This window comes from Comamonas sp. UBA7528 (assembly GCF_002479375.1).
Taxonomy (GTDB): Bacteria; Pseudomonadota; Gammaproteobacteria; order Burkholderiales; family Burkholderiaceae_C; genus Comamonas.
The window spans coordinates 321,208-378,878 of the sequence record NZ_DLMU01000014.1; the positions used below are offsets into that span (position 1 = coordinate 321,208).

48 protein-coding genes and 3 pseudogenes (2 of these 51 only partly in view) are annotated in these 57,671 nt (G+C 56.7%); 36 read left to right on the plus strand and 15 right to left on the minus strand.

The features are described from left to right. The 3 genes from B3349_RS17155 to B3349_RS17165 all read right to left on the minus strand — a co-directional run. On the minus strand, positions 1-369 hold the 5' portion of the coding sequence (locus B3349_RS17155) for an NAD(P)/FAD-dependent oxidoreductase (protein WP_291590556.1). It extends 870 nt beyond the left edge of the window; 369 of the gene's 1,239 nt are visible here — the first part of the coding sequence; the start codon lies at positions 367-369; its stop codon lies beyond the left edge, outside the window. A gap of 33 nt (positions 370-402) precedes the next feature. Continuing rightward, positions 403-753, minus strand: coding sequence for a RidA family protein (locus B3349_RS17160; protein WP_283338371.1), 351 nt, complete (start codon positions 751-753; stop codon positions 403-405). A 168-nt stretch (positions 754-921) separates the two neighbouring features. Further along, positions 922-1,941 (minus strand): LysR family transcriptional regulator, encoded by a 1,020-nt coding sequence (locus B3349_RS17165; protein WP_291590564.1) that lies wholly within the window; start codon positions 1,939-1,941, stop codon positions 922-924. A 209-nt stretch (positions 1,942-2,150) separates the two neighbouring features. Between B3349_RS17165 and B3349_RS17170 the strand changes: the two genes are divergently transcribed. Together B3349_RS17170 and B3349_RS17175 are read left to right on the plus strand one after the other, a co-directional pair. Continuing rightward, complete coding sequence (locus B3349_RS17170) at positions 2,151-3,134, plus strand: Bug family tripartite tricarboxylate transporter substrate binding protein (RefSeq protein ID WP_291590565.1); 984 nt, start codon at positions 2,151-2,153, stop codon at positions 3,132-3,134. A 77-nt stretch (positions 3,135-3,211) separates the two neighbouring features. After that, the gene (locus B3349_RS17175) at positions 3,212-4,750 is read left to right on the plus strand and encodes an amidase (protein ID WP_291590566.1); all 1,539 of its coding nucleotides are present in this window, start codon (positions 3,212-3,214) and stop codon (positions 4,748-4,750) included. Between the two features lie 198 nt (positions 4,751-4,948). On the opposite strand, the gene B3349_RS17180 is transcribed toward B3349_RS17175, so the two are convergent. The 3 genes from B3349_RS17180 to B3349_RS17190 are packed head-to-tail and all read right to left on the minus strand — an operon-like array spanning position 4,949 to position 7,314. Then, a complete protein-coding gene (locus tag B3349_RS17180) occupies positions 4,949-5,749 on the minus strand; it encodes an amino acid ABC transporter permease (protein WP_291590568.1) in 801 nt (266 codons plus the stop codon). Next, positions 5,746-6,408, minus strand: a complete 663-nt coding sequence (locus B3349_RS17185; protein ID WP_291590569.1) for an amino acid ABC transporter permease — start codon at positions 6,406-6,408, stop codon at positions 5,746-5,748. The genes B3349_RS17180 and B3349_RS17185 overlap by 4 nt, the downstream gene beginning before the upstream one ends. A gap of 3 nt (positions 6,409-6,411) precedes the next feature. Continuing rightward, a complete protein-coding gene (locus B3349_RS17190; RefSeq protein WP_291590570.1) occupies positions 6,412-7,314 on the minus strand; it encodes a glutamate ABC transporter substrate-binding protein in 903 nt (300 codons plus the stop codon). A 311-nt stretch (positions 7,315-7,625) separates the two neighbouring features. On the opposite strand from B3349_RS17190, the gene B3349_RS17195 reads away from it, so the two are divergent. After that, positions 7,626-8,249: a glutathione S-transferase family protein gene (locus tag B3349_RS17195; protein ID WP_291590571.1), complete on the plus strand. Its 624-nt coding sequence runs from the start codon at positions 7,626-7,628 to the stop codon at positions 8,247-8,249. A gap of 71 nt (positions 8,250-8,320) precedes the next feature. Here B3349_RS17195 and B3349_RS17200 read toward each other — a convergent pair whose 3' ends face one another. After that, positions 8,321-9,529, minus strand: a complete 1,209-nt coding sequence (locus B3349_RS17200) for a serine hydrolase domain-containing protein (protein WP_291590573.1) — start codon at positions 9,527-9,529, stop codon at positions 8,321-8,323. A 307-nt stretch (positions 9,530-9,836) separates the two neighbouring features. On the opposite strand from B3349_RS17200, the gene B3349_RS17205 reads away from it, so the two are divergent. The 17 genes and pseudogenes from B3349_RS17205 to B3349_RS17280 all read left to right on the plus strand — a co-directional run. Further along, positions 9,837-11,174 carry an NTP/NDP exchange transporter gene (locus B3349_RS17205; RefSeq protein WP_291590574.1) on the plus strand — a complete coding sequence of 446 codons (1,338 nt, stop codon included), beginning with the start codon at positions 9,837-9,839 and terminating at the stop codon, positions 11,172-11,174. Between the two features lie 29 nt (positions 11,175-11,203). Continuing rightward, on the plus strand, positions 11,204-12,121 hold the full coding sequence (locus B3349_RS17210) for an aldo/keto reductase (protein ID WP_291590892.1): 918 nt from the start codon (positions 11,204-11,206) through the stop codon (positions 12,119-12,121). A 487-nt stretch (positions 12,122-12,608) separates the two neighbouring features. After that, positions 12,609-13,226, plus strand: coding sequence for an RNA polymerase sigma factor (locus B3349_RS17215; protein ID WP_291590577.1), 618 nt, complete (start codon positions 12,609-12,611; stop codon positions 13,224-13,226). Beyond that, complete coding sequence (locus B3349_RS17220; RefSeq protein WP_291590578.1) at positions 13,223-14,260, plus strand: FecR family protein; 1,038 nt, start codon at positions 13,223-13,225, stop codon at positions 14,258-14,260. The genes B3349_RS17215 and B3349_RS17220 overlap by 4 nt, the downstream gene beginning before the upstream one ends. A 214-nt stretch (positions 14,261-14,474) precedes the next feature. Beyond that, positions 14,475-17,087 carry a TonB-dependent siderophore receptor gene (locus B3349_RS17225; protein ID WP_291590579.1) on the plus strand — a complete coding sequence of 871 codons (2,613 nt, stop codon included), beginning with the start codon at positions 14,475-14,477 and terminating at the stop codon, positions 17,085-17,087. Positions 17,088-17,107: 20 nt separating this feature from the next. Then, positions 17,108-18,748 (plus strand): PepSY-associated TM helix domain-containing protein, encoded by a 1,641-nt coding sequence (locus B3349_RS17230; RefSeq protein ID WP_291590581.1) that lies wholly within the window; start codon positions 17,108-17,110, stop codon positions 18,746-18,748. Then, positions 18,745-19,047, plus strand: coding sequence for a DUF3649 domain-containing protein (locus B3349_RS17235; RefSeq protein ID WP_291590583.1), 303 nt, complete (start codon positions 18,745-18,747; stop codon positions 19,045-19,047). Before B3349_RS17230 ends, B3349_RS17235 begins: the two co-directional genes overlap by 4 nt. Continuing rightward, a complete protein-coding gene (locus tag B3349_RS17240) occupies positions 19,044-19,892 on the plus strand; it encodes a DUF3325 domain-containing protein (RefSeq protein WP_291590585.1) in 849 nt (282 codons plus the stop codon). Before B3349_RS17235 ends, B3349_RS17240 begins: the two co-directional genes overlap by 4 nt. Then, positions 19,879-20,247, plus strand: coding sequence for a hypothetical protein (locus B3349_RS17245; RefSeq protein ID WP_291590586.1), 369 nt, complete (start codon positions 19,879-19,881; stop codon positions 20,245-20,247). Before B3349_RS17240 ends, B3349_RS17245 begins: the two co-directional genes overlap by 14 nt. A 108-nt stretch (positions 20,248-20,355) precedes the next feature. Then, the gene (locus B3349_RS17250) at positions 20,356-20,916 is read left to right on the plus strand and encodes a hypothetical protein (RefSeq protein WP_291590588.1); all 561 of its coding nucleotides are present in this window, start codon (positions 20,356-20,358) and stop codon (positions 20,914-20,916) included. Beyond that, positions 20,916-21,335 carry a biotin/lipoyl-containing protein gene (locus tag B3349_RS17255; protein WP_291590589.1) on the plus strand — a complete coding sequence of 140 codons (420 nt, stop codon included), beginning with the start codon at positions 20,916-20,918 and terminating at the stop codon, positions 21,333-21,335. Before B3349_RS17250 ends, B3349_RS17255 begins: the two co-directional genes overlap by 1 nt. After that, entirely contained in the window at positions 21,336-21,737 is a 402-nt protein-coding gene (locus tag B3349_RS17260; RefSeq protein ID WP_291590590.1) for an efflux RND transporter periplasmic adaptor subunit, read from the plus strand. It begins immediately after the preceding gene. 111 nt (positions 21,738-21,848) lie between these two features. After that, positions 21,849-22,361 carry a Fur family transcriptional regulator gene (locus B3349_RS17265; protein WP_291590591.1) on the plus strand — a complete coding sequence of 171 codons (513 nt, stop codon included), beginning with the start codon at positions 21,849-21,851 and terminating at the stop codon, positions 22,359-22,361. A gap of 604 nt (positions 22,362-22,965) precedes the next feature. Beyond that, a complete protein-coding gene (locus B3349_RS17270; RefSeq protein WP_291590592.1) occupies positions 22,966-25,125 on the plus strand; it encodes a GNAT family N-acetyltransferase in 2,160 nt (719 codons plus the stop codon). Next, positions 25,125-25,562 (plus strand): ASCH domain-containing protein, encoded by a 438-nt coding sequence (locus B3349_RS17275; protein ID WP_291590594.1) that lies wholly within the window; start codon positions 25,125-25,127, stop codon positions 25,560-25,562. The genes B3349_RS17270 and B3349_RS17275 overlap by 1 nt, the downstream gene beginning before the upstream one ends. A 378-nt stretch (positions 25,563-25,940) precedes the next feature. Beyond that, a complete protein-coding gene (locus B3349_RS20685; protein ID WP_422653290.1) occupies positions 25,941-26,189 on the plus strand; it encodes a DUF7673 family protein in 249 nt (82 codons plus the stop codon). A 628-nt stretch (positions 26,190-26,817) separates the two neighbouring features. Continuing rightward, positions 26,818-27,138, plus strand: a pseudogene (locus tag B3349_RS17280) (transposase); the annotation flags it as partial. A gap of 305 nt (positions 27,139-27,443) precedes the next feature. Here the strand turns inward: B3349_RS17280 and B3349_RS17285 are convergent. The 4 genes from B3349_RS17285 to B3349_RS17300 form a co-directional block, all read right to left on the minus strand. After that, positions 27,444-28,103: a hypothetical protein gene (locus B3349_RS17285; RefSeq protein WP_291590595.1), complete on the minus strand. Its 660-nt coding sequence runs from the start codon at positions 28,101-28,103 to the stop codon at positions 27,444-27,446. A 96-nt stretch (positions 28,104-28,199) separates the two neighbouring features. Further along, positions 28,200-28,646: a hypothetical protein gene (locus B3349_RS17290; RefSeq protein WP_291590596.1), complete on the minus strand. Its 447-nt coding sequence runs from the start codon at positions 28,644-28,646 to the stop codon at positions 28,200-28,202. A gap of 451 nt (positions 28,647-29,097) precedes the next feature. Continuing rightward, the gene (locus B3349_RS17295; RefSeq protein WP_291590597.1) at positions 29,098-29,904 is read right to left on the minus strand and encodes a hypothetical protein; all 807 of its coding nucleotides are present in this window, start codon (positions 29,902-29,904) and stop codon (positions 29,098-29,100) included. Positions 29,905-30,490: 586 nt separating this feature from the next. Beyond that, entirely contained in the window at positions 30,491-32,287 is a 1,797-nt protein-coding gene (locus B3349_RS17300) for a site-specific integrase (protein ID WP_291590598.1), read from the minus strand. 348 nt (positions 32,288-32,635) lie between these two features. On the opposite strand from B3349_RS17300, the gene B3349_RS17305 reads away from it, so the two are divergent. The 10 genes from B3349_RS17305 to B3349_RS17345 all read left to right on the plus strand — a co-directional run bounded on the left by B3349_RS17305 (position 32,636) and on the right by B3349_RS17345 (position 48,010). Next, entirely contained in the window at positions 32,636-33,784 is a 1,149-nt protein-coding gene (locus B3349_RS17305; protein WP_349682198.1) for a tyrosine-type recombinase/integrase, read from the plus strand. After that, positions 33,774-34,892 (plus strand): hypothetical protein, encoded by a 1,119-nt coding sequence (locus B3349_RS17310; RefSeq protein WP_291590601.1) that lies wholly within the window; start codon positions 33,774-33,776, stop codon positions 34,890-34,892. The genes B3349_RS17305 and B3349_RS17310 overlap by 11 nt, the downstream gene beginning before the upstream one ends. A 359-nt stretch (positions 34,893-35,251) precedes the next feature. After that, entirely contained in the window at positions 35,252-35,470 is a 219-nt protein-coding gene (locus B3349_RS20670; RefSeq protein ID WP_414646929.1) for a helix-turn-helix transcriptional regulator, read from the plus strand. Between the two features lie 519 nt (positions 35,471-35,989). Then, the gene (locus B3349_RS17315; protein WP_291590603.1) at positions 35,990-36,967 is read left to right on the plus strand and encodes a YagK/YfjJ domain-containing protein; all 978 of its coding nucleotides are present in this window, start codon (positions 35,990-35,992) and stop codon (positions 36,965-36,967) included. A 449-nt stretch (positions 36,968-37,416) separates the two neighbouring features. Then, entirely contained in the window at positions 37,417-41,766 is a 4,350-nt protein-coding gene (locus tag B3349_RS17320) for a P-loop domain-containing protein (RefSeq protein WP_291590606.1), read from the plus strand. After that, the gene (locus tag B3349_RS17325) at positions 41,763-43,193 is read left to right on the plus strand and encodes a hypothetical protein (protein WP_291590609.1); all 1,431 of its coding nucleotides are present in this window, start codon (positions 41,763-41,765) and stop codon (positions 43,191-43,193) included. Before B3349_RS17320 ends, B3349_RS17325 begins: the two co-directional genes overlap by 4 nt. Before the next feature lie 701 nt (positions 43,194-43,894). Beyond that, on the plus strand, positions 43,895-44,812 hold the full coding sequence (locus tag B3349_RS17330; protein WP_291590610.1) for a helix-turn-helix transcriptional regulator: 918 nt from the start codon (positions 43,895-43,897) through the stop codon (positions 44,810-44,812). A gap of 34 nt (positions 44,813-44,846) precedes the next feature. Continuing rightward, entirely contained in the window at positions 44,847-45,140 is a 294-nt protein-coding gene (locus tag B3349_RS17335; protein ID WP_291590613.1) for a hypothetical protein, read from the plus strand. 54 nt (positions 45,141-45,194) lie between these two features. Further along, a complete protein-coding gene (locus B3349_RS17340; protein ID WP_291590614.1) occupies positions 45,195-46,295 on the plus strand; it encodes a chemotaxis protein in 1,101 nt (366 codons plus the stop codon). Positions 46,296-46,318: 23 nt separating this feature from the next. Further along, positions 46,319-48,010 (plus strand): hypothetical protein, encoded by a 1,692-nt coding sequence (locus B3349_RS17345; protein WP_291590616.1) that lies wholly within the window; start codon positions 46,319-46,321, stop codon positions 48,008-48,010. A 951-nt stretch (positions 48,011-48,961) separates the two neighbouring features. Here B3349_RS17345 and B3349_RS17350 read toward each other — a convergent pair. The 3 genes from B3349_RS17350 to B3349_RS17360 form a co-directional block, all read right to left on the minus strand. Next, positions 48,962-50,074 (minus strand): DEAD/DEAH box helicase, encoded by a 1,113-nt coding sequence (locus tag B3349_RS17350; protein WP_291590617.1) that lies wholly within the window; start codon positions 50,072-50,074, stop codon positions 48,962-48,964. Next, on the minus strand, positions 50,059-51,621 hold the full coding sequence (locus B3349_RS17355; RefSeq protein ID WP_291590619.1) for an ATP-dependent nuclease: 1,563 nt from the start codon (positions 51,619-51,621) through the stop codon (positions 50,059-50,061). Before B3349_RS17355 ends, B3349_RS17350 begins: the two co-directional genes overlap by 16 nt. Positions 51,622-51,817: 196 nt before the next feature. Continuing rightward, positions 51,818-52,735, minus strand: coding sequence for a hypothetical protein (locus B3349_RS17360; protein WP_291590621.1), 918 nt, complete (start codon positions 52,733-52,735; stop codon positions 51,818-51,820). Between the two features lie 43 nt (positions 52,736-52,778). On the opposite strand from B3349_RS17360, the gene B3349_RS17365 reads away from it, so the two are divergent. The 6 genes and pseudogenes from B3349_RS17365 to B3349_RS17390 form a co-directional block, all read left to right on the plus strand. Further along, positions 52,779-53,918, plus strand: coding sequence for a hypothetical protein (locus tag B3349_RS17365; RefSeq protein WP_291590623.1), 1,140 nt, complete (start codon positions 52,779-52,781; stop codon positions 53,916-53,918). A gap of 70 nt (positions 53,919-53,988) precedes the next feature. Then, positions 53,989-54,198 (plus strand): hypothetical protein, encoded by a 210-nt coding sequence (locus B3349_RS17370; protein ID WP_291590626.1) that lies wholly within the window; start codon positions 53,989-53,991, stop codon positions 54,196-54,198. 99 nt (positions 54,199-54,297) lie between these two features. Then, complete coding sequence (locus B3349_RS17375; protein ID WP_291590628.1) at positions 54,298-55,668, plus strand: AAA family ATPase; 1,371 nt, start codon at positions 54,298-54,300, stop codon at positions 55,666-55,668. Positions 55,669-55,979: 311 nt separating this feature from the next. After that, a complete protein-coding gene (locus B3349_RS17380; RefSeq protein WP_291590629.1) occupies positions 55,980-56,318 on the plus strand; it encodes a hypothetical protein in 339 nt (112 codons plus the stop codon). 173 nt (positions 56,319-56,491) lie between these two features. After that, positions 56,492-56,660 (plus strand): annotated as a pseudogene (locus tag B3349_RS17385) (DUF3363 domain-containing protein); the annotation flags it as partial. Continuing rightward, positions 56,641-56,822, plus strand: a pseudogene (locus B3349_RS17390) (entry exclusion lipoprotein TrbK); the annotation flags it as partial. The pseudogenes B3349_RS17385 and B3349_RS17390, both read left to right, overlap by 20 nt. Before the next feature lie 682 nt (positions 56,823-57,504). Here B3349_RS17390 and B3349_RS17395 read toward each other — a convergent pair. After that, positions 57,505-57,671, minus strand: partial view of a hypothetical protein gene (locus tag B3349_RS17395; RefSeq protein ID WP_291590631.1) — the 3' end only. 583 nt of this gene lie beyond the right edge of the window; only the last 167 of its 750 coding nucleotides appear in the window; the start codon falls outside the window, past its right edge; the stop codon is at positions 57,505-57,507.

The window sequence follows — 57,671 nt, forward strand, 5'->3', positions numbered from 1 at the left end:
CAAAGGCTCGTGTTCGGCAATGCAGTGTGCGATCAGCCGTGCATAGGCGGCGCAGGTGTTCGCGTACGGCGCGGGGGCCGAAGACTGCCAATAACGCAGCAGGCGGCCTGCCAGGGAGGGCAATGCCGTCCAGTGCACATGCACGTCATTGCCTTGCCCTGTCGCCACGCGCCACAGTGCCTGCCAGCTGCGTGGGAAGGCGTAGGGCTGCACGGCCTCGCGCTGGATGAAGCCGGCGTTGCCGTACGAGGTTTCGCGGCCCGGTGGGCGGCGGTCCACCAGCACGACCTGGCGCCCGCGTTGCTGCAATGCCAGCGCCGTGCTGACGCCGACCATGCCCGCGCCGAGAACCAGGACTTCGGATGCCATGGTGTGTGTTCCTGTTTGGGGGAAAGGGAGTTATCAGCCGCGCAGCGCCGCCACGACCGCAATCTCGATGCGGGCCGGGGCCACCAGTTCGGTGCAGACAGTCGCGCGCACCGGCAGCGGATCGGCGAAGTGGCTGGCGTAGGCGGCATTGAATGCGGCGAAGTCCTCCTTGTGCGTGAGGAAGACGTTGACCGAGACCACGTCGGCAAGCGACAGGCCTTCGGTGGCCAGCGTGGCGGCAATGCGCTCCAGCGTCAGGTGTGTCTGCGCCGTGATGCCTTCGGGAATGCTGCCATCGGCGGCAAACGGCATCTCGCCGGACAGGAAGGCCAGGCCGGCGGCCGTGCGGATCTTGGAAAAGGGGAGGGCGGGCATGGTGGACATGGAAGGGACTCCTGGGTGCGGAAAACCGAAAGGCTGAAAGGCGCTGGAAACGCGCCGAAGTGCACCATTCTGGCGGGCTGCGGTACTGGCCAGGTCCCCCGTGCTGCGCAGAAATCAGAATGGTCGATTGCCGATCCAGCAATTCGGTGCCTGCTGGCACGCCGCCTTTCACGCGCCGGGCAATCGGACGTCCCCTGTGTCGTCCACGTCGTCCGCATCGCCGCCGCTTTCGTCGCCGTCGGCGCGGATGGCCGCCACCAGGTACTGCACAAAGGCGTACACGGCTTCCTGCAGATTGCGCCCGGCCAGCGTCTGGACTTCCAGATAGCGCTCGTTCATCTCGCGGTCGCGCAGGGGAATGGCCCGCACTGCGTTGCCGCCGCGCCGCGTACGGACCGACAGTTCGCCATAGAACGCCACGCCCAGTTCACTGCTGGCGGCGTAGCTGACCAGTGCGTCGGCATGGTTGCTCACCAGCACCTGGCGGTACCGCAGGCCTTGGCGGCTGCAACTGATGTCGAGCAACTGCCGCAAGGTGCTGCTCTTGAGCGGCAGCACCAGCGGGTAGGCCGTCACTTCGCGCAGCGACAGTTGCGGCCGTGAGGCCAGCGGGTGCCTTTCCCCCAGCACCGCCATGATGGGGCAGGGGTGGCGCAGCTCCACGCGGATGTCCGGCTCGGGGACCGAGCTGAGGGTGATGCCGATGTCGACCTCGCCATCTCGCACGCGCCGGGCCACATCGCCCTGCGAGCAGACGTCAAGCCGGAACACAACGCCTTCGTAGCGGCGCTGAAACTGCGCGATCAGCGTGGGAATGAAGTCATGGGCGAAGCCTTCGACCGAGGCGATGCGCACCTGCCCGGTGCGCAGGCCGCGCAGCGACTGGATTTCGCTGGTGACGCGCTCAATGTCCTGCTCGACCCGGCGCGCGTGGGCAGCCAGCAGTTCGCCCGCCGAATTCGGCACCATGCCACGCGAGCGACGCTCGAACAGCAAGGTGTCCAGGTCGCTTTCCAGCCGCGCAATCTGGCGGCTGACCGCAGAGGGGGCTACGTTCAAGCGCGTGGCGGCCTCCTTGATGGAACCCGTGCGCACCACTTCCAGGAAATAGCGCACGGCTGCTTCCTGCAGCACCCGGCTGCTGGCTGTGGCAGGACCGATTCCTGCTCCGGTATCTGTTTTACCCATCGCGCCATCCTTCCAACACGTATGAATTCTATTTTTGGCAATGAATTATTCTAAACATTGCGCTTGTGGCATCGGTTGAGCACTCTTAGCATGAACTCGTATTCAGCACGTTCAGCGCCCCCACGGTGGTTGTGGATCGATCCGGATCGTTGTTCCTGTGCTGGTGTTTTTCCCTCGTCCCCTTGTCTCACCGAACCTGTCGCTTCACCATGAAATCCATCACCGCTTTCACCCGCCTGGCCGTGGCTTGCTCGTTGAGCCTGGTTGCCGCCGTCCCCGCCATCGCTGCCGATGCCTACCCGTCGAAGCCCGTCACGCTGGTCATCCCGTTCTCGCCTGGCGGTGCCACGGATGTGATCGGTCGCCTGCTGGGGCAGAAGCTCGGTGAAAAACTGGGCCAGCCTGTGATCATCGACAACCGCCCGGGCGCGGGCACCATCATCGGTGCGACGTATGTGGCCAAGGCTGCGGCCGACGGCTACACCTTGCTGGTCAGCTCCGGCAGCACCTTCACGGTCAACCCCGCCATCCGCCCCAACCTGCCTTATGACCCGGTCAAGAGTTTCGATCCCATCGGTATTCCGGCACGCACCGGGTTGATCGTGCTGGCCAACAGCGCGGTGCCGGTGTCGGGCGTGAAGCAGTTTGTGGAGTACGTCAAGAAGTCGCCTGGCAAATACGCATTCGGCTCCTTCGGCAGCGGTACGACCGCCCACTTTGCCGGCGAGCTGGTACTGGCCAGAACCGGGATCGACATGACCCATGTGCCCTACAAGGGCAGCGCACCGGCGATGACGGACCTGATCGGCGGGCAAATCCCGTTCTCGGTCGATACCGTGGCCGCGGCCATCCCCCAGATCAAGAACGGAAAGATCAAGGCCGTTGCCGTGACCACGGCCAAACGTTCGTCCCTGCTGCCCGACGTGCCGACCTTCGCCGAGGCCGGCTTCAAGGATATCGACATGGACACCTGGCTGATCATCGTTGGCCCCAAAGGCATGCCAGCCAGTGTGAAGGCCAAGCTGGAATCCACGCTGGCGGAGGTCGCGGCCGCCCCCGATGTGCAGGAAAAGATGAAGGCCCAGGGCTTTGACCCCGCCTATGCCAACAGTGCCGCAGCCACCGCCTTGATCCGCCAGGAAATGCCCGTGATGAAGAAGCTGGCCGACAGCGCGCACATCACCGCCGATTGATACCGCACCCATCCACCCCGCTGCTGGCCGTCAGCATGCGGGGGGTTTTTGTATCTGTACCTATGAGAGAGACATCCATGCACACCGCCCCATCATCCAGTCCGTCGCTGGTCGAACTGTCTGCCGTCGAACTGCGCCGCCTCATTGGTGCGCGGCAGATTTCGCCGGTTGAACTGCTCGATGCCTGCATCGCCCGCATCGACAGCGTCAACCCTTATGTCAACGCTGTCACCGCGACCTGTTTTGACCGCGCGCGCAGTGAAGCGCGTGCCGCCGAAAAGGCGGTGATGGCGGGCGCTCCGCTGGGGCTGCTGCATGGCCTGCCGCTGGGCGTGAAGGACCTGGAGCCCACCGAAGGGCTGCTCACCACCTGGGGTTCGCCCATCTACCGCGACCACGTGCCGACCCAGGACATCGAGCTGGTGGCCCGCCTGCGCCGTGCGGGTGCCATCGTGGCCGGCAAGACCAATGTGCCGGAGATGGGCGCGGGCGCCAACTCGCGCAACGATGTCTGGGGCGCGACCGGCAACCCTTTCAACCCCAATCTCAACGCGGGCGGCTCGTCGGGGGGATCGGCTGCGGCACTGGCCTGCGACATGCTGCCGGTGTGCACCGGCTCGGATACCGGCGGTTCCCTGCGCATTCCGGCCGCCAAATGCGGCGTGGTGGGGTTTCGCCCCTCGCCGGGTATCGTTCCCAGCGTGCGTAAGCTGCTGGGCTGGACGCCGCTGTCGGTCGTCGGGCCCATGGGGCGCACGGTGGAAGATGCCTGCCTGCAGCTGGCGGCCAGTGCAGGGGTGCATGCCGGTGATCCCTTGAGCTATCCGCTGGATCCAGCCTCCTTCCTTCACCCTGCGCGCACCGACCTCAGCCGCTTGCGCGTGGCATGGACGGAAGACTTTGGCGCTTGCGACGTGGATGAGGGCATCCGCGCCACATTCCGGCAGAAGATCGCAGCCATGCGCCACCTGTTTGCGGCCTGCGACGAAGTCAAGCTGGACCTGGGCGATGTGCACCGCTGCTTCGACGTGCTGCGCGCCGAATCCTTTGTCGCTGGCATGCAGGCTGCCTACGAGCGCGATCCCGACAGCCTGGGTCCCAACCCGCGTGCCAACTACGAAATGGGCGCCCGCATGAGCCTGTTGGACGCCGCCTGGGCGCAGGCAGAGCAGACGCGGCTGCTCAAGCGCTTTCAGGACACTTTTGCCGACTACGACCTCATTCTGTCGCCGACCACGCCGGTCTCGCCCTTTCCCTGGACACAGCTGTACGCCGCACAGGTTGGCGGTCAGCAACAGGCCAACTACTACCGCTGGCTGGCGCTGACCTATGTGGTCACGCTGACCACGCACCCGGCCATTTCGCTGCCGTGCGGCACAGACCATGCCGGCATGCCCTTTGGCCTGCAGGTGGTTGGCGGCTTTCGCCGCGACCACGAGCTGCTGGGTGCCGCCCATGCGATGGAACAGGCGTTTGCCACCCAGGAGGCACTGCGCCGTCCACGCCCGGACCTGGCCGCGCTGCGGCCCGCAGAGCCGGCGCTGACCTCCATCGTCACGGCACCTCCCGTGCTGCATGCACAGGGCGCCGCCGTGGAGGCCGTGTCAGCGGTCTGATGGACTGATGGACTGATACCCATGGTACCCATGCACCGGGATGCGAACAGCGTGGAAACCATCCGTTTGAGCCAGACACGCTCAAGCGGTTGGGCTCCGCGCTGTTCACACCCGAGGGGTGGAAGCAGGTGGCCCTGTTACCCACTGTCGGTGGCGTGGCGGCGCGGGGTGCCACGCCACCGGCCGCCCGGTGCAGACTCAGTGCATCGGCCTGCTGAGCCGTTTGCTCGCCCTGGAGATGGTGTAGTTCACCAGGCAGTACAGCAGTGCCACCACCAGGTACACGGGCACCAGCGCGTTGTAGTTGGCAATGAGCACCTTGGCGTTCTGCATCAGCTCACCGTAGGTCACCACGTAGCCAAAGGTGGTGTCCTTGACCACGATGACCAGTTGCGCCACCAGGGCCGGAACGATGTAGCGCAGCGCCTGCGGGAAGACGACCAGAAAGAACACCTGGGCTTCGGTCATGCCCAGGCTGCGCGCCGCATCGGTCTGGCCGCGGGGCACCGCCAGCACGCCGGCGCGGTAGACCTCGGCCACCACGGCAGCGGTGCTCAGGCCGATGGGCAGGGTCAGCATCCAGTAGGTGCCCAGCTTGATGCCCAGCGTGGGCAGCACCAGAAAGCACACATAGATGAGCAGCAGCGTTGGTGTACCGCGCAAAAACTCGATGACGGCGATGCTGGGCCAGCGTACGAACTTCAGGCGCGACAGGCGCCCCACCAGCAGCACCAGGCCGAAGGACAGCGCGATGGCGGCTGCCATCGCTGACGACTTCAGCGTGCCGAGCAGGCCCTTGGCGAGGAAGGTCCAGGTCGTCGGCCAGGCAAAGAATTCCCAGAACGGAGCGTCAAGCTGCCCTGCGGCATGGAACTGGTAGGTGATGGCCGCCGCCAGCACCAGCAACATGGCTGCGGCCATGGCGCTGGCCACCCGGGTGGTGGTACGCGCCCGCGGGCTGGGCGCCGCAAACAGAATGTCTTCCAGAGGGCGGCTCATCGCAGTATCCGCAGCTTCTTGTCCAGGGTGGCGCCCGCCCAGGCAATCAGCAGCCCGGTCGCCACGTACAGCGCGGCGGCCACCGCGAACGCGGCCATGCCCGCAGCGGAGTCGGTGGCGATCTTGGACACCAGCGAGGTGAGCTCCCGGCTGGCAAGCGGCACCTGCGACGCCAGCGAGGTCGACAGCATCAGCGCAATCAGCAGCGATGTCATCGGCTGTACCACCGAGCGGAGCGCCTGCGGCAACACGACGACGGCAATGATGTGCCTGGGCCGCATGCCCAGGCTCAGTGCGGCTTCGATCTGGCTGCCGGGAATGGTGTTGATGCCCGCGCGCAGGTAATCCGCCGTGAAGGCCGAGCACACCAGTGTCAAGGCCAGGATCACGCTGGGTTCATAGTCGATCACCACATTGAGATCAGGCAGCGCGAACACGATGAAGATCAGCAGCGCCACGCTGGGGATGTTGCGGAAGATCTCCACATAGCCGGTCAGCACCCAGCGCAGCGGTGGCACCGGCAGCAGCCGCAGCACGGCCACGGCCGTGCCCAACAGGAACCCGGGCACGAACGATACGAGCGTGAGCTTCCATGTCAGCAAAAGAGCCTGCCAGAAGGCAGGCCCGTACTCGGTCAGAAGCCTGGAAACCTCGGCCATCGCTCAGGGGTGGGCAGGCGGCGTCGGAACGGCGGTGCTGCCGGTGCGTTGTCCGATGGAGACCGTCCAGAGCTTGGCCCAGGTGCCATTGGCTTCCAGCTTTTTCAGGAAGGCATTGACGAAGGCCACGCCGTCCGAACCCTTGGGCAGTCCCACGCCGTAGGGGTCCTGTGCACCAAAGGGTGCGCCTGCCAGCCGCGCGTTGCTGACGCCAAGGCTCAGGGCGTTGAGCAGCAGCGTGTAGTCGGTCACATAGGCATCCACCCGTCCCTGTCGCAGTCCGTCCAGGGCTTCCTGGTGCGTCTGGAACTCCTGCACGACCGCTTTGGGTGCGTACTGGGCAAGGATCGCCGGCCCCGTGGAGCCAGCCTGCGTGGCAACTTTCTTGCCGGCGAGATCGCTGTACGACTGGATCGCCTTGTTGTTCGCCTTGACCAGTACCCCGGCCTGCGAGGTGTAGTACGGGCCGGCGAACGAGATCTTCTCGGCGCGTGCAGGGGTGATGGAGTAGGTGGCGAACACCATGTCCACCTGGTCGTTGATGAGCACCTGCTCGCGCGTCGACGAATTCACCTGCGTGAACTGGTACTTGGCGCCATCGCCCAGGATGTAGCGCGTGAGGAGCTGGGCCAGGCCCGCGTCGAAGCCGCGGATCTTTCCATCTTTCTCGTTGAGCAGCGAGAACAGATTGGACGTCTGCGTGCCGCCAAAGCGCATCGTGCCGGCCTGCTTGATCTTGGTGGCCCAGCTGCTCGATGCGATGGTCGCGACGTCGGCGACCGGGCCCTGGGCGACCAGCGCGTCAAACGCCGCAGCATTGATCGGTGTGCCCTGTGCGAAAAGCGATCCACTGGCCATGATTGCCAGTGCCGCCACGGTGGATTTCAGAATGGATGGAATCGGCATGCGGTCTTCTCGGATGGTCTGTGGCGTCGAATGGAGCGGTGGAATGCGCGCGCTGCGCGTTCGGTTCTAGCGCCATTGTGCACAGTGCGCACGATACAGCCATTCTGGGCGGTCACCACCGTCACGCTGGCACAGCGTCGACATTTGGCTCCGCAGGGTGGATGTGCTGGACTGGAATTCGCTACGCTCTGAGGGGCCGCGCTCGGGGAAAAGAGGGGCGCTTCAGTCCGGCACACTTCGCACAGCCCAGGCCCCGCATAAACTTTCTGTAACCGTCACTCCTTACCAACTCCTCACCAGAAAGGCATGGCATGTTGCGTGTGCTGGGCAAGACGTCATCGATCAATGTCCGCAAGGTACTCTGGGCCTGTGCCGAAATGGACATACCCTTTGAGCGAGAGGATTGGGGGGCCGGTTTCCAGTCGACCCACACCGCTGCATTCATGGCACTGAATCCCAACGCCATGGTGCCGGTCATTCAGGACGGCGATTTTGTGCTGTGGGAGTCGAACACCATCATTCGCTATCTGGCGAACTGCTACCACGGAGCCTGGCTGTATCCGATCGAAGCACAGGCGCGGTCGCGGGTCGATCAATGGATGGACTGGCAGGCGACGGACCTGAACACATCCTGGAGCTATGCCTTCATGTCGCTGGTGAGGCATTCTCCCGAGCACCAGGACCGCCATGCGCTGGCCACCGGCTGCCGCGAATGGTCAATGCATATGGCCATCCTGGATCGGCAACTGGATGCAACGGGTGCCTATGTGTGCGGCGAGTCGTTCTCTCTGGCCGACATCCCGGTCGGCCTGTCGGTGAACCGCTGGTTTGAAACACCGTTGGCGCACGCTGACTATCCCGCGGTGCGGGGCTATTACGAGCGCTTGAGCCTGCGGCCTGGCTATCGCCTGTACGGCCGAAACGGCACGCCGTGAGCGGCTGCCTTGCTTCCGGCTGGCGGCCTGGTGTGGAGGATGCTTGCCCGCCTGAAGGCCCAGTCCGCCCATCACGAGGCTGGGCCTGTCCTCTCGTTATCAATCGCTTTCTGCACCTCGCGGTAGAAGTTCTCACGCGCTTGCGTAGCTTGGGGGTCGCGCGCACCGCCGGCCCAATTGGCGTTGGACACGATCACCAGCTTGCGTTGCGGATCGATAAAGATGCCCTGCCCAAAAATGCCGCGGGCCGTATAGCTGCCATCGTCGTAGGTCCACCATTGGTAGCCGTAACCACGCCCGGGAATACCGATCTCCGTGCGCTTGGTGGTCGCTTCCGCCCACCAGCCGTCGGGCACGATGCTCTGGCCGTTGACCTGGGCGCCGTTCAGAATGAACAAGCCCATGCGGGCATAGTCGCGCGGCGTGGCCTGCACGCAGCAACCGCCAATCTCCTTGCCGGTCTTGCTCAAGATCCAGGTGGCTTGCTGCTCCATGCCGGCGGGAACCCAGATCTTCTCGGACAGGTAGGTGGCCAATGGCTTTCGTGTGGCTTGCTGTACCAGCGTTCCCACAAGATTCGTCTCGCCGGTGCTGTACAGCCAGCGGGTGCCGGCAGGTGCTTCCCGCGGCAGCTTGCGCATATAGCTCACCAAGGCTTCCACGCCTGCCTCGGGCTGGTGGTTGTTGAACCTGGCCACGTCCGAGTTAGGGTCGGAATAGTCTTCGTTCCACTTCACGCCCGAGGTCATGGTCAGCAGCTGCCGCACGCTGACATCGTCGTAGGCCGAGCCCTTGAGGTCATGGATATAGAGGCTCACCTTGTCGTCCAGGCTCTTGATGAAGCCGTCCTTCACCGCAGCCCCGACCAGCGTGGAGGTAAAGGACTTGGCGACCGAGAAGCTGGTCCAGCGCCCCAGCCCATCAAAGCCCAGGCCATAGCGTTCCAGGCGCAGCTTGCCGTCGTGCACCACCAGCAGCGCGGCACTGCGCTGACCGGCCATGTAGGCATCCACATCGCTCTGGAGCTGGAGCGGCGGCCCCGGTGGCAGCGAAGAGGGATTGCCACTGGCCGCCACCACATTCGCTTTGGCGAGTATCGGCAGACGGTCCAGCGCACGGAAGGCCGCATCGCGTTGTGGCACCGTCCAGAACAGCACATCGCGGTTGGTCGGTACGGTGGCCAGAAGCGCCCGCGTTTCCTTGTCCAGACTGAACCAGCCCCCCACGACAGCGGCAGCCAGAACGGCCAGGCTACCCAGCACCACTTTCTTCAATGACACGTGCGTCTCCTTGGGTTGGAGGAAGAACCGTTGCCCACAGCAGGGACAGGCCGTTGCGCATTGCCTCGGCTTGCCTGGATACTACGGAGCGGTTTGGGGCCGCAGGGAAGGCTGTTGCTCCATCTCGACAGGTGATTGCCCTAGCGCCGCAGGTCCCTATTCAGTTCTATGCCTGGTCCAGTCCAGTTGAAGTCTTGGCCAGAACTCCCATGGGAACGGCAGCAGCTGGCTTTGAACTGGCGACAACAATCTGGTCGATCCACTTCTCACTTCAGTCTTTGCAATGGTCATTCCTCCCTTGGGTAGCATGCCCCGCTCGACGTCTGACATGCATCGGCTTTTGCGCCGTGTGGTTGCCGTCGAGCGTGATGAAGTGAAGGCGCTGCTCCTGGGCTTTGCCTGGTTCGGCTGCCTGTTGTCGGGCTACTATCTGCTGAGACCACTGCGGGACGCCATGGGCCTTGTGGGCGGGCCGCAAGAGCTGCGCTGGCTTTTCACTGCCACCTTCATCACCATGCTTTTGATGGTGCCGGCGTTTGGCCTCCTGGTCACGAAGTTGCCACCGCGGCGGTTTGTACCGCTCGCCTATCGTTTCTTTGCGGTGACCTTGCTGGTCTTCAGTGCTGCGATGGCCCTCTACGCTGACAGCGTGTGGCTGGGCAGAACCTTCTTCGTGTGGGTGAGCGTCTTCAACCTGTTCGTTGTCAGCATTTTCTGGAGCGTGCTGGACGACTGCTTCAGCAGTGAGCAGGGGCGCAGGCTCTTCGGATTCATCGCTGCTGGAGGGACGCTCGGCACCATCATCGGGCCCGTATTGGCTGCCACGGCTGTGAGCGTGCTCGGACCCATGGCGCTTGCTTTGCTCGCGGCCTTGCTCCTGGAGGTGGCGTTGCGGTGCTTCCGCGGGATATATCCCGGCCCATCCAGGGCAGTCGATGACAGCGTTGAGGCACCACATCCCCATTCGAGCCCGCTGGGCGGCCAGGTGTGGGCGGGGCTGTCCTTGATTGCCAGGTCCCCCTACCTGTTGGGGATATGTGCGTATCTGCTGCTGCACACGGCTGCGTCAACCTTTCTGTACTTTGAGCAGGGCCGAATCGTTGCAGAGTCGTTGACCGATACCGTCTCGCGAACCCGGTATTTCGCCGCAGTCGACTTCAGTGTCTCGTCGCTGACGCTGGCATTGCAAGTCTTCGTCACCGGGCGGCTGATGAAACGATTCGGGCTGGTGCTTTGCTTGGCCATACTGCCCGTTGTGACAGTGGCTGCGTTTGGCGCGCTCGCGCTGGCGCCGACGCTGTTGGTACTCGCCCTTGTTCAAGTATCAAGGCGCGCGCTGGATTACGCGATTGCCAGACCGGCACGCGAGGTGCTGTTCACCGTGGTCAGCCGTGAAGAGAAATACAAGGCAAAAAATGCCATCGAGACGCTGGTGTACCGTGGAGGCGATGCCGTCAGTGGCTGGTTGTCTTCGGCGCTGTCTGCACTTGGGGTGGGGCTGGGAGGCATTGCTGTGGTGGCCATGCCGGTAGCCGCAACGTGGTGTGCCCTGTGTGTGTGGCTGGCGAAGCGCCAGGACAGCATGCGACAGAGGGCTGATGCCTCCACCACCAAGGAATCTGTAACTACTTCGGAGGCCATATGACCGAACCCATTGGACCGTGCTCTGCTGGCATCAACCGGGCACAGCTCCTGCGAGCCACTGCGGCGGCAGCGTTCTCCGCAACCCTGGGCCAAGGCGCGTTGGCCGCGACCGCTGGGGCCCAGGGAGCAAAGATGCTCTCACGAAGAATTCCATTGACGGGTGAGCTCCTCCCGGTGGTCGGCTGTGGCACCTGGCAGGGCTTTGGCCATGCCCCGGGCAGTGCGGAATATGCGCGTCTGCCAGGTGTGGTGGAGGCACTCTTCGATGCGGGTGGCACGGTCCTGGACAGCTCTCCCATGTACGGCCGTTCCGAAAAGACCACCGGGGAGCTTCTGGCGAAATCAAACCACCGTACCAAGGCATTCTTGGCGACCAAGGTCTGGACTTCCGGGCGAGAGGCTGGAATACAGCAAATGGAAGCCTCCATGTCCCAGCTGGGCGTGAACAAGCTGGACCTGCTGCAGGTCCATAACCTGGTGGATTGGCAGACGCACTTGAAGACGCTGCGGGAGTGGAAAGCGCAGGGCAAGGTCCGGTATGTGGGCATCACACATTACACGCCGTCAGCCTTCCGTGAAGTGGAAGCGGTGCTTCGCAAGGAGCAACTGGACTTCCTGCAGATTAACTATGCTTTCGATGACCAAGATGCTGCCGATACGCTGCTTCCTCTGGCGGTGGACAAAGGCGTCGCCGTGCTGATCAATAAGCCGTTTGGTGGAGGCAGTCTGCTACGTGGGCTGCGGGGGAAGCCTTTGCCAGACTGGGCTCAGGAAATCGGTTGCACCAGCTGGGCGCAGGTGTTGCTGAAGTTTGTGCTCAGCAATCCGGCTGTCACTTGTGTCATTCCAGGAACCAGCCGTCCCGAGCACATGGTGGACAACGCCAAGGCCGGGATGGGGGTCATGCCCGAGCCGTCGTTCTGGCGGCAACGCTCGCTCGGCATCTGACAGGGAAGGGCTGACTGGCTGATCTGTTTCGACTCGGCGGCCGGGCTCGCGCAGGGCCGTCACATCGCCAATGGCTTGCCGCTTCGCTGACAACGAATCTGAGAACAATGCACCGGCCGGGCGAATACCAGTCACACGTTGTTGATTCGATCGTGCTCGCGAGCGGGTGCTGCGCGCGGCGTGATGATGGGTTGGATGTCTCGCTGGTGTGCTGAAGGTCTCCGATCAGACCGTGGCTTCGCTGCGCACCTGCACCCATTCCGGGCAGTAAAGAATACTGCGGCAGATACAATTGAGAACTGTTACAACATGCCGCCCGACCTCCGCAGGTAGCACGGTTTCCTCCCCCGCTGCCGGTCAGCACTTCGGGAACGCCAATCCGGAGTGCAGGCAGATCGCCGCGAGCCGTGCCATTTTCATCGACCTCTTTCGCGTGTCATACCCTCCCGCCGGCCAGGCTCTGGCACGGGGCGCGAGGTGCTGCCTCATGAACGCACGTATTCCCGACGGCGGCGTGGCGTCAGACGATGAGTCCTCGACGCGCGGCGCGCTGGCACGCACCTATATGCGCCTGCGGGCGCCGCTGCAGCGGTTTCTGGGACGCAACATGCAGCGCAGGGAGGACGCGGAGGATGGCGTGCAGGAAGTTTTCTTGCGCTACGCAGCCACAGGCAAGCAGCTGCCCGAAGACCAGGAGGCCGCATACCTTCACACGGCCGCACGCAACGTGTCGCTCACCGCCTGGCAGCAGGCGGCACGGCGCGAAAGCATTGAAGCTGTTTCGCTGGACGAGCACACGGACATCGCAGAAGGACTGCCAGCCGACGAGGCCGCCGAGCCGTTCAACCGCGTTGAACGCGACCAGCGCTTGAGCCGTATCGAGGAAGCCATTGCCGAACTGCCCGAGCGGCGTCGTGAGGCTTTCGTGCTGCACGCTATTGACGGATTGACTCAGACCGAGGTGGCAGAGCGCATGGGCATTACGCGCCGTATGGTCCACAACCATGTCACGCTGGCCTATGCCTATTGCCAGATTCGCGTCCGATACCGTACCCCAGATGAAATGAAGATCGCTCAGGCGTTGCAAGCGGACGAAGCCCCATGACCAAACTCACCCCTGAACTGGCGCAGCGTCACCAGAGGGCCGCAGACTATTTTGTGCGGCGGCGCGAGTGCGATTGGACCGGTGCGGACGAGCGGGAGCTCAACGCATGGCTCAACGATCCTGTCAACCGTGGCATCTTCGAAGACCTGGGTCGTGTGGAGCTCGATCTGCAACAGATTCAACGTCCCCGGCTGGCATCAGATCGGTCGCAGCAAGACACAGTCGCTGATGGCAAGCGTGCTGGAATGAAGCGGCCAGAAGTGGCGGTGGCCCGTGGGAGTGCTGTGTCGTGGCTGCCCAGGCGCCGCGCGCTGGTTCCGGCGCTGCTTTCTGGACTGCTGATGGCCAGCGGCGGTTGGTACTGGTGGGGCAACCATGCTACCTATGCGCTGCACGTTACCACCGGGCCAGCTGAGACACGCGAAGTGGATTTGCCCGACGGCAGCCGTATTGCGCTCAACTTCAGCAGCAGTGTGCGGATTCGTTACTACCCACGGCACCGCGAGACTGAGCTCATCGCCGGTGAGGCGTTCTTTCGCGTGGCCCCCGACGCTGGGCGGCCATTTACCGTGGATAGCGGCATGAGCCAGGTGCGTGTGGTGGGAACGGCATTCAACGTTCGGGCTGCACCGCCGCAGCTCCTAGTCAAGGTGTTGGAAGGCAAGGTCGAAGTGCGTCCTGACCGTACCCGCGAAGACAGGCGCGCGCTGCAGCTGACTGCGGGGACGGGGGTCAGCATCGACCCGGCTACGGGCCAGCACGTTGCCGTCGCTGCCCCAGGCAGCACCGTGGGTGACTGGCGCAACGGCCAACTGGTGTTTGAGCAGGCGCCGTTAGCAGACGTGGCAGCCGATCTGGCCCGCTACCTCGGCGAGTCTGTGTGGGTGGAGGGAGAGCGGCTGCGCAAGCTGCCCGTATCCGGCATGGTCATCACCAGCACGCCAGAGACCTTCCTGCGCTCGTTGCCCGATCTTCTGCCCGTGCGTGTGGACAAGGCGGCCGGGGGCGGGTGGCGCATCTCTCCGCTTGGTTGATGGCGGTAAATGTAAATCAATCAAAAAAAAAATCGCTCTCGACGTTCTCACTTTTGCTGCGGCCGCGGTTTATCTATGTAGGGGCAGGTTTTTCTTGCTCTCGGGTTGCCAGCCAATGCCTGCTCGGTGCAGATCAGCCAACAACCACTCCGACCGCGCCTGGCGCGTGCGGCTCGTCAAATGCTGATGTTCCGGGATTCTTCAACGCCTGTGCATGCCGCTCACGCTGTGGTTGCGCTTTTGTCTGACCCTTTTCCATCTTGACGATCCGTCGCGTGGCGCCTCCCGCACAGGCGGGCAACAGAGACGTAAAACGCAGGATTTGTACATGCGAGCAAAGCAGCATTTGAGAGGTGCCATCGCCAGTGGCGCATTGGCAGGGAACGTTCATGGACGTGGCGCGCGCGGCTTCAAGCCAGCAGCTGCTGCGTGGTGGGTGGCGGCGGCCATTGCCGCCATGGCCGTACCGGCACAGGCCCAGCAGGCTGTGGCGTTCGACATTCCGGCCCAGCCTCTGGCCGGTGCGTTGCGTCTGTTCTCTCAACAGGCTAGGCAGCAGGTGCTGTTCGACCAGGCCACTGTGGTGGGGCGCTCGGCACCCGCAGTGCAAGGCTCTTTCATGCCCCGGCAGGCGCTCGACCGCTTGCTGGCGGGCACGGGCATTGCGGTGGTTGAGTCCCAGCCAGGCGCGTTTACGCTTAGGTCCGCATCTTCGATTGCTCCTGCACAGTCTACTGCCGCAGCCGATGCGACCCTGGCAGCGGTCACAGTTACCGCGCAGGTAGAGCGCAGCGCGACCACGGAAGGCTCTGATTCGCTTGCCGCCCGTGCAGTGAGTATCAATAAAGGGGATCAGGCACTTAAAGATATTCCGCAATCGATCAGCGTCCTCACACGCAAACAATTGGATGAGCAAGGCATCACCGATCTCCGGTTAGCTGCGAACAATGTGACCGGCATGGTGGGAGCGAAGGGGGTCGGACAGGGGATGGTGCTCTCTGCGCGAGGGTTTCAGATCGATTCATGGCAATACAACGGAGTGCCCATCCCCCGCAACAACTACGCTTTGGGAAACTGGGGGACTGAAGGCATGGTGTTTTATGACCGTCTAGAAGTTCTGCGGGGTGCATCAGGCCTGTTGCAAGGTACGGGGAGCCCTGGAGGTGCGGTCAATTTGGTGCGTAAGCGTGGTCAGTCCGAAAAAACTGTTTCGTTGACCGCGCGTGCTGGTTCTTGGGATCGATATGGCTTCCAACTGGATGCTGGGGGGCCACTCAATCAAGAAGGCTCTCTCCGCGGTCGACTGGTGGTGGACGAAGCGCGCAGCCATTCTTTTGTTGACTATGTGAATGACCGCACGCGCTCTTTGTATGCAGCGCTGGACTACGACATCAGCGCTGACACTACGATCGGTTTGGGAATCAGCAACTCAGATAGCAAAGGACGGCCCATGATCCGCGGCCTTCCTCGCTATTCCGATGGCAGCGACCTGAACTTGCCGCGTTCCACGTTTGTCGGTGCTTGGTGGAATCGCGCGAGTATCGACCAGACTACGATTTTTGCCGATTTGGATCACCGCTTCAATTCCGATTGGAAGCTCAAAGTCTCTGCATTGCATTTGAGCGAGAAGAACACGTCTGCACACCAGCGCATGCACGGGAATGTGGCGGCTGATGGCAGCGGGTTGACCTATGCGAATTGGGTGACGGATTTCGATTCCACCAAAGTGGGGATCGATGCCTATGTCAACGGCCGCTTTGAGGCCTTGGGCTTGCGCAACGAAGTCACCTTGGGCGCAAATTACTCCAAATACACGTCTAACGACATGTATGCCCGGACTTTCACACCTGGCGGAAACATTTTCTCCATCGACCATTATCGCCCGTGGCAAAACCTAGACACCATCATGGCAGCAGGTGGTGTCCAGACTCGCACGACATATGACGTGGAACAAAAGGGCGTTTATGGCACATGGCGCGTGCAGCTGACCGAGCCGCTGACAGCCATCATCGGTGCGCGCGTGAGTTGGTACGACTATATATATCGAGAATCGCTGTATGGCACCCAGACTGTCAACACGGCGTCTGCCGAGGTCACTCCTTATGTTGGCCTTGTGTACGCGCTATCTCCCCAGTGGTCGGCCTATGGCAGTACCACCAGCGTGTTTGAGCCGCAGTCCCAGCGCACAGCGGCCGGACGAGTGCTGGACCCGATCATCGGAACGAATTACGAACTCGGCATCAAAGGCGAGTTGGTGGATGGACGCGTGAATACGTCGCTGGCCGTTTTCCGTTATGACCATAAGAACCGGGCCGTCAATGATGTTGCATCAGGCTATGCCTGTGATGGCTGGTATTGCTCGAAAGCATCCGGGAAGGTCCGAAGTCAAGGTATCGAAGCGGAGGTTAGTGGCGAGGTGCTACGTGACCTCCAAGTGATGGCAGGCTATACCTACAACACTACAAAATTCTTGAGTGACCCAAGCAATCAGGGCAAGGTGTTCAGTACATGGACTCCCAAGCACATGCTCCGTACGTGGGCTTCATATCGTCTGCCAGAGGATTGGAATAGGTTCAGCGTGGGAGCAGGTTTTGTCACCCAAAGCCACACCCTCGGCTATGACCGCTCGTTCAAGGTGCCGGGTTTTACGGTGTGGAACATGCGTGTTGCATACCAGGCTACGCCAGAGCTTAATCTAGCGGTGAGTCTGAACAACGTATTCGATAAACGCTATTGGATTCCAGGCTTTGCAGAACAAAACGGGAACAACGATTACGGTGATCCGCGAAACGTGATGCTTACGCTCAAGTACACGCCACGGTTCTGATCACTTGTGGCACTTCCATCATGAAAGAAGGATTTCGCCAATGTGCGGCGTGGCTGCATACATGGTCGGGTCTGGTGGTCGGTTGGGTGCTGTTCTTTGTGTTTGCCACGGGAGCAGCAGGTTACTTCCAGCACGAGATCACTCGCTGGATGCAGCCGGAACGTCTACACGTGGAGCCTCAAGCGTTCCTGGACCAAACACAGGCGGCCACTGTCGCATTACAGCGCCTTCAGCAGGTCGCTCCAGGGGCTACCCGCTGGAGCATTACCCTGCCTCATGTATCGAGAGAAATGCGCAGTTGGCAGAATTTATCCATCAGTTGGGAGGAAATGCCGCAGCCCAGCCATGGTGGGGGCTTAGAAGGAATGGAGCAATTGGACGCTGTCACAGGTGCAGTGCTTTCCGCTGAACCGGAGCCGAGGGCTACTGCCGGAGGGCGCGCTTTGTATCAGTTGCACTACCTACTGCACTATATGCCACGCGACGTTGGGCTACGTATCGTAGGTCTGTGTTCCATGCTCATGTTGATTGCCATCGTGACTGGTGTCATCACACATAAAAAAATCTTTAAAGACTTCTTCACTTTCCGACCCGGAAAGGGCCAGCGTTCATGGCTTGATGCACATAACGCCATCAGCGTGACGGCCTTGCCTTTCTTTCTGATGATCACGTACAGCGGGCTGGTGTTCGCTCTGTTCGCATACATGCCTGCGGGACGAACCGTGCTTTATGGTTCTGGTCCTTCTGGACAAACGACCTTTGCTAACGAGCTATTTGAGCGAGGTGGGCACAAGCATGTAGCCATTGGATTTCCCATCGTATCCGTCCCTACTCTGATACGTAAAGCGGAGTCCGCTTGGGGCACAGGCCAGATTCAGACCGTCAATTTGGAGCAGCATGACGGTGAGCCACCCGAGGTTCTCCTGAGTCAGGTGCAGGGGCGCAGCCTTGATTTCTGGAACTCGGCCACGCTGCGTTTCAATGCCGACACCGGGGAGGCTTTGTCAGAAGAGCCGCGTGTAGGCGGTAGCGCTTTGCTGACTCAAGGGGTGATATTCAATTTGCATGAAGGGTTGTTTGCAGACATTTGGGGGCGCTGGCTGTACTTCATTGCAGGCTTATTGGGCTGCGCGATGATCGGCACGGGATTGGTGTTATGGACCGTCAAGCGGCGCAAATACCACATGGCTGCTGGGCTCGAAGGAGGGGAGCATTTTGGTGTGCGCTTGGTGGAGACACTTAATGTCACCACTATCGCTGGCTTGCCACTGGCTATGGCCGCGTATTTTTTGGCCAACCGGCTGTTGCCCGTGGAAATGACGGACCGTGCAGCCTGGGAAGTTCACACATTGTTCGCCGTATGGTTGGGGACGTTGTTCTATGCACTTGCCCGCCCGTTGGTGCGCGCCTGGGTAGAACTTCTCTGGGGTTGCTGCCTGACCTACGCGTTCGTTCCGGTGGTCAATGCACTTACCACCAATCGCCATCTGGGCCGTAGCTTGCTGGCGCGCGATTGGGTGTTCGCAGGGTTTGATCTAACCATGCTGGCACTGGCCGTTCTGTTCGCCGTGTTGGCAGTGAAGGTCCGACGGCGCGTAGTAACTCGGCATGCGTCTGAGCTGCACATGCCCCGGCCGGCGCAGGGCAAGGGGGCTGTGTGAGCAAGGCCTCCACTCTTACCACCGCCTATCGCTGGTCCGTCGCATCGCGGGTGGCTGCCGCCACGATCGGCGGGTATGCGCTGGCATCGGCCGCCACTGTGCTGCTCGCGCTGCTGTGGCCTGTGCCCAAGGCGCAAGGTGTGCTCTGGGCCACCATGCTCAGCTTTGCGGTCTACACCGTTGCAGTGGTCTGGGTGTTCTCGACCCGCAGCGCCGCGCGGGCATGGATTGGGATGGCAGTTGGTACTGCTGTGTGCGCGGGCCTGGCATGGCTTTTGATGTTGGGAGGTCGCGCATGAGCATTCCACTTCAAACCGGCGCCCATCTGGGTATTCTGGCCGTGAGTTGTGCGGGCTTCTTCGCGCTGGCGCTGGCGACGGAACGTCACGCAGAACATCTGCTGGGACGTTTGCTCGCAACGCGCTGGCGGATGCTGGCGCGCATCGCCGGTTGGCTGCTGCTTGCGGTGTCGCTGGTCTGGGCTGTCGATGCGCTGGGTACAGGCATAGGCATTGCTCTGTGGCTGGGCTGGCTGAGCATCGCGGCATTGGCCTGGGTTTTCATGTTTCCCTGGTGGCCTTGGCAGCCGCCATTGCGGGAGCAACCCATGCGCAAGGCAAAAGCACAGCCAGAAGAGGCTGTGACACCGCAGAAGACCCGCACGCGCCGAGTCATCGCCACGGGCCTGCTTGTACTCACGATGGTTGGCTTCTTGCTTGCGCTGGCCCGTGTGGAGGTTCCGCCGCTCAAGCGGACCGATGCGATACAGGGCACGGTGGGCCCATGGTCCTTCACTTTCGCAGAAGCCAACCGAGGAGCCCCTGAAGTCGTGGAGATGGATGTCCCGATGAAGGAGTACCAGCTGCGTTTCTGTGAGACCTGCGATAGCGACATCCGCCAAGCCTACTTGAAGGTGAGCAAGCCCCGCTCGGCACGTGCCCTTGGCATGGCTTTCATGGGGCAAATCTGGAAGCGACACGTTGAAATCCCGCTGCCCTCAACAACCCAGCATGACAGCGAGTTGTGGCTGACTGTCGTTGGAAAGGACGGAGCGATCCATCAGACCGCACTGCGTATGCACCATGTTTCGCCAGCCACAGTGGTGTGGTTCGATGAACAGAGGGAAGCCCATGCTTCGCACTGAACGAATGACCACCCGCTGGCTGCTCGCTTTGGGTTTTGCACTGGGTAGTGTCACGGTGTTGGCACATGAACCTGTCGCCCGCTGCTTCCTGCTGGACGAGTCCAGCGTGCGCTGCCGTGGTGCAAGCAACGACGGCGATGAGATGCCGGGCGCGCGCATGGAAGTCATCGCGCTGGATGGCACCACCTTACTGGAAGGCAGGTTGGGCGCGGACTCCACCTGGACCTTCAGAAAGCCAGCGCAGCCGTTCTATGTGCTGTTTGACACCGGTCCGGGATTGCAGGTCACCGTCGAGCAGGAAGAAATCACTGTACCTCCCCTCGGCCGCACGCCGCGCTGGATGCGCACGCCATAACCCCCAAAAAAAGGACAGGCCATGTTGCAGTTCCATTCATCACGATATTCCACGCTGCGGAGGTTCTGCACCGGCTTGGTCTTCACAGCAGGGTGGCTTGTTGCCACATTGGCGCGCGCCGACTACCTCTGGATTCAACCCGAAGCGAATGAGGCCAAGGTTTTTGCGGGCGAACTGCGCAATCCGCTGGAGCGTCTGCCTGTGCTGCTGGATGCCAAGGTCGTGCTGCCAGAAGCTGGCAACGTTCCGTATGAGCCTGCATCGGATCACTTCGGTGTTCCGAAGGCGACGGGGGATATGCGTTTCACGGCCACCCGTACTGGCGCCGATGGAGTACTGACCTACTACCAGGCCCGCTTTGGCAGAACGGAGACCAAGTCCGTCAACGATCTGGAACTGGTACCCACGGAGTCCGGCGGCAATACCTACCAACTCGTCTTCAAAGGGCGGCCTGTGGCTGCCAGCCAGGTCAATGTGGAAACCAGCGAAGGCTGGCGCCGTACGCTGACCCCGGCCAAGGACGGCACCGTCAGCTTTGTGCCTTACATCCCGGGCCTGTATGTCCTCGAAGTCACTGCCCGCGTGAACAACGGCAGTGTCACTCTGAACGGCAAGAAGTACGACGACGTGCGCCACACCGCCACGCTCAGCTTCGAGGTTTCCCGCTAATGGCTATCCGTTCCATGCAACGCCGGTTCTGGCCCGGTGGGGGGAAACTCGCACTGGTGATTCTTGCCGGGGTGGTGGTCGCCGCTGGATGGACGCTGCTGCAGCCTCCGCCTGCTCCCACGTGGCAGAGCGCCAGGTTCGCGCGTGGCGACATCGAGTCCAGCGTCGCCGCGATTGGCACCTTGCAGCCTGTTCGCTCGGTGGACGTCGGTGCCCAGGTCTCCGGCCAGATTACCCGCATCCATGTTGCCGCTGGCGATACGGTCCAGAAGGGGCAATTGCTGGCCGAAATCGACGCCAGCGTGCTCGTTGCCACGGTGGAGTCCGGACAGGATCAGATTGCCAGCCTGCGCGCCCAGCTAGACGATGCACGGGCCCAGGCGGAACTAGCAGGGCAGCAACACAGTCGTCAGCGGTAGATGGCGCGCGACGAATCCACTCGATTGGAAGACGTGCAGACCGCTGCCGCGACGTTGCGCTCGGCGCGCGCCAAGGTCGCGCAGTATGACGCCACAATTCGCCAGACCATCGCCACCCTGCGCGCCGATGAAGCGCCGCTGGACTACACGCGCATCTATGCGCCCATCGCCGGTGTGGTGACGGGCATCGATGTCAAGGAAGGCCAGACGCTCAACGCGAGCTACCAGACTCCTACCATGCAGCGCAGTGCCGATTTTTTACGGAAGACGGTGTGGACCGACGTATCCGAGGCGGAACCTCGCCACGTCAAAGCCGGCGAGACTGCATACTTCACCCCGCTTGGGGGCGACGAGTGTCGGTGGATCGGGGCGGTGCGGCACGCTTTACTCGGCGCAGGATGAGGTTGTGCAGTTGAAGGCTCAACGCTTGCAGGCAGCGGTGGCGCTTTATAAGGCCTTGTGCGGCGGTTGGCAGAAACCGGCTCGGCCAGCCTATACAAGAGCGACAACGCTGTGGAAGTCTTTGCAATGAAAGAGGCTTCCATTCTCCAGAAATTGCGCACCGCAAAGCTGCGCCCGACCATTGCACGCATCGGTGTCATCCAGGTGGTCCAGGCCTCTGGTGAGGTGGCCATCAGCGCAGAGGAAGTCTTGCGCCGACTGTCAGATCGCGGGGTTCCCACCAGTATCGGAACGGTCTACCGTGTGCTCAACCAGTGCGAGCAGACCGGAATAATGCAACGCGAGTGGGGCAAAAACCGAAAGGCGCTCTACCGGCTTAAACCCTGCGGTCTGGGTGCGCAGGCGCTGAGTCTGTTGTGCCGGCGTTGCGGCCGCCAACTTCCCGTGGAAGACGCTGCGCTTTTGCAATGCGTGCTTGGCGTAGCCCAACGCATGGGCATCAGCGTGGGGTCTGAGACGATCACCATCGAGCTGGCCTGCACAGGATGCAGCACGCGGCCGACAGCTGCCAGGTGCGTGCATTCGAGCTGCACAGAGGGTATCAGCGAGGACTTGCCTGCCTGAAGTAAGCGGGTCGATCTGGCTGGAATGATCAGAAAATTGACGGTGGATAGAAAAGAAAAAGCGCCCTGAGAGGCGCTTTTTCTTTGTCATTTGGCGGAGGCTGTGAGATTCAGTCTTAGACTTTGAAAATTATTTCAAATCAACAACTTGCGTTGCTGATGAAAAGGCTCTGTGTACCACCTTCATGGACCACAGATCGTACCAAAGAGAGTCCTGTTCTTCCAGCTGCTTGATGCTCATTGGTTCCAATGTTTCGTGGACAGTGCATTGATTTCACCGGACAACTCACCACTCAACTTGGACAGGCTGCTACTTCTGCTTTCGGCCCAGGGAAGTCCTCGACTGATTTGTCACAAACGACCGCATCGGCTGAGAGCCGTCGTTCACCTTTTACGCAGCTTGGAGCACCAAGGGCCCTAATGGTGGCGCAGGTAAGCGGTCGTTCGTTCTCTCCAGCAATCTACCCGTTGCGATCATCCAGATTTCAATCTCACCGTCCGAGAGCAGTCTGCCGCTCAAATCGAGCCAAGCTAGCCAGCTTCCGTTCAACGCAGGCTTGCTTCCGTCTCCGTTACAGTTACCCCAAAACACCAAAAGGGGAGCTATGACAAAGAGCGGAGGTGCGGTTCGGATTCTTACGGAGCCAAGTGCTGCTACGGCGCTCTTGGGAGAGGTCGTACAGGCAGCAGACAGCGACCGAGACGCGCTCGGATTTTTCTCGCGCAGCGTCTATGCGGACTTCTGTCGCAAAGGGCAGTTGTTTGTGGCGGTCGAGAGTGACGGTCGCGGTGAGACGTATGTGGGTCATCTGTTGTTTGACCTCCGCTTCCCCAAAGCGCACGTGCGGCAGATCTATGTTCCTAAGGCAAATCGCAGTCGAAACATCGGTCGAGCGCTGCTTGATGCCTTGAAGGACATGTCGACGGAGGCACAGTTCATTTCGATTCATGCCCGGGTCGCTGAAGACCTCAAAGACGCCAACTTGTTCTGGGAAGCGCAGGGGTTCTACGCCCAACGCGTTGAACCAGGAGGGGCTAGTCGCAATCGCATGATCGTGGTTCGCGCCCATGAACTTGACACCCCTCAGCTCTTTGCGCCTAGCGGAATCAACGCCGTTGACCCACTCGGGCTAGATGCCTTGGAGGGCGGTGGCAAGCCGCTCTACCTTCTGGACTTGAACGTGCTTTTCGACCTCGGGCCTCGCCGGCCTCGGTACGAACTAGCCATGAGTGTTTTCAGGGCCGAGCGGATGCGGACATGTTCACTGGCGATTAGCAGCGAGATTGAGACGGAGCTGCGCCGCACCGCCCACGACGGTAAGACGGATCCAATGCTTTCGTTCGCAGGAACTCTTGCGAAGTTCTCGACGCCACCCGACAACGAGTGGCAGCGCCTTTCGCCGATGCTTGCCGAAATCGTGTTTCCCCAGCGCCATGCGTCGGGCTCACTGTCGGAGAATGACAGGTCTGACCTGCAACACCTCGCAACGGCGATTCACCACGGCCTGCCAGGGCTCATAACCAGCGACGGGCGAATTCTTGAGCGGGCACCTGAGCTCAGAAGGCGGTTTGGGGTGGACGCAATTTCGCCCGAGCTGTTTCAGGTCGAGCCCGACCACACCGCAAGTCCTGTAGTGCACAAGGCCCATAGTGCGGACATCATCGAGGTGCAACCCGCATCGGCAAGCGATGCAACGGCCGTTCGGAGTCTGTTGACGAACCTTGGCCTCGACACTGCGACCCAGGTTAACGAATGGGCCGCGACTGAGGCCGGCAATTCGGCGTGCTTGCGCCACGTGGCGCGATGCAATGGTGTCGTCGCTGGCTATCTAGTAATGCCGACGAGAGTTCGTGGACAGGAAATTCGAGCTTTTGCGGCGGTTGCCGAGGACCAGAGAGACGCATACGAGATTGCCCAAACCTTGCTCCGACACGTTCTGAGCATCGTGAAGCCAGGGGATGTCGGCCGGGTGCGGTTGAGCTGCCCTCCGCGTCAAGCCACGCTTCGTGAAGTCGCGGCAACCTTCGGCTATGTGGCGTCCTCATCGACGTCGGACGACCTTCAGAAGATCGTCGCCAAAGGGCGTATGACAGAACGGAACTGGAATGTCGGACGCAAATCGTTGGCGGCAGTGAGCAAACTAGGTTTGCCAGACACGACCCCACCGTTCCGACACGTCGATCAGCAAATTTCAGTGATTCGACCGGACGGGCAGAAAGTCTTGGTCCCGCTTTTCAAGTTGGAGTCCTTGCTGGCACCGATGCTCATGTGCTTGCCAGGTAGAGAGGGTGTGATGGTCCCCCTCCGAAAGCAATTTGAGGAGCATCTCTTGGCGGACTCACCGCAGGACTCCTTCCTACCCCAAGGAAAGGCCCAGCTCGCACCGTTGCGCCACTACCTGAGCGATAAGAAGACGCTTAAGAACTATTCGCGCGGTGATTTGATGTTCTTCTATGAGCCCGTGAAGAACGGAGGTTCCGGCGCTGTCATTGCGGTTGGTCGCGTACTACGTGCCTACCTTCGCGATGAGTCTGCCATGCAGGCCGACGACTTGGCTCCCTCGGTTCTGGATAGCAGCCAACTCTCCAGCATCGGGGTCGCGAAGACCAAGACCATCACAGTGTTCGACAATGTGTTGCGCTTGCCCAGGCCTGTACCGTTGCATGATCTCAAAGCTTTGAACTGCGGCGAGGCCCACCAACTGATTACTTGCCAACGACTGTCTTCCGAGCAGGTTCAGGCGATCCTAGAAAAAGGCCTTTGATGCAACCGAACCAGCATGTGCTCATATCACTTGACGAGCGCCATGCAAACAACATCCTCGCTGGTACTAAGCAAGTGGAGCTAAGGCGCAGAACCATGCACGTTGAGCCAGGCTCGACGGTTTGGTTCTACGTGAAAAAACCTGTAGGTGCAGTCGTTGGTTTTGCGACCGTGGGCACGACCTACTCGGCCGCGCCGAGCACCGTCTGGCGTAAATACAGCTCCGTCTCAGGCCTCAGAAAGTCCGAGTTCATGAGCTACTTTGACGGGGTGGCTGTGGCGTCGGCGATGACGCTGTCTGGCGCTAAGAAATTGAAGAAGCCCATCACGCTTGAAGCCCTTCGGACAGCCATGCCGGGGTTTCATCCGCCGCAGTTCTATTGTCGACTTGAGGCCAATTCACCGGTCAGGCGGGGCCTTTTAGCAGTGACCGCCTAGGGTTGCAGCTATCTAGGAAAAGCTGGTCGATTCAGTTGGAGGACTGCTTCCGCTGCAAAGCACACGCTCGTTGCCGATTCCGGAATGGCCGCAATGGGTCAAATGAGGCCGCTATAGCATCATTTCGATAGAAATAAGCTATAGATTAATTAGGGAAAATTAATACTGAAAAAACTACCTTTGTTTGAGGACAGTTTTTGAAAACTTCGATGCTTCAAAAAATATAGCAATCATCTTGTGATCAAAAAAGACTAGCGGGCCGATGAACAATCTAGCCATCGACACCTACCTGGAGGCCTCATGTCTATTTTGTCTTTTGACGCTTTTTCTAAGCCTTCCGACCTTCATTACGAAGCCATTGCGGCTTGTCTTAGCAACATGCTGGACCTAGCTGAAGGATATAGCGGGCAGTCTGAATGCGCTCAGCGAATATTGCTCTCAATCTATAGCCCTAGTGATTTCAAAATTAGCGGATCTGACTTCACTAACCTCGATGTCCCGCACATTCACAACGCAATCCATTTATTGCATGAGTATGGAATGTGTCGTAAACGTATCTTCAGCCTAGTAGAGGGCAGCGAGACCCGTGTACTTAAGCTCGCGGAGCGTGTTCCGATACATCCGTAATCCGAGGGGGTTTCTGTACTATTTCGAAAAGAAGGCTTCAATAGCGCCGGACCAGGACTCGTTGCGAGGCACGAGGTACTTCAACTGTAGAGCGGCACCTTCGAATCATCATGAGGTGTATGAGCTATACATGTTCATATAAATAGCGAGGCGCCCTGCGAAAGTGGGCGAAGTACTTTTAGTTTGACTGCTAAAGGACTGCGTCAAAGGGTGGCTTCACTCCCCCTTGGTTTTATTGCCTAAAGAGAGTACAGAACGTGTCAGTTGTCGGGCTAGTAACGGCGGGGCTGATATGTTGAATGGGATACCGTGGGAAGACGCAAGAATCCCAGCAACCGGCGAAGCCAGCAGTTGCGCGTCGAAAGGCTGGCGGGGCCAACAGAATGTTGGTTGAAGGGTAGTCTTGGCACTTTTGCTAGGAGGCTGGGGCCTATCCGCAACCAAGCCGGAGGCTGAGCCTCCGGCAAGGAAAAGCTCAATATTGAGCTTCTCAACTGGATAGGCCTTAAGAGAATCTCAATATTGAGTAGCTCAACAAACCTAAAAAAGAATTCCTGAGATGTAAAGAGTAGGTGGCGGTGCTGATTTCCACGCAAAACTGCTCCCCAGGGGCTAAGTGGTGATGTGGCAAACCTTGCGCTTGGTGCAGTCGTTACTCAAACTGATGGACCTGCCTTGGGCCGCGCCCGACTACAGCACGGTGTGCCATAGGCAAAAGAGTCTGGATGTTAAGGTGCACTACCTTCCAAGCAGCCTGGGCCTGCACTTGCTCGCTGACTCCACGGGCATCGAGTTCCTGGGCGAAGGCGAGTGGAAAGCCAAGAAGCATGCTGCAGAGCGGCGCAGTCAATGGCTCAAGGTGCATCTGGGTATTGGTGCCGACACTTTGCAGATCCGGGCCATCGTTGTGACCACCAATGAAGTCGGTGACTCGCCTGTGCGTACCGACAAATCTGATCAGTCAAACCAATCTCTAACTATCAGCTCACCAGCAAAAAGGTTTTGAGCGGTGACAGGTTCGGGACGTTGTGGGTTGAGCGGACTGCGTACGGGGAGCAGCCCACAGGCCGGTTTATGCAGCAAAGCCTAGAAGACCGCAATCGATTACAGAATATTCAGGGTAGGATGCTAATTCCTCTGAGATTTAATATCAGCCCTTTCTGTTCAGCGCTTTCAAATTTATGAACCACGCTTGATAATAGAAAAGCCCACCAAGTTTTTGGTAGGCTTTTTGATTAGCGAAGGTGAGGGCGCTTACTTCAGGGCAGCATCGATTGCCGCAGCCTTTTCGGGATAAAGCTTGATCAGAATGTCTTTGCTTTCCGCGACTACCTTTTTGGCATCAGGGCTAGTTGGCGACAGACGGATCAGCCGATCTACGACTTGCTGAAACCAGAGAGGACGCTGAGCCTCCGAGTATCTGAACATGTCCTGCGTACTGGCATTGTGATGGTCGGGCACAAATGGAGCTCCATTGAACTTGCGGCCGAGGTAGGCGCGGCCGGTAGGCATCTCACCGGCATACATCATTTCTTCAGCCGCCTGGCCTTGGCACTTGCGCTCATAAATGAGTGCGGCGTGTCCGGCCATGACGCCAGGATTAGGTGGGGTAACTTGTTGCGTACCGCTATCACCCATGTTTTGGACGATTTCCCAGGTTCGGTCCCAAGGAACGAGAACACCACTGTATTCACACTTGCTATTTGACGCGAATCCAATCTCTCGCTTCACAAAGGGCATGGCCCAGGCTTTTTCGAGCTCAAAGTCGAGATCAATTCCATCCTTATTGGCCACCCGGAACTGAGTGGATGACGCGGCGTCTACGGCCTTATATGCGTGAAACGCAACGTCAGCGGCACAGCCGCTCAGTAAAGCTGTCCCTGCAACGACTACCAAAATAAATAAATTTCTCATATAACATTATTTAAAATAAAAGGCAATTGTCTGCATATGGTAATATTTTACGAGCTAGTCTAGCGTTTCTGCATGAATAATCGAATATGAAATTAATTAAAAATAGTCTTTTAAATAGTTATTGATGCATGATAAGACGCTGTCCTTTATAGCGCCTGCTTTGTCATCTGTAGCTAAAGCTGAGCATGGTTGTAGGGAGTTTATTAATTCTAAACTCTTATTCTTTCCTTTATTTTGCACAACATTGTATTTTCTGATGCTGTATATAACTCCACTGTAAGTTCCAACAGTCGTTCTTCCATTATCAAATCCACGATATTGTCCGCCATCCAAATTTATGATTATTTTTGCAGTTGGATTATCACTGTCGGAGACTAATTTGTGACCTTTGGAGTTGAATATGTTTGCGATATCTGATTCCAATTGTGGATATGAAACTCCAAACATGGGGGCTTCATTTCTGATGTTTAATGTAACTGATACAGTTTCAGCGAAAGAAAGGGTAGAAGTCACAATGCTCAACGCTATAAGTATTTTTTTCATACATCAATTTGTAATAAAAGGTAACACAAGAATAACACAAAAGGCTGCTGAAAAAAGGCTCCATAGGGAGGGGTGATGCGGTTTTTTGCGGTTGACTAGCTAGAGGGTTGCCTGTCGGTGGGGAAGCCAGGTGAGCATGTAAGCCCAGGCTATTGTTGGTCCAATGTCGGCAGCTCTGTCCAGGGTAGCTATGGAAAAGAACATATTCTGAAAACCCTCGCATAGGTGATGGCCTAGGTATGCGAAGGAGGGACAAATTGCATCCCTTTTTTAGAGAGTCTGTCGGTGTGCTATCACCATTTTCACACCTAAGCACCGCAAAGCGGATGCGCTATTACCTCACGTAGAAACTTTCTCAAGTACCAAAGTATTTCCTTACTGCCCAAGGCTGCGCATCACATGCTAATCAGATGCATCTGAAGAAGCTGGTTTTATTGTCCAGCTCTGTGAGTCACCGTGGGTTATGAAAAAAAATGTCTTGAAATACGTATAGCTCTGTGGAAGCGATGATGACGTCGGACTGCTGAGTGGTACTCCAGCCTCTTGCGAAAAGGTCTTTCTGGAGCTTGCTGCGGAAAGCCTGGGTGCAGATAAAGATGATTTTTTCCAACGATAGCTTTTCCTCTCCAATCAATGGGCGTCCATTGATCTGAGCTCTCAACAGCTTTTCAAGCCAATTTAAGAGAAATCGATAGTCGGTAAAATTTTTGCGTGATCGTTCTACTTCAATGAAAAGCACGCGCGAGCCATCGCGGACTATGACATCGGGTCTCTTACCCCAAAAACCTTTTTCGCCTCCACACCAACGACCTTGGGCGATTTCACGTTCCGTGGAGATTCGAAAGCCTTGCAGCAAGGCTGAGATTGCTATTTCATTGGCAATACAGCGATGACGAAAGAATGAGCTGCTAAAGCTTCGCGTCAGGTCTTTACCGCTCTGGGCCTGTAGGCCTAAATCCCGCAAACTACTTGCACCAGCCTCTGATAGAGAGTAAATGGTGCTGCCATCGGGAGCCTTTGCGCAAAGTACGGAGCGCTTATGTCTCAGCCGCTGAAGGGTACGCTGTGCCATGCGTATCGATGAGGGTTTAGCAGGAGTTGCAGCAAGAAGCAGCTCGCCAGCCACCCTATTTTCCCAGTTCGTCCAGCAGAGGGCGGCGAGGTCCTTTGTCCGGAGCCAACCGAAACGCTGCAATCCACGGAGTACTCTAACCTCATTGCTTTTAGCAATGAGCCTGCCATCTTTGTTCTTGTGCATTACGTCTCCTGAAAATACTTTTGTAGACGTATAGCCAATAGTGAGTGTACGTTTGCGTGTACGACGGGAGGTGCACGGGGGATGCGTACAGCGGCGCCGCCGCTGGAGATCACCGCTCGCTTACCCGGGCTGGACGCCCGGCCGCTCCCTCGCTAGGGCTGGACGCCCTATCGTGATCTCAATAAGGCAGGCGCCCCCGTCACTTCGTGATCCCGCTCCGCGGGCCGCTGAACGCGCGGGAAAGTGTCTTACCCTCACCCGCTGGACGCGGCTGGGCTTCGGCCTGCGCTTTGCTTGACGTAAGCCACTTTCCCGCGCCTTCGGCTTTGCGGGGGCGCGGGGCTCACCCCCCACACCCAACCGCCGCACTTGGGTGCGGCTATCGCAGGCACGACGCACTTCGTGCTGTTGGCGATTTGAGTGCGGCTCCCCCGCATCATTCCGTCCGCCTGGGGGGCGGAGCTACATGATGGGCTGTGGCTGGACGCCTTGCCCCACCCAAGTCGTCGCGGTTGCGACGACTGGGCGGCTCCTGGGTTCCGCATGCTTTTTCCCGGTAGGAAAAAACACGCGGCTAATTTTTCTCTCAGCGCCCTGGACCTTCCCATCGTTTGGCTGCGGAGAGAAGTTGTGGGCTTACGCTAGGTAGACCCTCAAGCCATGCTTCAAAAGTGGGAGGTAAAACGACTTTTGGATACTCAATTCTTGAGATGTAGCGTCGAATCGCATCATGGCTATAACCGTTGCCGTAGTACTTTTCACTACCTTCTTCTAGTGAAATCGATTTGTCCTGTTTGCGGGTTGAAGATCGGCCGGTGTATGTGTGCGAAAGCCCTTCAGGCCACATTTGTTCGACTTTCGCAGCACGGATTCGGTCTTCTAATGCATGCCGAAAGCTATGATTTCCATAGCCACTTCCAAAACCAAGTGTGTCACGCACATAGCGTAGAAATGCTTGCGCATACGATCTTCCCCACGCGGGTGACTTTCCGCCTGGCTCTGGTAGAGCTGATGGAAATAGGGGACCATTATCGTAGTGCAGCCTCATATTGGAAACAAAGCCCATAAAACCCAATGCAAGGATTTTCGGATGTATAGGGACCATGCGACTGGAGGCTGAATTTTTTACGGATCGCTCTGGCCCGAGTTCGTCTTCTTCTTCTGAGACTTGTATCTTAATCAGAGACTTCTCAATATCGATGTCATGTGTTTGGAGTTGCGTTGCTTCGCTAACGCGAAATCCGTGCCAGAGGCATAAAAGAGGAATCCAATATCTCGCCCCGAGATCTGATTTCATGTTGCCACGCCACTTTTTCGCTTGTGGGCGGTACCAATCAGAAGTGAATAGTTCGTTTAGTTGTGCACTGGTGTACGGAAGTCGGGGCTGCAAGTGTTCTTGCTCTTTTTTTGCATTTAATTTTGGTAGTACATCCAGCTCGCTTACCGGATTTCTGTCGATCAGGCCATGTGTCTTTGCAAGGCCAAATACCTCGAACAATGCTTTTTTTGCACGTCCCGTTGCGTATTTATGACTCCAAGCATCTTTATCAGAGTTGATGCGAGAGTCGATGAAGTTGTAGATGTCCGCGCTGGTTATTGACGTAACGGGCTTTCCAGTACAAGAAGTGACGAAGCGACGCCAAATACTGAGCTTGGTGCTTCGCGTTTTTGGATTCTGGGTACTTAAATAGGCCTCGTAGCGTAAGGTGAGGCTTTCTAGTCCGATAGATTTTGACGGTTGACTGGTTTCCCAACTGGCAGCTAGCGGAGGTGGAAAATCTGATAAATCAAGGCCTTCAAGCTGCTCTCCTTCTTGTCTAGCAGCGAGAACTTTATAGCCGTGAAGAAATGATTTGAGAACTTGGTATGTGAGCTGTTGCCACTGTTCTGGGCTCGCTTCTAGCTCGTAGCCGCGGAAGGTCAGTAGCTGATGAACTGCACTATGGAATTTCGAAACGTCGCCAGTTTTTAGGCTCTGTTTGATGAGAGCTAGCGTCTCAGGGATAGATGCATCGAGTGATTCGATTTCGTCGAGATCACGGGTTCCTGCTGCTCGTGCTGCAGCATCAGCGTCAAGGCTCTTTAGCCAGAGTGACGAAATTTGTTGCGGCAGCTCGGATGTGAACGCAATTTTCTTAAGACGATGATTGCGGGGCAGTTGAAGGTAGCTCTCAAGCGCTGCTTCATTAGAGTGTCCTGCAACTGCTTCTGTCAGCAGCACATTCGTTTCGACCGCAAGCTTGGCGCAGGCGATCTTTGCAACTTTTTGGTTTTTGCCAAGACGTTGAACAAAGTTCGCTTTGCCAAAGTGCGAGCGAAGGGCTTGAGGGATAGGGCGAACGAACTTAAAGCCGCTCGCATCTTTGCGCATATAGGTTTGCATGTCAGCTTCATTTGCTGACCGAACCTTTGGCTTCTGCTGTGTACCAGTCATGTGTACCAGGTTGGGAGGAAAAGTCCCTTACTTATCGGCACATCATTGACTTAGCTTAATTTGGCGGAGGCTGTGTCCGCTGGGAAGCAGTCCGAAGTTGAACGAGATAAGCTGCAATCTCTTGTGCTGCTCGGGCTTTTAGGCTGATTGGCGTCCGATGAAGTTCGATCCGGTCGTGGCTAGTTCGATACTTTATGGTAGAAAGGATGGTAGAAGTAATTTTCTTCCTCCTGACTCCTATTCGAGGTTGTATTGCCAAAGATTGCTAAAGAACTGTCCGCTCTGCAGGTAAGCAGATTGATCCAGCCTGGTCATCACCCCGTGGGTGGCGTGACTGGGTTGTATTTATACGTCACTCCCACTGGAGCTCGTTCGTGGGTCCTCAGAACCATGATCGGGAGCAAGCGCCGCCACATGGGGTTGGGGGCATTTCCTGCGGTAACTATGGCCATGGCTCGCGAAAAAGCTCGCGTTGCTCGCGATGAAGTCGAAGCAGGAACAGATCCTATTGCTGCACGCAAGCAGGCAGCAAGCAAGCTGATAGCTGAGCAGCTCAACGCAATGACCTTCGAGCAGGCAGCCAAGGCCTACATCGAGTCTCATGGTGATACTTGGAAGAATCCCAAGCATCGGGCTCAGTGGTCGTCAACGCTTGCTACATATGCCTTCCCCGTACTTGGGAGCTTGCAAACGGCTCACATCACGCAAACGCATGTCATGGCGGTGCTGGAACCTATCTGGAAGAGCAAGAACGAAACGGCGGCACGCCTGCGTGGCCGTGTTGAATCCATCCTCGACTGGGCCATCGTTCGTGGCTACCGGGAAGGTGAAAACCCCGCTAGATGGAAAGGGAGACTTGATAAGCTTTTACCTGCACCAACCAAGGTTCAGAAGACTGTCCATCACAAGGCGCTGCCTATTGACGAAGTGCCAATGTTCATGCGTGAGCTCAAAGGTAAGGAAGGGATTGCTGCGCGGGCACTTGAATTCACGGTCCTTACAGCGGCTCGAAGCGGTGAGGTTCGTGGAGCAACATGGACCGAAATCGATCTTGACGCAGGCGTATGGGTTGTTTCTGGCGAGCGTATGAAAGCCGGTCGAGAGCACCGCGTACCTTTAAGTTCGCAAGCTGTCGAGGTCTTGACTAAGCTCCCTCGTAATGTCGAGAACGACTACGTGTTCCCCTCTCCGCGCGGAAAGTGTTTGTCCGATATGTCGCTCTTGGCAGTCATGCGGCGTACGAATGCGCAAGCTGTGCCCCATGGGTTCCGTTCAACGTTTCGGGACTGGGTTGGAGAGCGAACCGACTACCCCCGTGAGTTAGCAGAGCAAGCCTTGGCGCATACCCTCGAGAGCAAGGTGGAGGCAGCCTATCGTCGTGGCGATGCTTTAGAAAAACGCAGGGGGATGATGCAGCGCTGGAGCGATTTCGTGTATGAAAAATAATATAAATAATATTTTTGGAAATAAAGATTTATTTCCAAATAAGCTCATAAAGAATGACGCTCAGCCGGAAAGGTATATTTTTTTCGACGATGAATATGCAAAAGGAAAAAATCGATGGATTGCAAAGAGTACTGCTAGGAGTCGGTTTTATGAAGAAGCAGTTTTAGCAAAGATTGTTTTTGATTACAAGAAACATCATAATGAAATTTATTGTTTAAATGGGTTTTTCTTTAATACCGAAGACCGGGAATTAGAATTCTATGATACTTTTGTCTATGCTAATATAACATTGAAAATTGCAAAACATATAGGAAGATTGAGAAAGCAAAATAAATTAACAAATATTTTTGGTGATATTGATAATTTATATCTATACTATTTAGAATCAAATGCCGTACTCAGGAATCGTTTCAAGGATTTTAAAGATAAACCTGATTACCTAGTTTGTCTGCATCCTTACATAAGGCAGGTACTGACTACCAATGATGCTGAACTGCCTCGAATAATGGATGGCAAGGACTACAAAAGATCAGAATCCGACTTCATAAGAACCGCCAACAGCAGCCGTAAAAAAATAAATGATTTCTTAATTGATAAATTCGTTAGGAATAAAAAAATATTTATCTCTCGATTTGATGTCATTTTGCGCGGTGATGAAAATTCGTGTGTAATCGAAAAATATTCATTACAAAAATACAGGCAGCAGGTTGGATTATTTTTTGAAATATTGGGTCAGTTTGAGTATGCCGTAGATGTGATATTCCCTACGGTACTGCTAACGGGAAAGATTATTCCGTCGTATTCGCCAGTGGGCCAAGTTGTACTGGTATCCACTGACAGGGTAGGCGCTAACATGAAGGCGCTTAAAGAGTTCGCCGGTCAAGAAAAGCGCTGCGAACTACTAGATTTCAAGCCCGCCAGGCCGTTTCCGAAAGGCCTAGTTCCCTGCGTTGACGGGGTGATGGAGTTCACTCCGTCAACAGTTGAAGGCATCAATCAGCTAGCAGAATTTTTGACGATCGAGAGGCGTTTCGTCGCTCCACTTCAAGGCGGCGCTGATGGTTCAGGTACGTCTCATTGCATGCGTTTTGTAGAACTGAAGCGCTAGATTTTTAACAGAATCCTTCTTTTTTAAACATAAAATTCTTCTTTTTTGCAGAAAAGTTAAGTATCTTTTGTATGGTAATTAGAAGAATGCACTGGACATTCCCGATGAGGTAGATGTGCCTTCTTGAAGAGGCACTATTTAGGATAGGTGGGACCGGTTGGATGAGGCGGAATGGAGGATGCAGAGCCTGTAAGGGGAAACCGAAGATGACTCCCTAGGAGGCGCTGTTGAGCGCTTTTTTACCGCTTGCCAGATGTTTTGAGTCGTACCAGTTCGAACACCGTCGAACTGTTCTTGCAGGCTCATTCCACAGTACTTCGCACTGCCGCAAGCCGTGCACTAATGTAGCGAGCTCTACCATGCCAACAACAGCCTCCACCCCCTTGAACCTTCTGCGAGCAAATCAAGTTTGCAGTAAGCTGAGAATTTCGAAAACCACGTTGTACGCCAAGCTCGACAAGAGCTCAAAGTACTACGACCCGGAGTTTCCCAAACAGATAAAGCTTGGAGTTAGTTCGGTTGGATGGATCGAGCAACAAGTTGACCAGTGGATCACCAACAAGTTGCTCATTGGTTAGGATATAACTTTTTAGCCCTAGCTGGATTCTAGGGCTAAATTTTCTCCACAGGCTTGGTGGATATTTGGTTTGTTTTTATTGTTTTATGAAAATTCTAGCTGGGAGTTTAGGTTATTAATTAATGATTAATGGTGCTTTAAGTGCAAATTTATAGAGATTTTAATAAAGTTAATAAATCGACTATTAATTTTAATTTTGTCAATATGGTATCTCAAAAAAATTCATGGAAGTTACTCGTGGTGAGTATCAACTATTGGCCCACTTTGTTTTTATAAGACATCTAGAAAAATTTGATAATGTCAGCTTCTAGCCTGCACATTAATGGTGGTAGAAACAAACGTTTGCGCTTAATTTAGTCGCCGCAGGGTGATGAATATACTTGCAACGTACTTCCAATGCTTTCTACTAGCGCAGCTAGGAGGTTCGGCATATTTTTACTTTGGTTAGATATTTGATTGAGAGCTCAAATAACTTGGAGATTTGAGAGTTGATATTAACCAATCTATCAAGGTAAATGCCATGAATCATAGCAATCCCCTCGAATTCCAATCTATCGATTCTGATATTGATTATGCAGCCTTAGCTGCGTGGGTCCATCGTATAAATGACTTGATGAAGAATATTTTAGAAGATCTGGAGGATGGTCCTGATGAGGAAGATTTTGACAGAATTTCATTCGATCAGAGTCTTGAGCAGGACCTACACTGCCTGCTCCTGCAGTGTCCTGCAGATCCCTTTAGCTTGGATGTCGATTCCAGATCGATCAATCCATACCTCACCGCCTTCATCATCAGTCTGGAGCAAGAGATTGTGTATCAGGATGTTGATCACTTCCAACTGTTGAGTCCTAGTCTATTGCTAGGAAGGGTTCGGGACAACTTGGACAGCAGCGAAGTGGACAAGGCAAGGGAAAATCTTAAGCGAAATGAGCGCAAGACTAGAGTATCCCTGCTCCGATACATCCTTAACCTCAAGGCCGCGTATTCCAAACTGATGATCATTCGATTGGATCTGTATACCCAAGATTGGGTTGGATCTATTCAACGCTGGGAGCTCTTGAAGAAGTTCATATCACAGCGGTTTATGGGCTTTTACATTGGCTATGCGGTGAAGTTTGAATTTGGGATGAAGAGGGGTGTGCACCTGCACACTTTGTTGTTTTTTAATGGATCAAGAGTACGTAAGGATGTAACGATTGCTAAAGCAATAGGTGAGTACTGGAAGTCTTCGGTGACGGACGGAGAGGGCACCTACAGCAATTGCAACGCTCCAGAGCATGTCAAACGTATGCGCTACCCTGCGGTAGGAACATTCCATGAGTTTGATGAGCGAACCTTCAAAGGGCTAGAGCACATAGCTAGCTATCTCACAGAACAAGACTTGGTGGTCCGCTTTGCAGTGCCAGGGCTATCCCGCAGCTTCCGCAAAGGAGTTATCTCTAGAGAAAAATCTGTTCGGATTAATAATCGGGCAAAATGGCAAGCCAAGGTGAGCTGACGTCATAGTTTCAGCGTATTGGACTGCTACCGGTCTCGCAGACGCTAGCCTAACCTTCTCGAGGTCCCTCGAACTTTGTCGGACTAATGTACCCAAGCCTCGAGCGCCGATGCATCGGGTTGTTGAGCCGAACATATCTGACCTTGCTTGCGCGAGCAGTAGACCTTTCGGGCCGTGCGCTCCGTCTTCAATCTGCTGAGAAGCTCTCTATGACCGAATTGGCCCAGTCTTCACCAGCATGATTCATGCTGCACACGATGCATTCATTGCTCATCCAACAGGCACTGGAATTGCTCACAGGCGTACCGGGTGGATTTGCTTGTGCGCGTAGCGCCTGTTCATGCATCAGTGGCTTAATGTGGGGCAGTGGAAGTCCAAAACAGTAACTGCAGCGATACTTGGTAAATCCGACCGCGGCCATGCCGGAAACAAAGATTGAGGGGGCGTGATTGCCGCACAACATCAAACATACCGCTATAACTGCGAGCGGCTACCACTATCAGACGTTTGTCGGAATTCGATTGCTTTGCAACTGGCTCGACACGCCGTCTCTTTACGACTGGGTCCAGTTCGAGTCGGATGATCAAATGGACGTCAAAGGACTCGACGACATCGTGGCGCAGCGGCCTGATGGCTTGCTAGAGTTGCTCCAGGTCAAGTTCACAGTTGATCCCTATGACTCAGCAAATGCTCTTTCCTGGAGTTGGCTGCTGCAACGGAGAGGAAAGGGAAAGTCGCTACTGGAAAAGTGGAGTGCAGCGGCATTTGCTGTTGGAATCAAAAAGCTTGGTAAGGTGGCCTTGGTCACAAATCGGCGGCCAGACGCAGATTTCGCCTCGCATCTGCATGAGAGCAAGGTCGTACTGGCTAAGCTTCCAGGCCCGTTGCGACACGAGGTCGAAGAGCACGCTGGCAGCGCTGATCGAGCGGCTTTGTTCTTCGGTCGTTTTAAGTTCGAGCATAGCTACGCTGGATATTCGCAGCTTGAACAACACGTAGGCGATGAGCTTGAGAGTCGGCATACAGACAGCTACGGCAGGCTCAACCTATTTCGTCAGGCAATTAACTGGAGCACGCTGAAGAATTCGCCCGCTCCAGAAGGACGTATCACGCTTGAGGTGCTTCGAGCCACTATATCTGAGCGGCAGCCGCGCCCCCTGGACCAGGAGTTTCGGATACCAGACGGCTATCATCCGCCCGACCCGGATTTCGCAGAGAGTTTTATTGGGGACGCCATGTCTGGCCACTGGGACCTTCGTATTTTGTGGGGATCCCCTGGGCAAGGTAAAAGTACCTTTCTGAGCTACCTGTGCGGCCAGATGACTGAGCGCGGGCTCTCGTTTGTCCGACATCACTATTTTCTGGATCTCCAAGACGCGTCTGAGCGATTTAGTCTGAAGAGTGTTGCACACTCCCTGATCACGCAGATACAGGCAAATGCTCTGTTGGAACATGCGCCGGCGAGCAGCGAGCCGGAGGACCTTCGAAAATGGCTTGCTGCCTGCGCTACAGCGCAGGCAGTCGTCGGAAAACGTTTCTTTGTCGTAATTGATGGCCTAGACCACGTCTGGCGAGAGAACGGAGAGATGATCGGTCCCTTGGATTCGCTCTTCGGGCATTTGCTGCCTCTGCCTAAGAACATGTCGTTGATTATTGGCACTCAACGCGTGGATGTTGCGCAACTCCCATCACGACTGAACAACTACGCTGACCAAGAATGCTGGGTGGAGCTACCACGCATGCGTTTGATCGCTGTTCGCTCTTGGCTGGAAGCGCAGCGAGCCGCAGGGACATTCCAACTTGAAGAATCTGTTGCGGTACCTGAGCAACTTGCAGACCTGTCGTTGGCATTCGAGCGAGCTAGTCAAGGCCATCCACTGGTCTTGACGTACACCTTCTTGGCTCTGGTTCGTTCCTCGGTGACGTTGACTGCGAGGCGTGCCAACGAGCACACGCTTGAACCCTCCGGTGACGCTCGAGCGTACTATCGAAAGCTGTGGGGCGGGTTGTCGTGGCAAGCCAAGGACGCACTTCATTTGATGGCTGCGGATGAGTTCATATGGCCGGTGGGGGCCCTACACGATTGTGTGGATCGCGAATACAGAGCGCTGGAAGATGAGTTTGGGCACTTGCTGGCCAGTGTGGATGCTGGCCTGACTGCTTTCCATGGCAGCCTTTATGTATTCGTCGCCAGCCAGCCAGATCACCCTAAGCGGTTGCAGACCTTGCTTCCAAACGTGAGGCGCTGGCTTGCGGAAGATGCTGCACCCTATTTGCGGTGGGCTTGGCTGTGGATATACGAATCTCGTCTGGGCGACTCTGCAGGGTTGTTGGACGGGACAACTCGAGAGTGGGCAATTGATGCCTTGACGCGAGCATATCCAGCAAGGCAGATCCTCCGCATTTTGGAAGTAGCAGAGGAAGTCGCATTCGTAGCTGGTGACTATGAAAAGGCCATTCGTAGACGTGCTTTGAAGAACCGCCTTGACCATGGCCTAAGCTATCAATTGGACGACGTAAGCCTCCTTGAGAGCCATGCGCTCAGCATGACTCGGGATCCGTATCCCGCGCTGTTATTGGCTTCGGAAGTGAGTCAGTCCAGCATTACAGGTCTGTATCAGTTTGCGATGCTCTGTTTGTCGGTTGGCCAGACGAAGCGTGCAGCTGATGTCCAAGAGCGGATGCGCCACAAGATCAACGACCGCATCCGCTCAGGTTCCGTACGTGCAGAGTCACCCGATCACTTTCTGGACTTATATCTGGAGGTGGCAGCCGGCACCGGCAGATATGACGCAGGAAAGGTACTAGACCTTATTCGCCGCCATGGCCATCCTGAAGAGGTTTTTGAGGCATTCTTGCGTAGGGCTAGTCGCGGCTCCGACTTGGTACCCATCATGGCTTTTGCACAGCTTCCGATGACACTGCCTATGCGTCGCATCGTCGAGATTGAGGCCGTACGAACAAGTGCTTGGATTGGTGCGAAACTGCATGAATGGGGCGGTGGTAGCCGATTCAGGAAGCATCCACTATCGGCCTGCTGGCGGCTGCTGTACCAAGGCAATGCTCGGGTTAGTTTTTTTCCGCTAGAAGGACTGCATCAAGCGCCCACTCTGAAGATGAGACGCTATGACGAGTCGAGTTTTGCCGACTACTTGCATCTAGCCTTCTTTGCATCAGTCGGCAACGTAATGCTGATGCGTGGAGCACCTAGCCCAGATGGGCTAGGTGTGTGTACGGAACGTGCATGGCTGACCACAGTTTTGGGTAAGCTGGCGGCAGCAGCTAATGCGTGTGGAGCTCTGTTTGTGCGAGGCGACTACCCACCGTTCTCGTTGATCTACCGGCTGTTGGACGTCAAGCGACCTACAAGCAATGACGACGATGCTTGGTCCGACTTCCGCTCAGCGACGAACGCGGTCACTCGGATTGCAGCGGACTTGTTCTTGCTGGGACGGCATCGCTCGCAGCTGGAGCACGTTTCCCCGCGAGAGTGGGAAAGGAGCCAGCAGTCAGACCTATTTGCGATGCACCATTGGTATGAGTTCTTCCTGAAACGTCACTTCCGATTGCTACCTGATGGAGTGGTGCGCGCAGATATAGAAGCTAGAGAGCGAACTATCCTCAGTTCCGTCGGGCCCTTCAATGAGAAGGTTACCGAGCTGGTAGAAATTTGTGACTGGGCTGCGTCCTACGGCCTTTCTGAGCTGGCTGAGCGATTGATGACCAGTGTCTATCAGTACGGGACTTCGTACGGTTGGCGTAAGGACGGGCGTTTGTCGTCTGTCCTGGCCGCAATCGTAGAGGCCTCAAATTTCGACCCGCCAGCAGCCATGAGATTGGTCGAAAAATTGGCGCCAATCTACTCGGAGATTGGCACTATGACCGAGAGGTCTGGTGCCAGTACATCCGATCTTGCCGATGTGTTATTGAAGCTGCGACCAGATGCATACGTCCGGTTCTATCGTCATCTGCTCGAACAAAGCGAATGGTACGAAGCTGAGAAGGCATTTTCTGTTTTCATTGGCAGTGTCGATTCAGCCACTCCTGCCGTTGGGGCGGTCGCCGCTTTCCTCTGGGGTGATGAAGCCACGAGCGTGAAGTGGGGCGTAAATTCGCAGCTTGATGAGATGGGAAGGCTCTGGAGTAGCCGGCGCACAGCTTTGGCGAGCGACGAAAGCGGCCAATCTCTTATGGACATGAATGCTGATAGGTTGGCCATGCCGGATATCGAGGCCTACCCTCCGGCGAAACTTCCCGAGTTCACTGCCGCTGTCCGGGACGCGGGCGGATATAGCAGATCCGAGCTGTGGTCCGTTCGGTGGTTTGAGCATTGGCAGGGCGAGGGTCGCGGCGCGGAGCTGCTAGAAGCGTTGGAGGCTGCACTTGAAGGCGACAAATATGCCGCCGAGACGGCGTTGTTGGACCGAGCATTTCAACTATCTCTCAGCCTCCAAGGTCCGAAGAAGGCCTTTCGCTGGCTCATTGAGGCTCAGCGCTATCGCCGTGGATGGTCGAAGCACTATCACGGGCATGTTGAAGCAGCACAACGCATTGCGCTGGTGGTGACGCATTACCCGAAGCGATGGGAGGAGTTCGTCGTTCAGAGTTCGCGGCAACTGCCAGCGCTAGACGATCCTGCACGTGTGATTCCGGATGTGGCTTTCGTTAGCCTGCTGTTTCAGGTTCGCGAAATCCCGAGGGCGCTGAGCGTCTTGAACGCCATCGTGGATTCCACAGTCGAGGAGTTTGCGGTTCAGCCACTAACAACGCCTTCATGGCTTGATGAGAGCACCACATGAACCTGAGGCAGATTGCGGATCTGACGGTTGCTCGCTTAGGGATGCCAATCCCTATGGCCAAGCTCGTGACGATGCAAGCTATCGCGCAAGAGCTCGCTAGGAGAGAAACTGGAAAGGTGTTCGCTGAATCTCTTGCCGACTGGGCTTCCAGCAGGGAGCTAGAGTCCCAGTGTTTGGAAGCACTTTGTCCACTTTTGGTTGCCTTGCCCAAGCAAGAGACGGTTGCGCTAATTCGCAAAGCCATTAGTCGACCATCCGTTGCATCGGATGCCCTCCTGTCAATCGCAACAGGTTCGCCGACCATCATCGCATCATGGACGGGGTGCCATTCCGGGCCTGCATCGCGACATGACGATCTTCACGAGGAACTCACGGAGCTTTGTGAGGGAACCTTCATTTCACCCATCTACGGTAATCGGTTTGAGCGTCTTCAAGCCAGAACAGATCTGCCATTCTTATCGCAATGGGGATTTGAGTATCGGCAACTACTTTCCCGCTTTGGCAGGAAGGGTGACGGATACATCCGCTACTTCTGTGGTTCCGACCGTGAGACTGGAGGTTATTTCGTTGCGCGGCAAGGGCATCTGGCAAGGTCTGCTTTCCTGCGCACACTTGCGTTCGCCGTGGATCACTGGGATATGCCGATAAGCGCAGCCATTTCTTGCGCAGAGTTGGCATATCCGGCTGAGGCAATCTTCTTGCGCTTTCCGCCACAGCCCGCGCCAACGTGGGCTAGCAAAGTGCAATCACGAGCCGCTGCAGAAGCACAGGATGCATCGACAGTTGCCAAGACGCTTATTGACACTATCGAAGTCGAGGTGTCAGGCCGATTAATCCACTGCTCTTTCACCGTTGTTGATGAGCCAAAGGTCCGCGTTGATTTCGAAGCCTTTGCGGTCTCACAGGTCAGTGAGAACTTAGATGTAGACGAGGTGTTTGAGTTTCATCAGGGCCTGCTAGGAGAGTTTAGCCCTGATCGAGATGCGCTTCGTGCGTTTGTGTCCCCGGAGTGGAGTTTCCAAGGAGACATGGATCTTGGTTTTGCACCGCTGGTGCTGCCGCTTTTGGGACATCACATCGGCTATCTTCAGGCAGACCTTCTTGGCAGAGCACCTTATGTGCCTGTGTCTTCGCCAGGTCTACCCAACCTTGAGTTGGTTCCCACAGATGGTTGTGCGACATTTAGATCGGATGGTCGGAATGTGGGCTCGTGGGTGTGGTGGTGCTGGCATTGGCGGCCAACTCACGTACGGGAGCAACCACCGTCTATTGCCTGCTGTACTACCTTGACGTATGAAGCATCACGAGCGTTGGTTAATCACCTTGGCGGAAAAATCGGACACATATGGCGGATAACGAGGTGGACCCGCGACAATGACTATGGAAAATGGGCTGAGAGCAAAACTACAGGATGGCACCCACGTTAGCGTGGAATGGGTACTCTAAGCATGGTGCGCTCACTTACTATTACTCCCGATTCAGCAGCGCTTTCCAGCCAGAATCTCTCACCAATAGCTTGTACCGAGCCGTATGGCGTTGGCACTTTTATGCCGGCTTGTTGGTGATGCCGCTAGGGTGTTGCAACGACCGGTTAAATCCGCCAGCGAGTGCTGTCAGTCGCTGTCTGAGTGTTCGCAGCAAATCCACCAGACGTTCGCACAGTAAAACCACCACTGATTCGCATCGAAAATCCACCATCGAATCGCGCAGTGGCATGAGCTGTTAACGCTGATGTAGTCGATAGCTAGCTCCGGTGCAATTGAACCTTGCACTGGATTTTCTGTGATGGCTGCTCTCGGCCAGAATCGGACCGCCATGGCGCACCTGCGCATGAAAGTTTCAGGCGGGCTACAGTCATTCAGTTCAGAAAGACCAATGACTGCTGATGCCAAGGGCAGCCAGTGACCTGAGGCTTTGCTGAAGTCCTGTCATGGTCTGAAAGTTGTCTAGTAAATCTGGCTGATTCACTTCAAAAGGTTCACTCGTTGTTACACTTGATACACCTTTGGCTATGGTGGGCTAGCCAACCAAGTGAAAGAACGAAATTAAGGGTAGCAAGGACCTTGCGACACAACCTGTCGCAATGGTTATCTAAAGTTGGGGCACTTTCAACAGGAACGTTCCCAGGATGACCGTATTTTCCGAACGCAAGGTGAGTTCAAAAGGCGAAAAACTGGCCCAACGCATCTCAGGCATCCTGGCCCAGTTGCATCAAGGCAATCATCTTGACAAGCACGTGCTGGCCGACCGGTTTCAGGTCGATGTGCGGACCATCGAACGCGATTTGGCCGAGCGCCTGGATGGTATCGTGGAGCGCAACGCGCAGGGCCATTGGCAGTTGGTCCATGCGGCACGCGGCGCGATCCCGGCTCGGCACCTGACCGAATATGCGCGTCTGAGCGGCACGCAGCATCTGTTCCCCGACAGCAGTCGGCCTTACCTGCTGCAGCAACTCGACAAGCCTGGCAATCGTCGAACGATGCAGGTCCAGCCTGCTGCCACCGAGGACCTAGGGGCTACGACGCCCTACTTCGCTCGCCTCGCAGCCGCTATTGATCACTGCTTTGAATGCCGCTTCGAATACAAGGGCAAGGTCCGGCGAGTGCAACCCTACCGCCTGATCCATAAACAAGGCATTTGGTACTTGGCTGCCACCGACGGCGAGCGACTCAAGAATTTCAGTGTAGCGCTGGTCACGGGATTGGAGGTCGACGACGGGTGCCGATTTTCGCCCAAACCCGAGCACCACGATTACATCGACGGAAAGGATGACGTCTGGTTCACTTCCGAAACCGTCGAAGTAATCCTGCGGGTTGCGCCTGTCGCGGCCCATTACTTCACACGCCGAGCACTCCTGCCCAGGCAACGGCATCGCGTGCACGCCGATGGCTCACTGATCGTCACCTCCCAGATCAGCCACCTTCAGCAGTTACTGCCCGTCGTGCGCTACTGGCTGCCGCATGTGCGGATCGTTCAGCCAACACAGTGGCACGAGCATCTGGTCTCCGAATTGAAACAGGCTCTGGAGCTCTGGGATTTGCCCTAGACCGGCAACTGAGCGCACCCATAAGGAACCAAACGTGCCATTCATTCTTTTCTCGATTTGCCTCTTCCTGATCTTCTGCGCGCTCTACGGCATCTCATCGGGCGTGAACGCGGTCCTGCGGTTGTTTTCGCGAGGCAGGGCGGGCCACGCTGACGCTGCCAACCAGATTCTGCAGGCTCCCGGGCGCAGGGCGGCGAACGGTGCCCTCGAGCAATGCATCGCTGATCTTGACAGGTTGTTCGAGCTCCAGCAGCGCGGTGCATTGACTCGTCATGAATTCGAAGCGCTGAAACACCACCTGATACAGCGAGCTGCATCGGCGACCTGACCTCGTCGCAATACTTCCTTCCCCCATTCTTCAACCACCTCAGGGATACATCACATGCCAATTCCATTCATCATCGGCGCGGCAGTTCTCGCCGCAGGAGCCTACGGAGCCAAAAAGGGCTACGACGGCTACCAGAAGCATTCCGAAGCTGATGAGATCGTCAAGAGTGCACAAAACCGCTATGACCGAAAGAAGACGGAATTCGACGAACAGGAGAGCGACACCCAGACGGCGCTGGCCAGCTTAGGCAAACTAGAGCTGAGCATCGGCAAGAGCTTTGCTGAGTTCAAGACACTAGCCGACTCGCTGTTGGACAAACTCCAGCAGGATGGCCGCAAGGACCTAGCCATCCATGTGCCGCGGCAGACGTTACAGCGGGTCGAGAACTACAGCTACTCCGCCATCGGCGTGCTGGGTAGTGTGGTCGGCGCCGGCGCAGCGGGTGCCGCCGCCGGGTTCGCCGTGTATGGTGGAGTCATGACCCTGGGCGCGGCATCCACTGGAACGGCGATTTCTTCGCTGGCCGGCGTTGCCGCGACCAACGCCACGCTAGCAGCCATCGGTGGCGGCTCAATCGCCACTGGCGGCCTAGGCATTGCCGGCGGCACGGCTATTCTCGGTGCGGCCGTAGCGGCCCCAGTACTGGCCATCGCCGGCTGGGCCTATGACAGCCACGGTGAAGAAGCGCTGAAAAACGCCCGCCGTGCCGACCGAGAAGTCGACAGTGCGACCGCTAAGCTCGACAAGGCCGGCAAGATGCTGGGCGACGTTGAGGACTACGCGCGCAGGATCAAGCGTACGCTGACATCCATCTTCGGCCACTTCAATCAGTATTTCGACAATTTGAAGAACATCAACACCTTTGTTGAGGACCTGAAAGGTCGCAACGTCGACGTTGAGGCCGAGCTGGCGAAGCATGGTGACGACATTATTCAGGCGATTGAAAATGGCTACGCCTTGGCGGCATTGCTCACCGACCTCATCACGACGCCGATCTTCAAGGTCCAGGAAAAGAACGGCGAAGTGGTCCGTGATGCCAACGGTGTGCCTCAGATGCAAAAGGATGCCGACGGTTCCATGATCCTGAATGACACAGGCCTGGACGGCGCCATCGCCAAAGCCCGAGACGACGCCGATCAATACGCCGCAGCCTGACGCTGCCACGCTCCATATGAGGGGTGCTGCACCCCTCGTTCACTCCCCGCGAACGCCAGCCCGACATCGATATCGACATCATGCAAGTAACCGCCGCCAACTACCCTTGGGCCGACGAACTGGAAAAGACCGTGGTGAACAGCCTAGTGACCAGTTTCGGTCTGGACTTTTTGCTTTTCAAGGACAAGCTCGGAGGAGACGTCAACACCATTCACAACGTGCGCCAGAAGGTGTGGGCCACTGAACAAGAGAGTCAGCGCTACGAGCAGCGTGGCGACTATACCGACCACAAAAAAGCGTACCACCAGCACGAGAACTACAAAGCGACGGGTGCGCGCGACAAGGGCCTGCAGCAAGAGGGTAAGCTCCACGACGTCTACCGGTCGAAGACAATGGCGGCGCACGAGCAGCGCAATCTTGACCATGTGATTTCGGCCAGCGAGATCCACGACGACGCCGGCCGCGTGCTGGCGGAACTTGATGGCGTGGCTCTGGCGAACCAGAGCAGCAACCTGCAGACCACGCACGAAAGCATCAATAAGTCCAAAAAGCAGACACCCACTACCGAATACATCAGAAAGCTTCCGGACCTGATTGCATCGCACGAAGACGGTTTGGCCAAGGATACTGCGCGGCTGGCTACCATGCCGCGCGACACCCCCGAGCAGGTCCACCGGGCGCGTGAGATGGAGGACCGTATCCGCAAGGGCCAACAGAAAATCGACACCCTGAAATCCATCGACACACAGGCAATGCTGGCCAAGGACTCAGCGGCTCGCAAGGCCTACGACGCCGAGATCAATCGGCGCTATTACACCAGCAGCAAATTCCTGGGCGCAAGCGCTTCAGCGGCGTGCTCAGCCGGCTGGCGGATGGGAACGCGGCAGATGTTGGGCATGGTTTTGGCTGAGTTCTGGTTCGAGCTGCGCAGTAGCCTTCCGCATATTCTCGAGAAGCTGCGCGGCGACTTCCGCTTTTCTGCCTTCCTTGCGCAGGTCAAACGGACGATGCGCAACATCTGGACGCGGCTGCAGGCGCGCTTCCAAGACTTCCTTACCGCTTTCCGGGAAGGCGTTTTCGCGGGTATTCTTTCTAGCGTCATGACGACCTTGTTCAACATCTTCGCGACTACCAGCAAGGGCATGATCAAGATCATTCGGGAGATGTGGGCGCAACTGGTCAAGGCCATCAAGCTGCTAGCTTTCAACCCAGAACAGCTGCCCTTCGTCGAGTTGTGCAAGGCCGTCGTAACCATACTCAATTCGGGCGTGGCAGCCGTGCTCGGCGCAATCGTGTATGCCGAGTTAGCGGCGATCTGTCAGTTTCCGTTCGGCGGCGAGCTAGCCGCGTTCTGCGGCGCGCTGGTGACCGGGGTTGTCACACTCGGATTGAACTATTTCATTCTTCACAGCGCCGTGGCCGGCAAGGTTTGGGGTTTCGTGCAGGGCCTGATGCCGCACAACGGCGTGGTCTTGAAGTTCCAAGCTGTCAATGCCGAACTGGACCGCTACCTAGGCGAGCTGGCCCGCCTGGAGTTCAACCTCGACCCGAGCGAGCTAGAGGCTTTCGAGGAAGCGCTGTCCGATTGCACGACAGAACTCGAGCGTGCGGGCTTGCTGAAGGCAGAGCTGCAGACGCGAGGCCTCGAGCTGCCATTCGACATGGGCAAGCCGGCCAGCACGCGAAAGTGGCTGGCGTCGCTAGCCAAAACGTGAGCGACGCTGTGCCGGACACGACGAACCCGCCATTCCCATGCAACGGGTGTGGGCTGTGTTGCGAGCAGGTGCATCGGTCGCCTGAAACCGCGTTCCTGGACGCTGGCAACGGCAGTTGCAGACATTTCGATGCAACCGGCCGGCATTGCACCATCTATGCGTCGCGGCCCGACATCTGCCGGGTCGACCGACAGTATGTGCTGCGATTTCACACCCAGTGCACCTGGGATGAGTTCGTGGCGATCAACATCCGGGCATGCAGGCAACTGGCAGAGCTGCATGAGGATGTCTGACTCTGATTCGACCTTCGGTTGGCAACTGCGCCGAGAATCGCTCTGCGGTCAACTCTCACCTTGAACCTTGAGTTCATGCACCGCGTCCATCCACCAACTTGAAGCTTGATGGTGACGACCAGTGCCCGCCGCCTGCTCAGTGCCCTGTGAGACATACAAGGGCATGTACACACTGAATGACCGCAGGGCGCACACTTCCGGTCACTTGCATACCCCACCTTTGGTCTCCGCAATCGCTGCACAACAGACATCTGATGCCGCAGCATGGACGGCCGCAATGGGTCGTTTTGCGACATTGCACCTCTAAGAACGTTGACCTGCTAGAGACATTCTGCGTGGTAAAAAAAGTAGTGGGATTGTATGCATATCGTTGGCGGGGCTGGCATGCGAATTAATGGTGGTTTTACTGTGCGAACGCTTGGTGGATTTCATGCGAATACTCAGCTGTCACTCGCCGAACTCACGCTGACTGCCTTTAACCGGCCGCCCGACCTCGCAATGGTTAGTCGCGCGAAGGTCGCAGGGCTCGCCTTTCGCGGACATCGTCACTGAACGCATTAATACCCAGCGCGAGCGGGCTTGCCCATGCGTTGGCCTAGTCGGACTGATGGGCAGGAGCGATAGCGTGCGTTGCCTGAAATGGTTCCAGCTGTGTGCCTTACGTTGCTTTAGCCTCGGGCGTTTTGACAGCCTTTGGGGCTGCGGGTGCTTTGGGGGTAGTACGTGCCCTGGGCGCCTTAGCCTTGTAATCCTTGAGAAGCGTCTCCGGCATAAGGTAGAGATCGCCGCGTGCCCGTGAACAGGCCACATAGAGTTTGTTGCGGGAAATGGCCGCGAGCTTCGTCCCCAATGTGCGGTCCTGAAAATTTTTCCAGGTGGTTGGGTTGAGCACGACACACACGTCCTGGTAATGGTCCTGGCCCTTGGAAGATCCCCAGGTCTGCCCGTAGCAGGGGTATGCGTAATGCTCCTGGTAGAAGAGCTTCACCATGGCCTCCTGGCAGAAGATCTGTGCGGCCTGCTGCGCGTCCTCTACGACTTGAACCCGCGACTGCCGGTCCTGAGCCGGGTGGATCTCGACACCGATATGGTCCCGTATGAACTCGCAGACCGTTGCACTACAGCGGTGACTCTTCCGCAGGGCTTGGGTGTCGATGATCAGTCCCACGCTCCGCAGCTCGCGCTGGAACCGTTCGTAGCTATCGTGCAGGCCTTGCTTGACGTTGCCGTCCGTGCTGGTGGAGTAGGTGTGCTGGAAGAAGTCGCCGACGAAGAGGGTCTGGACATTGGCCCTAGCGATTTGCAGCAGCAGGGTGAAGTCGTGGCCGCCGAAATCCTGGACCTCATCAACGCAGACCATGTCGTAGTACCGTTCCAGGCGTCGGAGTAACGCTGGCATGCAACCCATGGCATCCAGGGCCCTGGCCATGCGGGAATGGTACATGCGTCCTCCCGCGGTCACATACCTAGCGCGAGCGCTGGTCTTCTGGCGGGATGAGTAAGGATCGGGTCGTTCGAAGCTGATGCCCTTGGTCTTGAAGTCGACGAGCAGCAGTGGCCGGTAGCAGAAGGAATTGAGGAAAGTGAAATAGGTGCTGACCGTGACGTTGTCTGGGACATGGCCAAAACGCCGGATCACCCTGCGCCGGATCTCTGCGCAGTTGTTCTCGGTGTAGGTCAGCAGCAGAACCCGCTTGTGCAGGTCGAGCTCGTTGATCAGTAGCGTCGTCTTGCCGGACCCCGCCACGGCAAAGACTACGCGCTTATCCATTGGATTGCCTCCTGGATATACGCCGGAGCGATCAGCTCATTCTCCTTCTTGAGCAGGAGTTCGAAAGCCGCATCGGCCTTGTTGGCTAGCATATAAGGCAGGGCTTCAAGAGTCATGCGCGGCTTGATGAGCGCCTCTTCGCACAAGGCCTGGTTGTCGTTGAAGAGACAGATCTCGAAGGTCTTGCGCAGGTTGTCCTTGTCGGCAAATATCTTGGCGTTGGGCATGGCATGGCCGGCGTAGTTGTCCACGCAGTTACGCTGGTAGTCGCCGTCGTTGTCGCGGATGACAGCGACCTTGACATTCAGCAGCTTAGCCAGATCCAAGTAGCGTTTAAAGCTGGTGCCACCCACGGAAATGACATGAATGCGGTTGGCCTGCAAACTGACGCCAGCGTGCTTGCGATACAGGGCATCCATGAGGATGAACTCTGCATCGCCCTCGACCAGGATGACCTTTTTAGAAAGGGCGAATTCGAGGACGTTGTTGTCCGGCGCCTTCATGAAGAACTTGGCGGTGTCGTCCGGCAGGCCATCCAGCCGTGTCATCTGGCCGGCCGCGCCGAGTAGGATAGCCTTCTGCAGACTAAGGCGGGCGGAGATCAGGCTGCTGTGGGTGGCGATGAAGAGCTGCTTGTTGTCCGCGCCCGCGATGCGGTCGACGAGTTTGTTCATCGCTGTGTGACTGAGGTGGTTCTCAGGCTCTTCTAGCAGGATCACATCCAGCCGCTCTTCTGCCTTGCGCCGTCGCAGGGCGAACTCGGTCTTGACGAAGCACTGGTGGCCCTTGCCCTTGTTTTCGATGGGTATCCCGTCTTCTGTGATGACCAAGTCTGTTTCCAGGTTGGCCTTGGTACTGGTCCGTATGGCGAACTGGTAGTCGGCGAGGTCACCGTTCAAATCCGCGAGGTAGTCGTCGCGAAAGCTGCTCTTGTTTTGGCGGTAGGCGTTCTCCAGCCTGCTGCGGGCGCGGACATCCGCATGCAGTGTGAAGACCGTACGGGTGTACTCGCGTGCCGCATATTCGCTGTCGATGCGGGAGCTGTCGATGGCCAGATGGTGGACATGGCGCTTGACGCTGGAATAAGCTTCTCCGCCAAACGTCATGAATTGGACGCCGTAGTATTCATACGGGAAATTCGTCGGATCTGCTTTAAGCGCCTCGGCAATATCCTTGCTGAAGTCGTCGATGGGTTTGTAGACCATCTGCAGACCATCGCATTCACGCTTCCTGGAGTTGTTGTTCCCATTGAGGCCAGGGATGCCCTTGCCGGCCAGGTAAAGTTCGACTACAAGCTCCGGCAAGTCCGCCACTGTCCTCGCCCCTGCTTGATACGCCTGCACAGCTTTGGCGTTGAGTAGGGTTTCGACCCCGACGGACTCGACCTTGGAGCGGCTCCCACTCATGGCCAACTCCAGTGCGAGCAACACGGAGCTCTTGCCGGCCTCGTTGTCGCCTATGAGCAAGTTCAGATCTGGTGAGAAATCCAGCTCCAGTCGCTCGAATTTCTTGAAATTCAACAGCACGAGTTTCTCGATTGACGGCATCACTGTCCTTGTCTGGCTTTATGGAATACACGGGTGTTGCGCCATGGCTGAAAGCACACAAGCAGTTGATGGTAGCGGGTCCACTTGGCAGTTTCGAACCATGCGAGCCTGGTCAGGCGCAAAACTCCGTGCGCCTCTTTGCCTTTTGCACCCACTAAGGCGCTGCCAAGTGCAAAGGCTGGAAAATCCAGCCGGATCAGGGGGCGCGCACGGCCGCAAGGAGCTGCCGGAACTCCGTATCCGGCATGTCGCTCTTCCAGCGGTTGATGAACCGAGCGACGATCTGCAGATTGCCGGGCGCGTAGTGACCGTTGGAATCCTTGCGGTCCAGAGACGGAGTGAATTCCGCGCGGGAGCCAGTGTCATCGAGCAGCACCTGGGACACAGAGCAGCGGCCGGCGGCCTGCTGCAGCAGTGCTGTGACTTCTTCCAAGAAATGCTGGTCGTCGCGAAAACGCAGCTCCTTGGATTTGGCCTCCACGGTGCTGGTACTGCCGGACTGGGCACATGTGGCCTTCGTGGTGATCAGCATGCGCCGGGCTATCGCGATGAAAGGCGGCTCGGTCGCGGCCTCTGCATGGCTGTGTCCGGTGTCGGCGGCAGGAACTGCCGCTGATCCGGTGCTTGGTGCCTTGCCTGTCTGCTCTGGGGTGGCTTGAGCCTCGGGATGTTGGCTGGCTGTTGTCGCGGAGAGTTGGGTGACGGCCCATCGGCCGTTGGACTTGGCCAGTTCAGCGCGCAGCGCTGATGCAAATGCCAGGGCGCCGTCGTAGGTCAGCCCGATCCGGATTGCATTGGGTGCCTGATGGGCATGGATGCCGGATTCGAGGTGCTGGAGCCGGTCACGCTGGTGCTCCAGCCAGCGCCTGGCGGGACGTGAATCGTCATTGGGCCAGCCCAGGCGGTAGGGATCAACGGCAAGCTCCACGTCGTTGCCCTGTGTCTTGACATTGCGGTAGAACGAAAGCACCCATTTGCCGATGGTGCGGTGGTCATAGTAGAGGCCGTCCACCAGCGTCGGATTCTGGAGCGAGCCGGGGTTGTATTTGAGGTTTGGACATTCGTCGAGCCTTGCCTTGAGTGCTGCGTAGCGGGCGTCTTGTGGTGAACTCATGTTGGACTGCTCCCGCGTTAATGTGAATCCGAGGGGACTTTAAATGTGTGATAAGAAAAGTATTTTGGAAATTGCAGAAGCTAAGGTTGGATTGATTGTTCAGCTTCTTACGCCTGAACAGGTTCAAAACGCACGGAGGGTGAGGAATTTTTTTTCACGTGTCGAATCTGGACGCATCGCGCTCAAAACAACGTCATTCCAAGATGACGATCAGCTTGCACTGTGCGTTGCGATGCACACATACATGGGCATGCTCTTAAGGATTGGTGGGCCTCATTTTGAATGGGATGAAACATCTGGATGTGCCGTAGTTTCGGAGCTTGGTAAGAGGCTGCTGCTATGCGCAGACCTCCTTGATGAATACCTTGAACGCCGATTTCCACTTGGGTGGAATGACTGGGGTGTCTACTGTCAAAGCGCTTACATAACGTCGTTTCGCGCTTCTTTAGCAATTGCAATTGACAAAATTCGCACAAGACAAGGCAACCACTTTGTTGATTGCCGATTGTTGACACCAGAAGACGTATCGCTGCTGCAAAGAGCTTTGAGGACGGCACTGCGCTGGATGGCAAGGCCGCATTCTTGTGCCGTCAACAGACGTCTGTACGTTGAAATGCTGAAGACGAAACGTTCAATTGAAAAGTACGTTGCGCTTCTTGAGAGCAGAACTTCACAAGCGACTGCAATGCTCGTAAAGATGGATGTCGTTGAAGGCTATGGTCCTCCCTGGGCTGCAATGGCCGGAAAAGGAGCACCTAGCCACATCGGCATACAAACCTACTTAGATTTTTTTAAAACAGCATCCAAGTACATTGCGATGCTGCAAAAAACATGGCCTGAGTCGCTGATTGGACATTTCGCCAAGGTAACGAGATCGAACCAAGGAGCGCCACAATGCGTGATTCTGCTTTTTCTGCAGCTTGAACCAGGGGCGCACAACTGGAGAACCAAGCTGCAAGCGCTGGATTTCGATTTCAACAAGCAACGTACTGAAAAACTTTATGATCCAAGCCGTACCACAGTTATCGACCTGACGCCATCAATTCGCAATCAATCTGGAGTACGCACGCAACAGCAAGTTCGGCAGCTAATCGAGGATTTGTTTGTGAAGGAGCTTCGCTACCGAAGACTCAATCTACCAGCGCGGCGCCGATCGTGGTCAAAAGGTGGGGCTTCAAGCTGAACAACTTGTTCAATGGTCTCAATGCGGTATGCTGGCGTATTGCTAGCAAAATGCTTACAGGAGCCCTGCAATGTCAGTTGTCAAATCGCAAGTCGTCAGTGTCCGCGTGGAGCCGCACATCAAGGCAGCTTTGCAGTCGGCTGCGGAGCGTGAAATGCGCAGCCTTGCCAACATGATCGAGGTCATGGTCGTGACCTACTGCAGAGCGCAAGGCTACCCCCTGGAGGGCGTGTCCGACGAAACTTTGTCGAGCACGAGCCTGCGGAGGAATGCCGCATGATTGAACAATATTCCGCACAACAGGCTCAGCAATGGTTGAGCTTGCGCATCCATGCTCTTTGTGCTGAAAAGCTGGCCATCCGCACGAAAGGTTGACTGAATGCTCAAATCACTTCATCTGCGAAAAGTCGGCCCATCGGACGAATTGAAGCTGGAGCTCAAGCCCCGCTTGAACCTCATCACAGGCGACAACGGTTTGGGAAAAAGCTTCTTACTCGACATTGCCTGGTGGGCCATGACGAGACGTTGGCCGCAGTCGCTGAACAAATCCTTGGTCAGTGGGTATGTGGCACGGCCCCAATCTGCCAAGGAGGGTAGTATCGAGTTCGTCGTCAAAGGCAAGACGGGTAAGGACATTCGTTACGCGAGCACGTTTTCTCCACGTGATGAGGCCTGGACGGGTAAGGCCGGTCGGCCACACAACCCAGGATTGGTGCTGTATGCCATGGCGGATGGTGGTTTTGCCATCTGGGATCCTGCCAGGAATTACTGGAAAAAGGTGGGGGATGAAGATGTGCAGGACCGTGTGCCTGCCTATGTCTTCAGCCCGATTGATGTTTGGGACGGCCTGAAGGACCCCAAGCGAGGGCAGCTATGCAATGGTTTGCTGAGTGACTGGGCTGGCTGGCAGAAGGAAGGGGGGGGGGCTTATCGGCAGCTATGCTCCGTGTTAGCAAAGCTCTCAGAGTCTGAGGCGCATCCACTTGAGCCGGGCCCTCTTACACGCATCAGCCTGGATGATGCGCGTGACATGCCCACGTTGAAAACGGCCTACGGTAAGGCCGTTCCGGTGCTCCATGCCTCTTCCGGCGTTCGTCGCATCATTGCGCTGGCTTATTTGCTGGTGTGGAGCTGGCAGGAACATATCAAGGCAGCCGAGCTCATTGAGGAAGACACTACTCCGCAGGTCGTTTTCTTGATCGATGAAATCGAAGCCCATCTTCATCCGCGCTGGCAACGGACCATCGTATCTGCCTTACTGGATGTGACTGAAGCATTGGTAGGAGCCGCGCAGGTGCAGCTAATCGTAGCGACCCACTCTCCGCTGGTTATGGCCTCGGCTGAGCCGAGGTTCGACACCCAGCAGGATGCCTGGTTTGACCTGGACTTGATGCCTTCTACAGCCAAGAAAGAAGCATCGGTGCAGCTAACCCAACGCGAGTTCGAGCGGCTTGGCGACGTGTCGCGCTGGCTCGTCAGTGACGCGTTTGATTTGGAAAGGCCTTCTTCACATGAAGCAGAGGTGTTGGTCGCCCAGGCAGAGACCATGATCCAAGACAAAAAGGCGACAGCAGCCCAAGCCGAGGAATTGACGAGGCGATTGGAGGGCGTTTTGGGCCCTATAGATCCATTCTGGCCGCGTTGGCGGATGGCTGGGGCAAAGCGCGGATGGTGGTCGCCAGTCTCACCCATTTCATTTACTGAAGATGGCCGGCAAAAGGGCACAGCTCGCAAGGACAGCGCAGCATGATTCCTGTAACACCCGCCGGGCCACCTCCTGGATTCGCCGCCAAAGTCGTGGTCCCAGCACAAGCATGGGTAAGCAAGGAAGGCTGGAGTTGGACTGCCCCAGCACCAGCCGGACAGGCAGGACGTTTACCTTCTCATTGGACGAAAGTCCTGGACGCTATGCATGATGCACATGCCGGAGTGTGTGCTTATCTGAGCGTCTACACGCACCGTGCGCTGGATTGCACTTCCGTCGATCACTTTGTACCCAAGTCCAAGGCCCCGGTTGCACAGGCCTACACGTGGTCCAATTTCCGGCTGGCGAGTCGGCCCATGAACACCAACAAGAGGGAGCATGAAGATGTGTTGGATCCGTTCACGCTGACCTCCGGTCTGTTCACGCTGAACTTGCTCAGTGGCCGGATGTTGATCAATTCTGATGTGGCACCGATTGGCTCCCCGTTGCATACGCAGGCCAAGGCCACCGTGAAGCGGCTCAAACTGAATGCGGGTGAATACCGGTCCCTCAGGCTGACATATCTCGACCAGTATCTCAGCGCTTGTCAGCCGAAGGGCAGGGCCTCCATCAAGACATCTATCAAAAATGCGCGTGATGCCTTGTTGATCGCTTCGCCATTCATCTACCATGAAGTGGTTCGTCAAGGCTGGTGACTTGGGCTGCTGCCAGTTTCGATGACACCTTGTTGAGGTGAAAAGTGAAACCGGAGGGAGGTGGTTCATGGAGGGAAGAAGGACATTCATCCCAGGAAGTCGTTTGCTGACACCGCCTATGTTTTGTGGTGAGCGTCAACCTGGACGGGATCGTGGTGTAGGTGAAGTGAGGGGCCGACGTGCGCTCAGCCGACAGGAACATCACCGTGCTGGCGAGCGATGGCCTGTACCGCATCGACCATCATCAGGCCGTGGCACAAGGCCAGGCCGTCCCTGGACGTAGACCCGCAGAAGGTCGTGTCCTTTCACGTCAGAAGGCTGGCCGCCAATAGAAGAATTGGCCGCCACCCCGTGAGGATCAAAGAACTGAGCCAGCAACGTAAGACCGACCGCCCAAAGCTCGGCGACATGCTGTGCAACCGGGTAGCCGAAGCTACGCGCAAGTGGTTCTATAGCGACAACGAAACCCCCTGCACGCTGCATAAGGAATCGCCCAAGTGCTGATTGCTTGTGGTTCGCCGCATTATTTTCATTTTCTGCCGGATACGTCATACCCCACCCGCGCTTGCAGCGTTTTTATTTGGCTCACCACCATGCTCATTCAGCCATTTTATCGATTTATCGGCTGAAAACGGTCTTTTATCGGCACTGACCGGGCTCCGTACGTGACGCCTGCGGCACGTTGATTAATGTCAGTTGTAGCAGCGCTGAATCCATGGGTAAGAAACACGGATGCCACCGCTTTGATTACTGCAAGCTTTTTATCGTTTCGCTCTACGAGGAGGTGGCTGTTATCTGATGACTGATGTTAATTCTAAGCCTAAAGTATTAGGTGCCACTTTGAATGGGTCCATTTAATGGCTTCAGGATGATGGAACTGTCCACAAAATTATCAAGATTATTCTTTTCGATCAACCGCTTCAAGTATCGATGGTTGTTAGTTAAGATAAGGTTGAAGAGTTGCTTTTCAGGATTAAAAAGAAAATTTAAAAATGTTCTATGTGAAGATGTCCGAAAAGATTCGGAATCTTATGTAATGGAGTTAAGCTGTGTGATTATATTGTATCGCGAGAGATTGAATATAAAATCTCATAAGCTATGTTGGATTATGATGAATATATAAGTAAAAAATAATTTTCAGCTCGGCATTGGCTGTGCCGAGTTGAAAGCTTTAAATATTAAGATGTTAGCGACCACTTATTGGGTTCCATCCTTTTTCTGTCCTGTGCATAGGTACTTTGGCTGTCATCTGTATATCGTATTCATTAAACCAGCGCGTTTGATCGTTATACGCGTTCGCCGCCTCTCGTGGGGCGCGGAGTAGCGGACGCATGAATCGTTTTGCAGACGGTG

Excerpts from the sequence above, each read along its gene's own strand:
- B3349_RS17355 (WP_291590619.1), bottom strand. The coding sequence starts at position 51,621 with ATGCCGTCAATCGAGAAACTCGTGCTGTTGAATTTCAAGAAATTCGAG.
- B3349_RS17205 (WP_291590574.1), top strand. The coding sequence starts at position 9,837 with ATGCCCCGCTCGACGTCTGACATGCATCGGCTTTTGCGCCGTGTGGTT.
- B3349_RS17180 (WP_291590568.1), bottom strand. The coding sequence starts at position 5,749 with ATGAGCCGCCCTCTGGAAGACATTCTGTTTGCGGCGCCCAGCCCGCGG.
- B3349_RS17285 (WP_291590595.1), bottom strand. The coding sequence starts at position 28,103 with ATGAGAAATTTATTTATTTTGGTAGTCGTTGCAGGGACAGCTTTACTG.
- B3349_RS17225 (WP_291590579.1), top strand. The coding sequence starts at position 14,475 with ATGCCGCTCACGCTGTGGTTGCGCTTTTGTCTGACCCTTTTCCATCTT.
- B3349_RS17160 (WP_283338371.1), bottom strand. The coding sequence starts at position 753 with ATGTCCACCATGCCCGCCCTCCCCTTTTCCAAGATCCGCACGGCCGCC.
- B3349_RS17300 (WP_291590598.1), bottom strand. The coding sequence starts at position 32,287 with ATGCAAACCTATATGCGCAAAGATGCGAGCGGCTTTAAGTTCGTTCGC.
- B3349_RS17360 (WP_291590621.1), bottom strand. The coding sequence starts at position 52,735 with ATGAGTTCACCACAAGACGCCCGCTACGCAGCACTCAAGGCAAGGCTC.
- B3349_RS17340 (WP_291590614.1), top strand. The coding sequence starts at position 45,195 with ATGCCAATTCCATTCATCATCGGCGCGGCAGTTCTCGCCGCAGGAGCC.
- B3349_RS20685 (WP_422653290.1), top strand. The coding sequence starts at position 25,941 with ATGCTGGACCTAGCTGAAGGATATAGCGGGCAGTCTGAATGCGCTCAG.
- B3349_RS17365 (WP_291590623.1), top strand. The coding sequence starts at position 52,779 with ATGTGTGATAAGAAAAGTATTTTGGAAATTGCAGAAGCTAAGGTTGGA.
- B3349_RS17215 (WP_291590577.1), top strand. The coding sequence starts at position 12,609 with ATGAACGCACGTATTCCCGACGGCGGCGTGGCGTCAGACGATGAGTCC.
- B3349_RS17195 (WP_291590571.1), top strand. The coding sequence starts at position 7,626 with ATGTTGCGTGTGCTGGGCAAGACGTCATCGATCAATGTCCGCAAGGTA.
- B3349_RS17325 (WP_291590609.1), top strand. The coding sequence starts at position 41,763 with ATGAACCTGAGGCAGATTGCGGATCTGACGGTTGCTCGCTTAGGGATG.
- B3349_RS17270 (WP_291590592.1), top strand. The coding sequence starts at position 22,966 with ATGACAAAGAGCGGAGGTGCGGTTCGGATTCTTACGGAGCCAAGTGCT.
- B3349_RS17165 (WP_291590564.1), bottom strand. The coding sequence starts at position 1,941 with ATGGGTAAAACAGATACCGGAGCAGGAATCGGTCCTGCCACAGCCAGC.
- B3349_RS17380 (WP_291590629.1), top strand. The coding sequence starts at position 55,980 with ATGAACACCAACAAGAGGGAGCATGAAGATGTGTTGGATCCGTTCACG.
- B3349_RS17190 (WP_291590570.1), bottom strand. The coding sequence starts at position 7,314 with ATGCCGATTCCATCCATTCTGAAATCCACCGTGGCGGCACTGGCAATC.
- B3349_RS17375 (WP_291590628.1), top strand. The coding sequence starts at position 54,298 with ATGCTCAAATCACTTCATCTGCGAAAAGTCGGCCCATCGGACGAATTG.
- B3349_RS17295 (WP_291590597.1), bottom strand. The coding sequence starts at position 29,904 with ATGCACAAGAACAAAGATGGCAGGCTCATTGCTAAAAGCAATGAGGTT.
- B3349_RS17370 (WP_291590626.1), top strand. The coding sequence starts at position 53,989 with ATGTCAGTTGTCAAATCGCAAGTCGTCAGTGTCCGCGTGGAGCCGCAC.
- B3349_RS17330 (WP_291590610.1), top strand. The coding sequence starts at position 43,895 with ATGACCGTATTTTCCGAACGCAAGGTGAGTTCAAAAGGCGAAAAACTG.
- B3349_RS17310 (WP_291590601.1), top strand. The coding sequence starts at position 33,774 with ATGAAAAATAATATAAATAATATTTTTGGAAATAAAGATTTATTTCCA.
- B3349_RS20670 (WP_414646929.1), top strand. The coding sequence starts at position 35,252 with ATGCCAACAACAGCCTCCACCCCCTTGAACCTTCTGCGAGCAAATCAA.
- B3349_RS17275 (WP_291590594.1), top strand. The coding sequence starts at position 25,125 with ATGCAACCGAACCAGCATGTGCTCATATCACTTGACGAGCGCCATGCA.
- B3349_RS17255 (WP_291590589.1), top strand. The coding sequence starts at position 20,916 with ATGGCTATCCGTTCCATGCAACGCCGGTTCTGGCCCGGTGGGGGGAAA.
- B3349_RS17260 (WP_291590590.1), top strand. The coding sequence starts at position 21,336 with ATGGCGCGCGACGAATCCACTCGATTGGAAGACGTGCAGACCGCTGCC.
- B3349_RS17350 (WP_291590617.1), bottom strand. The coding sequence starts at position 50,074 with ATGGATAAGCGCGTAGTCTTTGCCGTGGCGGGGTCCGGCAAGACGACG.
- B3349_RS17290 (WP_291590596.1), bottom strand. The coding sequence starts at position 28,646 with ATGAAAAAAATACTTATAGCGTTGAGCATTGTGACTTCTACCCTTTCT.
- B3349_RS17315 (WP_291590603.1), top strand. The coding sequence starts at position 35,990 with ATGAATCATAGCAATCCCCTCGAATTCCAATCTATCGATTCTGATATT.
- B3349_RS17185 (WP_291590569.1), bottom strand. The coding sequence starts at position 6,408 with ATGGCCGAGGTTTCCAGGCTTCTGACCGAGTACGGGCCTGCCTTCTGG.
- B3349_RS17240 (WP_291590585.1), top strand. The coding sequence starts at position 19,044 with ATGAGCATTCCACTTCAAACCGGCGCCCATCTGGGTATTCTGGCCGTG.
- B3349_RS17175 (WP_291590566.1), top strand. The coding sequence starts at position 3,212 with ATGCACACCGCCCCATCATCCAGTCCGTCGCTGGTCGAACTGTCTGCC.
- B3349_RS17230 (WP_291590581.1), top strand. The coding sequence starts at position 17,108 with ATGAAAGAAGGATTTCGCCAATGTGCGGCGTGGCTGCATACATGGTCG.
- B3349_RS17170 (WP_291590565.1), top strand. The coding sequence starts at position 2,151 with ATGAAATCCATCACCGCTTTCACCCGCCTGGCCGTGGCTTGCTCGTTG.
- B3349_RS17220 (WP_291590578.1), top strand. The coding sequence starts at position 13,223 with ATGACCAAACTCACCCCTGAACTGGCGCAGCGTCACCAGAGGGCCGCA.
- B3349_RS17245 (WP_291590586.1), top strand. The coding sequence starts at position 19,879 with ATGCTTCGCACTGAACGAATGACCACCCGCTGGCTGCTCGCTTTGGGT.